The following is a 57,671-nucleotide window of genomic DNA, read 5'->3' as shown; positions in this document are numbered from 1 at the left end:
CATGAAGGTGCTTGTCGGAGTGGCGCAAACGTTCCGGTGTGCGTTCCGAGTGAACAATACCTTTACCCGAGGTCATCCAGTTTACCTGTCCGGGTTTAATTTCTATTTCGGTGCCTAAACTGTCGCGGTGCATTATATTTCCTTCAAACAAATAAGTAAGCGTAGACAGTCCAATATGTGGGTGAGGACCAATATCAAGGTTTTCATGATCGTTTAATGCCGTAGGCCCCATGTGGTCTATAAAGGCAAAAGGTCCTACAGTTCTTTTACCTCTAAAAGGTAAAAGTCTGCCTACCATAAAATTACCAATATCACTGGGACGTTCTTCGAGTATAAGGCCAATATTTGACATAGTATGTAGTTTTGTAGAGTTAAAGTTAGTGATTTATAATTTATAATAAGGGTTAAATTGATAGTGTAAAACTACAGTATCAGCTAATCCAAAACCTTGAACCAGGACAAGAAATGACTACATTTAAAAAATTGAGAATAGTTTTAAATTAACTATTTAAGTTTTTTTTAATAAAATTATGGGAATACTTAAGTGTTTAAAGTTTTAACTTTGAGATTAGTCTAATATTAATCTAAAAAACACACTACTTATGAGAAAGGCATTTTTAAGAAATACTCTAATGGTTTCTTTGCTAGTTGCAGGACTTAGTTTTACATCTTGTAAAGACAAAAAAGAAGTTACCACCGAATCAGAAACTGTTATTGAAGGAGACGGTGATACGATCACTTCTACTGAAACGACAATTGACGAGACTGGAGCTAAAGATACTATATCGGTTACTACCGATACTATCACGGTTAAGAAACCAAAATAATATTAAAGAACACTCTGCCAAACAACAAATGTTAGGAGCAGAGCCGACAATTATTATTGTAGAAAGGACGACCAAATGGTCGTCCTTTCTTGTTTATTAAAAAAGTGCGGATTTCCCGCAATTGTTCTTAAAATTAATTAATTAGATTTGTCTTGTCAGAATTTACATTGTAAAAATGTTTTTTCTCTTTATCAATTACTAATCATTAAAATTACTAACAATGAAACAAAAATTGCGAATGATTATCAGGATAACGGTAATCTGCTTTTTTACTTTTTTTTTATCATGCCAAAATGAGGATATTAATTTGCATGAGATAAATGAAAATAAAGCTCCCCATCCTGAATGGGTCAATGCCCGGGATTTATTCTCAAGACTTAATACTCCTGAAATTAGAAATTCTCTAACTGAGATTACTTTAAGAAAAGAATTGCAAAAGAGTAGTATTACTGAATATGATGAAAAGTATTTTGAAAAGATCGTAACTACAAATTATACGAACTATTCTTTATATGTAAGTGAATATTCTGAGGAACAGCCTTATCATTTATTTTTTGTAGTAACAATAGATAATAAGAATGTTGAAAATGCCCTGTTTGTTAAGTATTCTCCTAAAGATGGAACAGCTCCTTTCAACATAAAGATGTTTACAGGCTTAATGGAGGTATATGATATAGACTATAATATTCAGGGAACAGCTCAATTTGTTTCAGGCAAGGTGACCGACGGAATTATGGTTACAGAAGAATGTACGACTACAACTTTTATTAGTGAGGTGCCATGCAGTAATGGAGGTGGTCATATGATAGGTGATACTTGCGATATAGGATATGTTAATAATGCGCATTATCAAATAAGTTCTGTTACAGAATGTCATAATGTTTACACTTTTGTTGGTGGTACTGGTGGGGGAGGCGGTGCTGGTGGAGGTAGCGGAATTTCTTATAATCAGGTATTTTTAAATAGCCTAACAGCTCCTCAAAAAGCCATTATGGATAAATATCCTGAAGTTTCAGAAGCTATTTTTAAACATATTCAATACTATGCAAATGGACTTGAATTTCCCAGAGAGATGCTTACTATATTAGCTGAAAGTGAAATTAATGAACCTCTAAAATCAGAAGGAATTAATGCTCTGAAAATGGCTTTGGCTACTAAAACTGGAGGTTATTTTACAAAACCCTTTGATACTAATTATCATCAACTCATAGATCCTTTTACAGATGTAAATTTAAATAGTGCACATATTGAACCGTGGATAATGTATTTTTCTGTGCAATGTGCTGTTTTACGACTCGAACATCCTGAATGGTCTACTGCAAAGGTATATTGGCATGCCTCGAAAGAGATGATCCATATTGGTCTTGATCTTGTTGGTCTTGTTCCTGTTGTTGGGGAAGTAGCAGATTTAGCCAATGGTGTTATTTATACGATTGAGGGTGATGGTCTTAATGCTTCATTGAGTTATGCTTCGGCAATACCTGTTGCAGGATGGGCAGCAGTTGGGGTCAAATATGCAAAAAAAACGATTGATATAACGAGTAGTTCTAAAACCACTCTTAAATGGATGGTAAAAACAGGAGATATAATAACTTTTGGTGATAGAACTCAATTGAGAAAAGTATTAAATTTAGCAAACGGAGATCCTAGGCAGGCGCATCATATAATCCCTTGGGCTAAGAGTACTCATCCAGCAATTCAAAAAGCAGCAAAATCTGGTAATGAATTTCATATGAATGAAGTTATTAATGGTATACCTTTGAATACTATTGTGCATAGTGGAAGTCATGCTGCTTATGATTTAAAAGTTATACAAAAGTTAAATGCCATACCTGCTAATGCGACTCCAGAACAGGCATACAATGCAGTATTAAATATTGTTCAGAATATTAGAGCAGCTATAATACTTAACCCTAATACTCATATAAATAATATTATATTCTAAATTCAATGAAATATTTTTGTTTAACTGAGAGCTTGGATACTAAGATAATAGGCAAATATGTGCAGGCTGAAAAAGCCGAATATCATTGCAGTGTATGGGATGAACCCAGATTTATTGAACATACACAATTTGAAAAAATCCATTTTGAACCTATAATTGCTAATGCTATCCTGTATCCTAAAGCAAAGATCACTGATCTCATAAGTGTAGTGTCGATGGGGTTTACTTTAAAGCTACTAATAAGTGGAAAACTAAAATCAATTCTTGAAAATTATAGGAAAACCGGGCTACAGTTTTTTAAATCGGACATTATACATAAAGGAAATTTTATTTCTGATTACTGGATTTTAAATGCTTATGAAATTGATATGCAGTTTATAGACTACAAAAGATCTGAAATTGTTTCAAGAAAACGTAAGTCTGAAGGAGGAACATTTTTGGTTACAGAGGATATAAATACGTTTGAAGAATTTAATAGAAAACAGAATGAAATAAAAGATTCTGATCCGGGAAGTATGTTTATAAAAAAAATCCATTTAATTGAAAATATAGATCAGGATTTCTTTATTTTATTACATGTTGAAGGAGCAGTTAAGTACGTTGTTTCTGAAAAACTTAAAAATGAAATAGAAGAGGCGGGTTGTACTGGCATTGAATTTCAACCAAGTGAATTATCCTACGACGAATGGTTAGCCCAAGAAGGACCAAGAGAAAAAATATATGGTAAAATTTAATTAGATTTTAAAAAGTATGGAGGGATTTCTTTCTGAAAATGTAATCCAGCAATGGATTGCTGAAGATGAAAAATTAAGTGATGCTTTGGTGGAAATCGAAAATCTTGGACTTTCAGAAAAAGAACAGGCAGAGGTAGTATTTCATAGAATATCAGATATGTATCAATTGCCAAAAATGCCTAATGATATTATAGATGAGGATGAAGACGAAGCTATTGTTGAAACTTATACAGGTGAAGGCGAAGATTATGATCCTTCGTCTGTATATCAGGAATTAGGACTAATTAAATACCTGAACCCTGATGAAGATCCTCGGGGTAATGTGCTTATGGCAATATATTTAGTGAAAAACAAATTACATGTTGATATTGATGAGGTCTATATAAAAAAATATGGCAGTAAAAAGAAAAGCAGAGGAATTGGATTTAAAGGCGAGAATACTAATGTTGAAATAGTTTTTGTAGATGAAGGCAAAAGCTGGTTTGAACTGGGATGTATATTGTTCATGAGATCAGTTGACTGATATTCTCTAAACAAGAAAGGACGACCAAATGGTCGTCCTTTCTTTATTTGCAAGTGTCATATTGAGCCTGTCGAAATAGGCACTTAAAGGAATTTAATTTCTAAATGATGAAGGCGTAGCGTTTGTAAGTTTCTTGAAGAAATGGTTAAAATGTGCCGACTCATCAAATCCAAGGGCATAACTGATCTCAGATATGTTCCAATCAGTATGGCGCAATAGTGCTTTGGCTTCGCTTAACAGACGTTCAAAAATATGATCTGATGTTGTTTTCCCTGTTGTTAGTTTAATGGCACGGTTAAGATGGTTAACGTGTACATTAAGCTGTCCGGCAAAGTCTTTGGCACTGCGCAATGCAAATTGTTGTGCCGGCGATTCAATTGGAAACTGTCTCTCCAATAGCTCTGTAAATACAGCAGTAATACGTGAATTGGCATCAATATGGGTATATAGTGTCTCGCTTGGACGCATTTTTATAGAGTAATGTACCATTTCCATAATGTAATTGCGTATCAGGTCAAACTTGAACTGATAGTCGCCTTTCATCTCTTCTACCATTTTTGTGAATACATTACTTATGTATTCGTCCTGTGAGTCGTCAAGCACATAGGCAGGACTCGCTCCCGGAGTATACATAGGCAGGTCTTTTAGGCTGCTGCGAAGGTGCTCGCTAAAAAAAGCATCCTTGAAGATACAGAAAAAACCGCTTGCCGAAGCTGTTATTGCTTCAAAAGTGTAGGGCACAGTTGGATTAAAGAATAACAATGTTGTTCCGTTTACCTCTAAACTTTTATCGGCATAATGGTATATATAATGACCGCGTATAAGTGCTATCTTGTAGTAATCCCTTCGGGTGTATTTAACAGGTTCTTTGCCCGGGCCCACACAATCTTCATGTCTAAAAACATTAAAGTGGCCAAGGTCTTTTTGAAGCCCTTCGGGCATCCAGTTAAATTTGTGCTGGTATAAATCTTCAAGTGTTTCTGTCTTTGGCATGATTTATAGTGTTTTAAGTAGTAGGTGAGTTAATTTTGTTACTACAAAAGTAAAACGAACTTCATCATAAAGATATGCAAAATGCAAATCATTGATTGTATAATTCAAACAATTTTAGTGGACTTCATTTTATTGATGTTTGAATCCTACAAGTATTCATTTGAAACGGGTAACGATCAATAAAAGCATCAGGAATATCTTTGCTTCATAATTTATCGTATTGTGAAAAGATGCAGCACCTCATTACCGGATTACCAGATTAACACATCTATTGTTCCAAAACAAGGCTGGTACACCTTCTGTTTTATTCGCGGAAGCGAAGACAATGCGTTATTATTTTTTAACCCGGATGCTAGTGTGGTACCCAAACTGAAGGGTTCACAATGCACTTTTGCCATTAAAGAAGAACTATTACCCAAACAGGTGCGTGAAGGATTGTCGCAATACCCTTTGTTTTATCAGGACGGCAACGGACCCTTTATAATAAGTAAACAGGAATTCTGTACTGTATCAGGTCTTTTCGAGAAACTTACTTCCCATATGAGTACGGCCTATATTTATAAAGACCAATTACTCATCAATCTTACGCTGCAGCTTATTCATTTTGTGATCAAGCATTTTGTAAAGCTGAAAAAAGCAGAATAACAGTTCGTTTTGTAAATTAGGGTTTGGTATTCTAAAGCAATAAATGAAATACATACAATAGGATGAAAACATTAGACAAAAAAGTAATATTGATCACAGGATCTTCAAGAGGAATTGGTGCTGCAATAGCAATAAAAATGGCTGGTGCAGGGGCAAAAGTAATCGTTAACTATGCCGGAGGCAAAGAAGCTGCTGAAGATGTGGTAAACCAGATAAAAACAGCGGGTGGCGATGCAATAGCCCTACAGGCAGATGTGAGCAAGTCGGTTGAAGTAAAAAAAATGTTTGATGAGGCAATTGCCTATTATGGTAGGATCGATGTATTGGTTAACAATGCAGGAGTTATGATAACCAAAACAATCAAAGAGACTACCGATGAAGATTTTAACCGCCAGTTTGATATCAATGTGCGAGGTACTTTTAATACCATGCGTGAAGCTGCCGATAAGCTTGCTGATAACGGAACGGTCATTAATTTCTCAACATCGGTTAATCGTATTATGATTCCGGGTTATGCAACCTATGTGGCTACAAAAGCAGCTGTAGAGCAGTTAACCCGTGTGTTCTCTAAAGAAGTTGGAAGTAGAGGGATCAATGTGAATTCTGTATCTCCGGGGCCAACGAACACTGAATTGTTTACCAATGGTAAATCTCAGGAAGTTATAGATCGTTTAGCTGCATTGTCTCCTTTTAACCGTATTGGTGAACCTAATGATATTTCGGAGATCGTACTGTTTCTTGCCAGTGATCAGGCAAAATGGATCAATGCACAAAACATTGGCGTAAATGGTGGAATGGCATAAAAATGATGGTATATAAAGCAAACAACTGGAAAATGAGGTAATTGACCGTGAAAACCTATTATTTGCTAACAGAATACAGTAAATAAATTATATTTGTTAAAGATAACAAAATGTAATTTTTATTATGAGAAAGTATCTCTGTTTCGCCTTATTATTAGTTTTAAATACTACATATTCTCAGGTTGCACCTAACCTGAATAATAATCCTAAATGGCTGCGCAATGCAGCCATATCACCCGATGGATCTCAGATCGCTTTTTCATATCAGGGCGATATCTTTAAAGTTCCTGCAAATGGAGGAGAAGCTATACGGCTAACTATTCACGAAGCTTATGACGGCGATCCGGTTTGGAGCCATGACGGTAAGCAAATAGCCTTTTCATCGATGCGTTATGGAAATAAAGACGTTTTTGTAATGCCATCCGGTGGAGGTATTGCAAAGCGGCTGACCTACCATTCAGCAGATGATATTCCGAGTGACTTTTCGCTTTCAGATGATAAGGTAATATTCAACTCTTCCCGTTTGGATGATGTGTCTTCTTCAATATTCCCTACTGCGGTTTTATCAGAACTGTATGAGATCAAAGTGAGTGGAGGTCAGGAAAAACAAATTATTTCTACTCCGGCAGAAATGGCAAACTACAGTGATGATGGTTCAATGCTGTTCTTCCATGATAAAAAAGGGTACGAAGATCCTTGGCGTAAACATCAAAACTCATCAGTTACCCGTGACCTATGGCTTTACAATACAAAAAGTAATACTTATTCTCAGGTTACTGAAACTTCTACTGAAGAGCGTAACCCGGTTTTTGGAAGTAACAATGGTTATTTTTTCCTTAGTGAAAGAGATGGTACATTCAATGTATGGAAAGCAACTTTGCAGGGAAATAAAGAGAGCAATGCTCAGCAGGTTACCAATTTCAAAAAGCACCCTGTTCGCTTTTTAAGCCGCTCAAATAATGGTGTTTTATGTTATACATGGGATGGCGAAATTTATACCCAGACCGAAGGAGGTCAGCCTAAAAAATTAGATATTCATTTACAGTCAGATGAAAGATATAACGAAAAAGTGATGGAGCCTATTCGTGAAGGTGCCGAAAAATTCTCGGTTTCACCTAACGGAAAAGAGATCGCTTTTATCGTGCATGGCGAAGTATTCGTTGCTTCGGTTGAATTTGGACAAACAAAAAGAATTACTGATACTCCGGAACAGGAACGTGATATACAGTTTAGTACTGATGGTAAAAAGCTGCTTTACTCTGGTGAGCGTGGAGGCTGTTGGAACATTTATGAAGCTACTATTGTAAATACTAATGAAAAATATTTCTTTGACGCTACACAGATAAAAGAAACTACTGTGATCAGTTCGGGCAAAGAATCGTTCCAGGCACAATATTCACCGGATGGCAAAGAGATCGCTTTCCTTGAAGACCGTACTACAATAAGGATACTTAACAGGGCATCAGGTAATGTAAGGACTGTTTTGGCAGGAAAATATAATTATTCATATAGCGACGGAGATCAATATTACACATGGTCCCCGGATAGTAAATGGCTATTGGTAACGTATATGGCTTATGAGCGTTGGAATACAGATATCGGACTGTTGAATGTTTCGGATGGCAAAATGCCGATAAATCTTAGTGAAAGCGGATACAACAACCAACAGCCAAAATTTGGCATGAATGGAGAAATGGTATATTGGTCTTCTGATAAAGAAGGATACCGCTCTCACGGTAGCTGGGGTTCTGAAAGTGATGTATATGCGATCTTCTTAACGGAGAATGCCCAGAAGAAATTCCAATTGAATAAAGCAGAGTATGCTTTATGGAAAGAACAGGAAGATGCTAAAGACAAGGACAAAGATAAAGAGGCGGATAAAAAGGACAAGAGTAAAGATAAAAAGGAGAAAAAAGAGGAAGCCGTAAAAACTTTAAAAATAGATTTCGAAGGTTTGCATGACCGTAAGGAAAAGTTAACCATCCATTCGTCTAAACTGTCTGATTTTATTTTAGATAAAGATGGTGAAAATCTGTATTACCTAACCCGTTTTGAGGAAGGAACCAACCTATGGCGTACCAAGTTCAGAGAAAAAGAAACTAAATTGTTTGTTAACCTGAACGGTATTGGATCTGATCTTGAATTCGATAAAAATGAGGAAAATCTATTCCTGCTTGATAGAGGTGGTAAGCTGGCTAAGATCAATGTTAAAGACGGTAAAAAGGATATTATCAACTTCTCGTCGGATATGAATCTTAATGAAACAGCCGAACGTAACTATATGTTTGAGCACGCCTGGAGACAATTCAAGAAGAAATTCTATCTGGAAGACCTGCACGGTGTGGATTGGGATTTTTATAAGAAAGAATACGCTAAGTTTTTACCTTATATAAACAACTCGGTAGATTTTGCCGATTTGCTTGGAGAAATGCTTGGAGAAGTGAATGCATCTCATACAGGAGGACGCTACCGTCCGCAGCCTACCAAGTTTAATGACTATACCGCTTCACTAGGTATTTATATCGACAATTCTTATACAGGTAATGGTGTAAAAATTGCTGAGGTAATGGATAAGAGTCCGCTATTAAAAGCAAAACAAAAAATCACATCAGGGGTAATTATTGAGGCTATTGATGATGTTAAGATCACCCCTGAGCAAAACTACTATGCTCTTTTAAACAGAAAAGCCGATAAGAAAACGCTGGTTTCTTTATATGATGCTAAATCGGGTAAACGCTGGAATGAGGTTATTGAACCAATAGCACTTTGGCAGGAAAATAGATTGGCCTATGAGCGTTGGGTAAAGAACAGGGAGAAAGATGTGGAGAAACTATCGAACGGACGTTTAGGGTATGTTCACGTTACCGGGATGGACTCAGAAAGTTTCCGTCAGGTATTTGAAAAAGCACTGGGTAAGTACAACAACAAAGAAGCCCTTATTGTAGATACACGTTTTAATGGCGGTGGATGGTTGCATGATGACCTTGCTACTTTTTTAAGCGGTAAGCCCTATATGAGCTTTGAGCCCAGAGGGCAAAAAATGGGATCAGAACCGTTGTTTAAATGGCAGAAACCCTCTGCAGTATTAATTAGTGAAGGTAATTATTCTGATGCGCACATGTTCCCATATACCTATAAAGCACTGGATATTGGTAAACTTATTGGTATGCCGGTACCAGGTACAGGAACTGCAGTATGGTGGGAAAGAATGATAGACGGTAAAACTATTTTTGGTATTCCGCAAATAGGAATGCGCACAACAAAAGAAGGAAAGCTAATGGAGAATTTCCAATTGGAACCGGATGTTAAAGTAAAAAATGAACCTGCTAAAACAAATGTAGGGGATGATCAGCAATTGCAAAAAGCGGTCGAAGAACTACTTAGAAAATAAGATTCAAGGATCATAGATATAACTTTAAGATAACAGCCGCTTTATGCGGCTGTTCTTTATTGTTTGAATTTTGAAACAATTGCTTTGTATCCTACAATTATTTAGGTTTAGTTGGGTAGTATGTTTGTACCGTCAAATAAACCATAGTGCAAAATGAAAAACGAAGAGAACAGGAGTGTTATACAAGGATTGTATGCTGCCATAAACGTAAAAGACTTTGAGTACATAAAAACTCTGGGGCATGAAAAAAGCGAATGGTTTGATATACCTTTTAACAGCACTACAATTGGGGAATCATCGATTGTAGCATCGTGGGAAAAAAGGTTTACAATTTTTCCGGATGTAACTTATGAGATCAAAAACCTGATCGCTACAGATAGTTACGTTATTGTACAGGGTATTGAAAGAGGTACCCATAATGGGACATTGAAACTTTATGAAAAAGAGGTAGAACCCAAGGGAACTGCAATTGAAGTAGGGTTTTGTGATGTATACTATTTAGAAAGCGGCAAGATACTTAAAGCCAATTCTAATTTTGACGTATGCAGCCTGTTACGCCAGCTTGCAGCCTAAAACAATATATTTTCCTACTACTATAAAGCCGCTTCGTGTGGCTTTTCTGTTTTTTAATATTTCATGGTTTTTCGCAAGTAAGCTGTTTGTTTGAATACTGCAAATATTGCTTTGGATGCTGCAATAATACCGCTTTACTGTCGCCATAACTTTGCTGTATCAAATTATAACAATCAATTATAAAGACAAATGGAAAATTCAAATCAAAAAGTATGGTTTATTACAGGAGCTTCTAAAGGATTAGGACTTGCTCTTGCGAAACGATTATTAAACGAAGGCCACAAAGTCGCTGCGACTTCAAGAAGTATAAATGATCTTGAAACAGCAATAGGCAATCACACCAATTTTTTACCGCTGGCAGTTAGTATTGTAGATGAAAACAGCGTTGCCCAGGCTGTTGATAAAACAGTAAATTACTTTGGACAAATCGATGTAGTGGTAAACAATGCAGGTTATGGACTTGCGGGTGCACTGGAAGAACTTACCGATACCGAAGCCAGACAAAATTTTGATGTAAATGTATTCGGCTCATTAAATGTTATCCGTTATGTATTACCTCATTTAAGAAAACAGGGATCAGGGCACATTTTTAATATTGCCTCTATAGGTGGGTTTACCGGTGCTTTCCCTGGTTTTGGAATTTATTGTGCTACAAAATTTGCAGTACATGGATTTACCGAATCTCTTGCGGCTGAGGTTAAACCTTTCGGTATCTATGCAACTGTAGTTTCACCCGGTTATTTTAGGACCAATTTCCTAAAAGATTCATCACTTAATATTCCCCAAAATCCATTGGATGCTTATGCAAGTGTAAGGGAGATACAGGCATTGCATGAAAATGAAATTAATGGGAATCAGCCTGGCGATCCTGAAAAAGCAGCAGCAGTAATGATAGAGGTAGCTTCACAACAGCAACCACCATTACACCTTTTCCTGGGAGCTGATGCTTATGGCTTAGCCGAGACCAAAATTGAATCGGTAAAAAATGACCTTGAGTCAGTACGTCACATTGCTACGGCAACCAACTTTGATAACTAATTAAGAACATGGCTCCGGGTTTCGGAGCCATATTTTTTAGTAAATGTTTGAATTATACAGATAATGATGTTTTTAATACAATAATATAGCTGTATTGGTGTTGTAAATTTGTTTGATAGAAATAACCTTTAATTTAAAACATATGAAAGCAGTTTACATGATGCTCAGCGGACTGATACTCTCATTAGGAGTAACAGTAGCAATGGCCGGGCTTTTATCAATAAGTTCACTAACAAAGTCTAACACTAAAAATAATACCGAAAAGCAGGAGCAATTTACAGGAATGTGGGTAACTAAAGAGGGGCATGTCCGTAAGGATCTATTACCCGATGGGCGTTATGATATAACACTGGAAAATACCGCTGGTGCTTATAAGGACTGTTATGCTGTAAATAGTAGTCACATTGATTATAAAGAAGGTAATAATAAAAAAGGGCAATCAAATTGATTGCCCTTTTTTATGCATAATCTTTTTCTAATGCAGTGAATATTTCGTTATTGAGGAGTCCGCTTCCACCACCATAATGCTGAACGATTTTGCATTTCGGATTATGAATACTAAAAATTTCCCTCAATCGGTCTTCATCATCCTGAGGAATGCCACAGCCCAGTAACACAATACTGAAATTGATCTTCATGAAAAGTTGAATGGCAATGATGTTACTTTCAGACCCGATAGCATTCCAGTTTTCATTCTTATTGATCAGTCGCACAACAGTTTCCAGTATCTCCGGATGCGTGCCTATGTAAAGTATGTTTATCTTTTCCATAATTAACTGTTTTAATAGGCAAAGGTGTGGTCTATACACAAAGCCTGCATTGAACTAAGACAAGAAATCACTATTTAGCTTACGATAGCTTTAATGGTCTTTTTTACTTTTAGTACTGCCGTTCGATAGCCTGAGTTGATGAGGTAAACACCATACAATGTTGTAACCAGTGCCAATACCGTTATCCAGGTAATTTTTTCATTAAGGATAATTACGCCAAGTAGTATTGCAATTATCGGGTTTACATAGGCATAGGTAGATACCATTACTATTGGTAAATGTTTAATAGCATACAGATAGCTTAAATAGGATAATAATGAACCTATGAGTATTAGATACAGCAATGCCCAAAGGCTGTCTGATGTTACGGCTGATAACTGACTGTAATCGTCAAAGATTAAAGAGAACAGTAATAAACCCAATCCACCACTAATAAACTGTATAGTAGCATTGGTATACGGATTGGTGTTAAAGGTAGTATGCTTCATGTACACACTTCCCAAAGCCCAGAATACCGAAGCACCAAAAACAGCCAGTACACCCCACATATATTCTGGTTTGGCAAGATCAGCAAGGTTGTCTTTAAATATCAATAGGATACCGGTACAGCCCAATACGAACCCTAAAATAATTTTGAGGTTAAATTGTTTCTGCTCTTTTCCTGAGATAACATTGATGATCACAAGAAAAATTGGCATTACTGAAATGATCAGTGCAGCAAGCCCGCTAGGTATATAAAGCTCTGCCCATCCTACAATTCCGTTACCTAAAGTAATAAGCAGTATACCCGGTATTACCTGTTTTATAATATCGGAGAAATTTACTTTTTCGGTCTTTTTAAAAATGAATAAAAGCGTTAGAAGCAATACCCCGGCACTAACCTGTCGTATAGCCGAGAATAAAAATGCAGGAAATGTTTCTACCCCTATGCGCAATGCCAGGTAGGTTGTTCCCCAAAATATACATACGATAAGCAATGCTATGATCGCTTTTGTTTTTGTTTCCATACGTTTTTACTATTGATTGATGTCATACAAAATTCAGTTAAATTTTATTACCAATACAGATACAATTTTAGTAAATTTGACCAGTACAGTTTAATTACTATGGAAAAACTAAAAACAGACTATATCTACCGTAAGATTGCGGGAAATATTGAGAAGAAAATAATGGACGGCGTTCTTAAAACCGGTGATAAGCTGCCTTCTGTGAGGCTTATAAGTCAGGAGAACGGCATAAGTATCAGTACGGCATTACAATCCTATTATGCGCTCGAAAGCAAAGGATTGATTGAAGCAAGACCACAATCTGGGTATTATGTAACCCATTGTACCCGTACATTACCTGATCTTGTAACAACGAGTCAGCCTAACAATTGGGCAGGTCACGAAGAGACCGAAAACATTATTGCAAGGGTATACTCTGAAATAGGGAAGAAAGGAAATATTCAGTTTTCATTGGGTGTTCCGGCTATAGAGCTGCTTCCTGTAGCCAAACTGAATAAAGCAATTGTGCATGCACTACGCGAAATGGATGATAGTGGTACATCTTATGAGCCGGTAGAAGGGAATTTGCGCCTCAGGCGCCAGATAGCCCGACATTCTTATACCTGGGGAGGGAATTTAAAAGAAGATGATATTATAACGGCTTCAGGCTGTATGAATGCATTGGCAAATTGTTTGGTATCATTAGTATCTAAAGGTGATACGATTGCAGTAGAAAGTCCTGTGTATTTTGGGATATTGCAATTGGCACAAAGCTTAGGATTGAATGTATTGGAGCTTCCTACCAATGCCTGTACGGGTATAGAGATTGAGGCTTTAGAGAAAGAGCTTAAAAATAATAAAATACAATTATGTTTACTGGTAAGTAACTTTAGCAATCCGCTAGGAAGTACCATGCCCGATGAGCACAAGAAAAAGGTAGTAGAACTGATGGAACATTATAATATACCCCTTATAGAAGATGATCTTTATGGCGATGTGTACTTTGGTGCACATCGGCCGAAATCATTAAAAACCTACGACCAGAGCGGTAATGTACTGTGGTGCGGATCGTTTTCTAAAACATTGGCTCCCGGATATAGGGTAGGCTGGATCGCTCCGGGGAAATTTAAGGAAAAGATCATAAAAACAAAATTGTTCCACAATATCTCGTCTACAACACTAACGCAGGAAGCTATAGGCGGTTTTCTTGAAAACGGACGTTATGAAAATCACCTAAGAAAGATTAGGAATACACTGCATGGCAATTCGCTTAACTTTTTAAGGACTATTGGAGAGAGCTTTCCTGACGATACTAAAGTAACCAGACCACAGGGAGGATTTATACTTTGGGTGGAACTCAATAAAAATGTAGATGCTTTTAAACTCTATGAACAGGCTCTAAAACATAAAATAAGCATAGCACCGGGCAGAATGTTTACCCTGCAAAAGCAATACAATAACTGTGTACGTTTAAGTTATGGCATGCATTGGGATGAACAGGTTCAGGAAGGGTTAATTAAAATTGGAACGTTAACAAAGGAGCTTATTTAGCTCAGGGTAAGACTTAAGAATTTACTAACGAAATTACACGTGTACCTACCAGATTGATAGCTTTTAGCAATTGTTCGTGCGATAGCTCGGCATTGTCCATCTGGAATGTAAATCGCGATATACCGCCTAAAGCTTCGCTGTGGCGTAATAATTTATCGGCTACTTCTTCGGGGCTGCCCACTAATAAAGCACCTCTCGGTCCATTTTGAGCATCAAAGTGCTGACGCGTTATGGGTGGCCAGCCGCGCTCACGCCCAATGCGGGTGAAGGTTTTAGCATAACCAGGAAAGAAATCTTCAACGGCTTCTTTAGTAGTTTCAGCGACATAGCCCAGTGAATGTAATCCTACTTTTAAGGTTTCGGGAGAATGCCCTGCTTTTTCTCCTGCCTCTTTATACAGGTCAATTAGCGGACGAAAACGATGTGTTTCACCGCCTATAACAGCCACCATTAGGGGTAAACCAAGTGTACCGGCACGCACAAACGATTCGGGAGTACCGCCTACACCCAGCCAAACAGGTAATGGGTCTTGCAATGGTCTTGGGTAAATAGGTTGATTGTTCAATGCCGGCCTGAATTTACCGGACCATGTTACATATTCATTATCACGAATAGTAAGTAAAAGATCAAGCTTTTCGGCGAAGAGCTCATTATAATCATGAAGGTTATACCCAAACAACGGGAATGATTCGGTAAAAGAACCGCGTCCTACTACCATCTCAGCACGTCCCTGAGAAATAAGGTCCAGCGTAGCAAAGCTTTGAAAAACCCTCACAGGATCGGCAGCACTAAGAACGGTAACTGCACTGGATAGTTTTATGCGCTTCGTTCGGCTTGCAGCAGCAGCTAGTAGTATTGCGGGAGCAGAATCCAGAAATTCTTTACGATGGTGCTCTCCAATACCAAACACATCAAGTCCGGCTTTATCTGCCTGTTCTATACGTTCCAGTAACTCATTAAGTGAATTCATGCTGTGAACAGGAGTACCTGTTTCGTTTGTAACAGGCGTTGCGGCAAAACTATCAATCCCAATTTCCATGGTGCTTCTTTTTTGTAAATTACTACGAATATACAAAAACATTGAAAGCTGCCGATTGGCTTTGTCTATAAGGATTTCATAAAATAAATATATGGGCAGTAGTGAATGGGACTTAATAAATTGACAGTGATAAATAATGTAAAATAAACTCTAAATGCGTAGTTTTGATGTTTTAGATGTAAATTTAAGGTCTGCAGGATTAACACCTGTTTAACACATCTTTTTTATACTTTTGAAACGTGGGTAAAAAAATGAGAACAATACTTTTTGTAGATGATGATCAGGACGATCAGCTACTTTTTCAGGAGGCTCTTTCAGAGGCAGATAGCACGGCTGTATACCTTAGTGCTACTGATGGTGTTGACCTTTTTGAAAAACTTAATACTGGTAAAACAGCAACACCCGATCTTATTTTTATGGATATTAATATGCCAAAAATGAATGGTATAGAGAGCCTTAAAGAATTAAAAAGATCTGAACGTTTTAAATCTATACCGGTTATTATGTATTCTACATCTTCGTCTAAAGAACATCAAAAAATTTGTCTTGAAAGCGGAGCAATAGGATATGTTGAAAAACCTAATGATTTTGACCAGATATGCGCCAGGATCAAAAGTATTTTACACAACGGATTACTTTTCCGCCAAAATGATGTGCCTTTATGATATTAATTGTAGATGATATAAGGGCAAACATTATAGCCTTAAAAAAAATACTTGAAATTCAGGGTTTCGAAGTTGATACTGCCGAATCGGGAGAGGAAGCTTTGAAGAAAATACTCAAGAAGAACTACTCTCTAATTATCATGGATGTGCAGATGCCCGGCATGGATGGATTTGAAGCTGTAGAAACCCTGGCAGGAAGCAATAGAACTAAAGATATTCCTGTAATCTTTTTATCAGCAGTAAATAAAGAAAAAAAGTTTATCTCTAAAGGATACGCAAGCGGAGGTGTAGATTATATAACTAAACCTGTTGATCCAGATTTGCTTATCCTGAAAGTAAAGACATTCTTAAAGCTTTACGACCAGCAGAATGAACTTAAAAATATCAGGGATCTCTTATCTAAAGAAATCGAAATAAGAAAAGAAGCACAGGAAAACCTCGAACTTAAAGTTACCGAAAGAACGCAGGAATTGCTTGTTAAAAATGAAGAGCTGGAATTTAGAAACCATGAACTGCAACAATTTGCATGGGTAGTATCTCATGATCTTAAAGAACCTTTAAGAAAGATCGAGATCTTTGTTAAAATGATCCAGGAACGTTATTTAAAAGATGATGATACTGCCAGAGATTATGTACAGCGTACCATACGTTCTGCACAGCGAATGGCCAGACTTATTACAGACCTTCTTGATTATTCCCGACTGTCTTCGACAGTCGTTCCTGTAAAAACCGATCTGAACGAAATTTTCAATGAAGTTTTATCTGATTTTGATTATGTAATAGAACAGAAAAAGGCGGTTATTACAATACAGCCGATGCCTATGGTAACAGGAGTTTCCAGCCAGCTGCGACAGCTGTTTCAAAACCTTGTAGGCAACTCTTTAAAATTTGCAAAGGTGGGAATAGCGCCCGTAATAGAGGCTACTGTCGAAATTATTGAAGAGAAAAATTTTGAAAGTAAAATTTCGCAATCGGGCAAATTTTGCAGGATAGTAGTAAAAGATAACGGCATTGGGTTTAGTGAAATTTATCTGGATAAGATATTTAAAATTTTCCAAAGCCTTAATGATCGTAATAGCTATGAAGGCACCGGAATAGGTCTTGCAATAGCAAATAAAATAATAGAAAGACACAATGGTTTAATAACAGCAAAAAGCAGCCCCGATAATGGTGCAAGCTTTATTATTGTATTGCCATTATAATTTAAAACCTTTATGGACGGTAATTTTAGAAGAAATTTAATTGTAAGTTCAGGTATTTCGATACTAATACTTTTAGTTAGTTCAACAGCATCTTATTTAAGCATCAGGAGCCTTTTAGACAGTAATAAGTGGGTTACGCATACACAGGATGTTATTTATAATATTAATGAAGGTGCCTCTGTAATGATAGATGCACAGGCAGGAATGCGCGGCTTTTTAGTAACGGGGAAACAGGATTTCTTAAAACGTTATGATGATGCTGAAGCAGATGCCGAAATGTACTTTGATAAAGTACAGGAACTAACTTTAGACAATCCGACGCAACAGGCGAGTATAAAAGAGTTAAAACCGTTAAAAGATGAGTTTTTTAAATACCTGCAGTTAAGGGTAAATGAAAAAATGAAAGGCGATGCTATAACCTCTGATGAACTGGATACCGGGCGAAAATTAATGGAAGGCATGCGTAAGATCTTAAAACGCATGGAAAACCATGAACAGCAGTTGTTAACCGAAAGAACTGAAGAGTCTAAAAAATATGGAATGTATAGTTCTATATTAATTATATCGGCAGCTTTAGTGGCATTGCTTATAAGTATCATCTTTTTTTCCAGGATAATAAGAGATTATAATGAACGTATTAAACTGCAAAAGCAGCTTGAAGACAGCGATAAGGAAACTGCCGCTAGAATACGGGTTATAAGTAGTATAGCGCAGGAAATTTCCCAGGGTAACTATGACGTTAGGGTAGAAGACAGCGAGACAGATGCTTTAGGCAGTGTTGCCGGGTCATTAAATAATATGGCACATGAACTAAATAAGTCATTTAAATCTTTATCAAATAATGAATGGCTGCAATCAGGTATAGCAAAGTTAAATAACGTAATGATTGGCGAAAAGCCAATTGAAGTTTTAGCTACTGATATAGTCGATTTCCTTGCGATGTATATTAAAAGTGATGCCGCAGTTTTATACATACAGGAGAGAGATGAACTGATTTGGTCTGCAGGTTACAGCTGCATCCTGGACAATAGCCGTAAGCACTTACGCTTTGGCGAAGGATTAACTGGCCAGGCGGCAGTTTCAGGTAAAATGCTAGAGTTAAAATCATCTTCACCGGAAGATATTAAAATATCTTATGCCCTTGGAGAGATTAAGCCTGCCCATATAATAGCAGTACCGTTAATAGATGATAAAGTTACCGGTGTGATAGAATTGGCTGCTGCCAAAGAGTTCTCCAAACGCGATCTTCAGTTTTTAGCCATGGCAGCAAATAACATAGGGATTGCCATAACAGCTGCACAAAACAGAAAACGTGTTCAGGAACTGTTAGAAGAAACTCAGGCACAATCAGAAGAGTTAAGAACACAGCACAGTGAAATGGAAAGCATAAATGCTGAACTTGAAGCACAGACCCAAAAATTACAGGCATCTGAAGAAGAGCTAAGGGTACAGCAGGAAGAGTTACAGCAAACTAATGAAGAGCTCGCAGAGCGCAGTGTGTTGCTGGAAGAAAGAAATACTGAGATTCAAAAAAAATCAGAAGACCTCGAAATAAGCACACGATACAAGTCGGAATTTTTAGCAAACATGTCACATGAGTTAAGAACACCACTTAACTCTATATTGCTTCTTAGCCGTTTATTATCAGAGAACAATGATAAAAACATGAACGATGAGCAAATAGAATTTGCAAAAGTAATTCAAAGTTCAGGTAACGGACTGTTAGGGCTTATTGATGAAATTCTTGACCTTTCTAAAATTGAGGCAGGAAAAATGGAACTGGAGTTTATAGATATTACAACGAAGGAAATTACAGATACTTTAAAATCACTGTTCAATGAAGTTGCTAAAGAAAAAAACATTGAGTTTAATATTATTGCCGATAATGCTCCCGTAGTAATTAAGAGTGATAAAGTAAGATTAGAACAAATTCTTAAAAATCTTATTTCTAACGCTATAAAATTCACCTCCGAGGGTTCTGTTACACTCGAAGTTAAGAAACATGAAACGAATGATAAGTTAGTTTTGTTTACTGTTAAAGATACAGGGATAGGTATTCCGCTTGAAAAACAGCCGCTTATTTTTGAAGCATTCCAGCAAGCCGATGGATCTACAAAACGTAAGTATGGAGGAACCGGTTTAGGATTATCTATAAGTCGTGAACTGGCAAAATTGCTAATGGGTGAAATAACACTTAAGAGTAGTGCTAACGAAGGAAGTGAATTTACTTTAACGATCCCGATTGCAGGATTTGCCGTAGAGCATCTGAATGATAGATCTGAAAATGAAAGTTTTGTTTCTCAGGAAACAGTAGCATTGGTAGAAAAAATAGAAGAGCAAAAAAGTAATATGTATTTAAGTCCTTCTATTCCTGAAGATATCCCTGATGACAGGGAAGCTATTAGCGAAGAGGACAAGGTAATACTTATTGTAGAAGACGATACTAATTTTGCCAAATCATTACTAGAGTTTACACGTAAGCGAGGTTATAAAGGTGTAGTGTCTGTACGAGGAGATTATGCACTTAATCTGGCAATGATGTATAAGCCTGTAGGCATACTGCTGGACATACAGCTGCCTATTAAGAGCGGATGGGAAGTAATGGAAGAATTAAAGAACAACTGGCAAACCAAACACATTCCTGTGCACATTATGTCATCACATAAATTAAAGCAGGAAAGTTTACTAAAAGGAGCAATTGACTTTTTAGACAAACCGGTAGCATTTGATCAGCTGCCAGAAATATTTAAAAGGATTGAACATATAGTAAATAAAGAATCGCAAAAAGTATTGATCATTGAAGACAACCCAAAGCATGCTAAAGCACTTGCATATTTCCTTGAAAGCTATAATATTAACTCTGAAATAAAGAGCGATATTGGTGATGGGGTACATGCGCTTCAAAGAGCAGAGGTAGACTGTGTAATACTCGATATGGGTATTCCGGATCAGCATGCGTATGAGATACTTGACGGAGTTAAAAAGAATCCGGGATTAGAAAATCTTCCTGTAATTGTATTTACAGGTAAGAGTCTTTCCATGAAAGAAGAGGTGAAAATTAAAAAATATGCCGATTCAATTGTTATAAAAACGGCGCATTCTTATCAGCGAATGCTGGACGAAGTATCCCTATTTCTTCACCTTGTTGAGGAAAATAAAAAAGGCGGAGGTAAAAAAGACAGTTATAAAAAGCAGAACCTTTTAAATAACATTCTTAACGACAAAACAGTCCTTGTAGTTGATGACGATGTGCGTAATATTTATTCGTTAACAAAGGCCCTTGAAGTACTTAAAATGAATGTTGTCACAGCGATAGATGGTAAAGAAGCACTCAAAGCCCTGGAAGAACACCCTCAGGTTGATGTTGTTTTATTGGATATGATGATGCCTAATATGGATGGCTATGAAACAGCAACCCGGATTAGAGAAAACAGTAAATTGAAAAACCTGCCGGTTATAGCGGTAACAGCAAAAGCAATGACCGGCGACAGGGAGAAATGTATAAATGCCGGTGCATCAGATTATATAACGAAACCCGTAGATATAGACCAGCTCCTGTCATTACTCAGGGTTTGGCTTTATGACAAAAATTAATTTAAATACTTAGTGTTTATTACATGATGATGAAGAAGAGAATTTTAATTGTAGATGATGATTCGCGTAATATTTTTGCGCTTTCTGCCACACTTAAAGCAAAATCGTTTGAATGCCTGTCGTGTTTGAGCGCTGAAGAAGCTTTAAAGTTGCTGGAAGGCGACGAACATATAGATGCTGTGCTTATCGACATGATGATGCCGGATATGGATGGGTATGAAGCAATACCTCTCATAAAGAAGATACCGTCAAGAACAGCTACTCCGGTAATATCAGTTACGGCACAGGCAATGGTGGGAGATAAAGAAAAATGTCTTCAGGCGGGTGCAGATGATTATATCTCAAAACCAGTAGATGTAGACAAACTATTGGTAATATTAAGCACTATATAACGCTTTTATGATAGACGATCGTGAACTCGAAGTATTGATTAATGAAGTGTATGAATACCATGGATTTGATTTTGGAGGTTATTCACGTGCATCATTAAAAAGACGGGTAGACAGGCTTTACCAGTTGGATGGATTCAGTAATTTTTCTGAGATGCTTTCAAAAGTAAGATCTGAGCCAGGGTACTTTAAACGTATGGTAGAAGAGATCACAGTAAACGTGACAGAGATGTTTCGTGATCCATTATTTTATAAAGTACTCAGGGAAGAAGTGTTGCCAATATTAGGAACCAAACCTTTTATCAGGTTTTGGCATGCAGGCTGTTCATCAGGAGAAGAGGTGTATTCGATGGCTATCTTATTAAAAGAAGCCAACTTATTACACAAATCTCTTTTGTATGCTACAGATATTAATCCAATTGTTTTGGATACTGCAAAAAAAGGGATTTTTCCTTTACAGATGATGAAACAATACTCTGAGAATTATATGACATCGGGCGGGAAGAAAGATTTTTCCCACTACTATACGGCGAATTATGGATTTGCTAAATTTGGAGAAGACCTGTCGGAAAAAATGGTTTTTTCCGAGCATAATTTGGTTTCCGATGGCTCCTTTAATGAATTTGACCTAATATTGTGTCGAAATGTACTGATCTATTTTGATAAAGATTTACAGGAAAGGGCTTTATGTCTTTTTGATGAAAGTCTTGCAAAGCTTGGGTATTTAGCATTGGGTACAAAAGAAACGATAAAGTTTTCTCCAATTCAAAATAGGTTTAGGCAGCTTAACAGGGAAAAAATATGGAGAAAAACAGAATAATTTCGGGCTGTAAACTTTTAATTATAGGTGGTTCGGCTGGAAGCCTGGAAGTACTTATGAAGATACTACCGGGTTTAAATACTCTTCCATCTTTTGCAATTGTATTAGTATTGCATAGAAAAAGTACAGAAGATACAACACTGGAAGAATTAATAGCCATAAAGACAAACATACCGGTTAGAGAAGTAGAGGATAAAACACCGCTTTTACCGGGGTATTTATATGTTGCCCCATCAGATTATCATCTGCTATTCGAAAAAAATGATGTTTTATCTCTCGACATTTCCGAAAAAGTAAATTACAGCAGACCAAGTATAGATGTATCGTTTGAATCGGCTGCAGAGATATATGGGAAAAGCCTGGTTGGCTTATTGTTATCGGGAGCAAATGCTGACGGAACCGAAGGGCTATTGGCAATTAAAAAGGCAGGGGGTACTACAGTAGTACAAAATCCAGAGTCGGCGCAAATGCCTACTATGCCTCAAAATGCGATAACTTATACAGCACCGGATTATATTTTAGATATTGAGCATATATTAAAATTTATCACCCTGATCAATTCATAAATTAATGACTGTTAATACAGATTTGAAATGTTACTGCGGATCTGAAAACATGTTTTCAGATTGTTGCGAACCTTATATAATTGGTGCCAAGAAAGCCCCAACTGCCGAAGCACTTATGCGTTCACGTTACTCTGCTTATGCAATTCATGCAGCAGATTATTTATGGGCTACTACGGCTCCGAAAGAAAGAAAAAACTATAGTAAGTCGGCTATAATGGATTGGGCAAAAAGCAACCAATGGCTAAAATTGGAGATATTAAATACAACACTTACAGTTGTTGAATTTAAGGCTTATTATCTTGATAACAGGCTAAAGGCACAAATACATCATGAAAAATCTACTTTTCATAACGAAGATGGAAATTGGTATTATGTAGATGGCGAATATTAAATTTCTACCTTAAGACAAAATGAAAACACTATTTTAAAGTAATTACTTGTTAAATAAAAAGTTTTTTATGAATTTAAAGCGATTTTCAGGAGTTACAAGGTACTATGCATAGTTTAAAAAGTTTTTTTTAGAATCATAAATCCATGAAGCCAAAACGCTTACAGCCCCCATATAATTTATTAACTGGAAGGTTAAGATAATTTGTTATCTTCATATCCTGTTTCTCAGGTTAAAAACCTTAATTTTGTTAAATTCTTACTAAAATATTTATCAATCACTTATTATTAATCAACTCAAATATTTTTATGGATTCAATGACTATCAAAGAAAGCATTGCAGCTTGGGAAGCTATCCGACCGGATAGCACATTGCTTTTAAACTATTTAGACCAAGGTAACTTTTTTACATTTGAATTTCCTGATTACCCAAAAGAATCACCTGCAATTCATGCGTATCCGGGGATATATGAAGGTAAACTTTACTTTTTCCTTATCCCATCGGCATATGATACGCAAGAGTACAGTGAAGAAATCAATAAATATACCACAGTATGTCCGATAAGGTTTTTATTGGGCGGTGAAGAAGACAGAATTACAGATATTGAGGCAAAAAAGAGAATAAACGCCTGGAAGAAAAATTACAAAACGTGGGTTCCGGTTCAGGTAGCATCCCAGACAGGTATTTTTATGGCATTTTCAATTCCATCACAGGATTTTGAATGTCTTGATGCCCAGGTAACCTTTGGACTAAAGGTTAAACCGGAAATGCCGGGTGGTTATGAAGTTGATTTGATTGTTACCAATAATATGGGGAAACAAATATATTATGATGATTTTGTAACTTCTGTACCACCATTTAGTGCAAGTCTTCTTCCTCATAGTTTTTATTTATTACCATAACGAATATATATTTGATGACTTTTTCTGAAATTGTACAATTAATGGGCTTTTTGTCTCCCGCTGTGTTATTAGTGGGGCTTTGCATTGGATTTTATTATTTCAAGTCACTCAATCTTATTCATAAAGCAATTACGTGGTATTTATTAATACTGCTAATTGTAGATATTACAAGCAGGATATTTGCTTATTTTGGAAATAACCTTTTTGTCCTGCTTGTTTATAGTCTTATAGAGTTGGTAGTGTTTGTCTATTTTTATTATAAATATATATTTAAAGCACGGCACAGGCTGGTATTAGGGCTTAGTATTGCAGGTGTGCTTTATATTATTTGGGAGATTTTAGTCTTTAAAATTGATGTCAAGCAGTTTCAAACCTATGCTAAAGTTGTTGATGATTTTATTGTGATAACTTTAGTCCTTTCATTTTTTCATGAAAAAATTAATATATTTAAAGAATCGAAATGGGATAATTTTCGTTTAAATGCAGTAATTCTATTTTTTTTCTCCGTTAATTTAATTTTCTTTTTGCCATATAATTTTATAATTAATAAATCTGCAGGATTACAGTTTTATTTTTGGTTAGGAATTTTAATTATAACAGTACTATTTTATTTGTTTTTAATTTATTCTATATGGAAAAATGGCAGAATCCTGAAGTAATAGCTTTTTGGATCGCAATAGTAATTGTATTCATTATTACACTTCTCTTTTTTGTAATAAGGATATTGCATTCAGGTTATAAACGTATGACTGAGGCCAACCTTAAAGAAAATAGTATACGGCTGGACCATCAAAAAAAACTTATTGAAACCAACTTACATGCGCAGGAAAAAGAACGCATGCGTATAGCGGGTGATTTACATGACAGCCTTATAGGTAAGCTTGTTGTGATACGAATGAAAAGCCAAATTGGGGCAGCTGTTGCAGAATTAGATGGACTAATGGAAGAAAGCATTGCAGAAGCCCGTAGAATATCTCATGATCTTACACCCCCTTTATTGGAATATTCTAAAATCCAGGAGTTGATAGAAGATTTGCTCAACCCCTGGAAGCAAAAATTAAAGATTATATATTATACAGATATACGTACCGATATTGATCTTCCCGCAACATCTAAAATACAATTGATACGTGTTGTACAGGAGCTATTAGTAAATATTTTAAAACATGCTAAAGCAGATACTGTATACGTGCACTTACGACATACAGAAAAATGTCTTACTTTAGCTGTTAAAGATAACGGGTGCGGATTTGATACTTCTCAGCTTAAAAAAGGACTTGGACTTAACAATCAGGAACTAAGAATGCAGTATCTAAATGCGTCACATAAAGTAAAATCAAGTCCTGGTAAAGGAACCACAACTATTATTGCTACTATTATATAAAATATTTACTTATGGAAAACATATCTATTGCCATTACAGATGATGATGCTTTAATTGTAAGCCTTTTACAAGGATATCTGCAAAATCGTGAGGGCATTGATGTAGTTTTAACTGCCGGAAGTGGAGAAGAATTAATTGCCTCACTTCCTTTAGCTGCCAAATTACCGCAAATAATATTGCTTGATCTCAAAATGACAGGCATGGACGGTATTGAAGTGACTCAGCATATAAAAGAAAATTATCCCGATATAAAGATCATCGTTGTTTCATCTCATTACCAGCGAATGTTCATGGGTTTTATGCTAAAAACCGGGGTATCTGCTTTTTTACCAAAGGGTATTTCTCCTGTTGAGCTGGTAGATATTATCCGTATTGTTCACAAACAGGGATATTATTTTAAAGACGATCAGTTGGCTACCATAAGAGAACAAATCCCTACCAAAGCTCCTAAACCAATGTTACAGGAGGAAGGCCTTTTATCTGATAGGGAAATAGATGTGCTTAGACTTATTTGTCAGCAAAAGACAGCTAAAGAAATAGGAGATATGCTATTTATAACACAGCGTACCACAGAAGGACACAAAAACAACCTGTTTGCTAAAACCGGTGCGAAAAACATTGCAGGACTTGTAATTTATGCCATACAGCATGAAATTATTAAAGTAGAAGAGCTTCCGGTAATCTAAATTTTAAAATTTTATTAACACGTATTTTTACCTGTTTTTTCACAACAGGTAATTTCTACCTGTTCTCTTGTTCGATTTATGCTGAATTTTGACTTAACAAAACAAGTGAAAAATAATGTAGTTTTTCAAATTGAAAACACATTAATAATATACCAATAAAAAGCAAGACAGGGTAAATATAAAGTTTTTCGCCCCCAAAAAGACTTATTTACTAGAACCCAATTTCGAGTTATCCTGTCTGTTTTTTTTGGAGAAAAAGACTTTTAATAGTAGTATTAAATTTTATTAGATGTTAGAGCAGCGAGGTAGTAAGCCGCTGCTCTTTTTTTTTGCCATAAATTTTTCTCTTAGTATTTTTCCCTCAAATATTTTATATCATTTTAGAGTAGCAAACTCTAAAAGTTTTTAAAAATGTTTTAATAACAAGAAAGCCTGTAGAAATATTTCTGCAGGCTTTCTTGTTATTATTTTATAGTATTAGTTAGCTAAGTAGCTAGTCACTATAGTTTAAAAGTAAAAAGCATCCCATATGGGATGCTTTTTTTTATAAGGCTTTTGCAACTACTTAAATAGTAGATCCTGTTCCCCAATCAGTATTATCCATACTTTAGTAGTTGCTAATCCTTTTTTCAATTTTAAAAAGTATTATTTGTTTTTAACGATTCGTTTTGTGGTTGTACCATTATCCGAAACAATGTTAAAGTTATAAATGCCTGATTCTAAGTTAGAAATGTCTACAGTTTGAATTTCAGTAGTTACATTACTTTCTTTAACAATCCTTCCGTTCATATCATAAACGGTAATTTTAATATTAGAATACGTTGCAAATTCAGGGATTTTTACAAACACTTCTGTAGAAGCTGGGTTAGGATAAATACTTACATTAAATATTTTGAAATCTTCTCTTTCTAGTGGAGGAGAGACCACCACTATAGCCTCAGCAGAGCTGCAATTTGTAGCATCTGCAACTTCACATATTGAATAGGTTACAGTATATGTTCCTTGCGTAGCTGTTGTAGGTACCATAAGTTCACCTGTTTCATCAATAGTAACACCGGCTAAACCGCCATTATTAACTACAGTAATAGTAATATCTGTATCATTAACAGGAGCATTGTTTAATAAGTCATTTGCAGTAACATCACCTGCTATACCTGCTATACCTGCATTAATAACAGTTGCGCTGAAATCATCATCTACTGCTTCAATATCATTGTTAACAGTTAATAACGCAAACGTTGATGTAGTAACACAGTTTGTTCCGTTTGTTAAAAGAACTCTGTACTCATATCCATCAAAATTCACAGGAATATCTGTTACATTCAATGTATTTGTTGTAGCTCCTGAGTATGTTGGGTTTGTACCACCATCTGTAATATCAGTCCAATCAGTTCCATTACTAGTAACCTGCCATTGGAAGCTGTCAGCATTAGTAGAATCAATTGTGTAGTTAGCATCTTCATTTGTTTCAATACTAACATTTATCGGGTTAGTAATAATTACGATAGCAAGAGGCTCACTAATAGTTACACTATTAGTAATAGTACATCCGTTAGCATCTATTATTGTTACAGTATACTCACCAGCAATAAGATCTGTTGCTGTTGCATCAGTTCCTCCAGATGGAGACCAAGAGTACGTATACGGAGCAGTACCACCTGTAGCTGTTACAGTTGCCGATCCATTCGTCCCTGCATTACAAGCTACGTCAACTTTTGTGATAGTACTTGCTAATGCTGTAGGTTCAGCAATTACAGCAGTTGCTGTTGTTGTACATCCTTTAGCATCCGTTACTGTTACTGTATAAGTTCCTGCAGTAAGACCTGTAGCCGTAGCCGCAGTTCCACCAGAAGGTGACCAAGAGTACGTATAAGGAGCAGTACCACCAGCAGCAGTTGCAGTTGCCGATCCATTCGTTCCCGCATTACAAGCGACATCTACTTTAGTAGTAGTAGCAGAAAGAGCCGTTGCAGGCTGAGCAATTACAGCTGTAGCAGTAGTTGTACATCCTTTAGCATCTGTTACTGTTACTGTATAAGTTCCTGCAACAAGACCTGTAGCTGTAGCTGCAGTTCCACCAGAAGGCGACCAAGAGTACGTATAAGGAGCAGTTCCACCAGCAGCAGTTACAGTTGCCGATCCATTTGTTCCTGCATTACAAGCTACATCTACTTTAGTAGTCGTTGCAGAAAGAGCAGTTGCAGGTTGAGCAATAATGGCCGTAGCAGTCGTTGTACATCCTTTAGCATCTGTTATCGTTACTGTATAAGTTCCGGCAGTACGACCAGAGGTTGTAGCAGCAGTTCCACCGCCATTAGACCAAGAATAGGTATAAGGAGCAGTACCACCAGCAGCTGTTACAGTTGCCGATCCATTCGTTCCTGCATTACAAGCGACATCTACTTTAGTAGTCGTTGCAGAAAGAGCAGTTGCAGGTTGAGCAATAATGGCCGTAGCAGTCGTTGTACATCCTTTAGCATCTGTTACCGTTACTGTATACGTTCCAGGAGCAAAACCTGTAGCTGTTGCAGCAGTTCCGCCACTAGGAGACCATAAGTACGTGTAAGGAGCAGTACCACCAGCAGGAACTGCCGTAGCCGATCCATTTGTTCCTGCATTACAAGCTACATCTACTTTAGTAGTAGTTGCAGAAAGAGCAGTTGTAGGCTGAGCAATTACTGCTGTTGCAGTCGTTGTACATCCTTTGGCATCTGTTACTGTTACTGTATACGTTCCGGCAATAAGACCTGTAGCTGTTGCAGCAGTTCCGCCACTAGGAGACCATGAGTAAGTATAAGGAGCAGTACCACCAGCAGGAACTGCCGTAGCCGATCCATTCGTGCCACCATTACAAGCTACGTCTACTTTAGTAGTCGTTGCAGAAAGAACAGTAGGCTGACCAACAACAGCCGTAGCCGTAGTTGTACATCCGTTAGCATCTGTTACCGTTACTGTATAAGTTCCTACACCAAGACCTGTAGCTGTCGCTGCAGTTCCACCAGTTGGAGCCCAAGAATATGTTTTTGTTCCTGTTCCGCCCACCGCTGTTACAGTAGCCGATCCGTTAGTACCACCATTACATGACACATCTGTTTTTGTAGTTGTAGCCAAAAGAGCAGTAGGCTGACCAACAACAGCTGTAGCCGTAGTTGTACATGCGTTGGCATCTGTTACCGTTACTGTATACGTTCCGGCAATAAGACCTGTAGCTGTAGCTGCAGTTCCACCAGTTGGAGCCCATGAATACGTTTTTGTTCCTGTTCCGCCAGTAGCAGTTACTGTTGCAGAACCATTCGATCCACCATTACAAGATACATCTGTTTTAGTAGTAGTCGCCGAAAGAGCCGTTGCAGGTTGAGTAATTACTGCTGTTGCCGTAGTTGTACACGCATTAGCATCTGTTACCGTTACTGTATAGGTACCTGCACCCAGGCCTGAAGCTGTCGCTGCAGTTCCTCCCGATGGAGCCCATGAATATGTTTTTGTTCCTGTTCCGCCAGTAGCTGTTACAGTTGCTGAACCCGTAGTTCCACCATTACAAGATACATCTACTTTCGTAGTAGTTGCAGAAAGAGCCGTTGCAGGCTGCGCAATAACAGCTGTAGCCGTAGTTGTACATCCGTTAGCATCTGTTACCGTTACTGTATAAGTTCCTACACCAAGACCTGTAGCTGTCGCTGCAGTTCCACCAGTTGGAGCCCAAGAATATGTTTTTGTTCCTGTTCCGCCCACCGCTGTTACAGTAGCCGACCCATTAGTACCACCATTACAAGATACATCTGTTTTAGTAGCAGTTGCAGAAAGAGCAATGGCTGGTTGGCCAACTACAGCCGTTGCAGTCGTTGTACACGCATTAGCATCTGTTACCGTTACTGTATAGGTACCTGCACCCAGGCCTGAAGCTGTCGCTGCAGTTCCTCCCGATGGAGCCCATGAATATGTTTTTGTTCCTGTTCCACCAACCGCAGTTACAGTAGCTGTACCGTTCGATCCACCACGACAAGATACATCTGTTTTTGTAGCCGTAGCCGAAAGAGCAATAGCCGGTTGACCAACTACAGCCGTTGCAGTCGTTGTACACGCATTAGCATCTGTTACCGTTACTGTATAAGTACCTGCACCAAGGCCTGAAGCTGTAGCACCAGTACCACCTGATGGAGCCCATGAATACGTTTTTGTTCCTGTTCCACCAACCGCAGTTACAGTTGCTGTACCATTCGATCCACCATTACAAGATACATCTGTTTTAGTAGCAGTTGCAGAAAGAGCAATTGCGGGCTGTGAAATAACAGCTGTTGCTGTCGCTGTACATCCATTAGCATCTATTACCGTTACTGTATATGTTCCGATACCAAGACCTGAAGCTGTTGCCCCAGTTCCACCTGATGGAGCCCATGAATACGTTTTTGTTCCTGTTCCGCCAGTCGCAGTTACAGTAGCTGTACCGTTAGATCCACCAAAACAAGATACATCTGTTTTAGCAGCAGTTGCAGAAAGAGGAGCAGGTTGTGCAATTACAGCTGTTGCTGTAGTAGTACATCCGTTCGCATCTGTTACAGTTACTGTGTAAGTTCCCATCCCCAGGCCTGAAGCTGTTGCTGCAGTTCCTCCCGATGGAGCCCAAGAATATGTTTTTGTTCCTGTTCCGCCGACTGCTGTTACAGTAGCCGATCCGTTAGTTCCATTAAAACAAGATACGTCTGTTTTAGTAGTAGTAGCCGAAAGAGCAATAGCAGGCTGGCCAACAATAGCAGTAGCTGTAGTTGTACATGCATTAGCATCTGTTACGGTTACAGTATACGTTCCTGCAATAAGACCTGACGCTGTTGCGTTAGTTCCACCCGATGGAGCCCAAGAATACGTTTTTGTTCCTGTTCCACCCACAGCAGTTACTGTAGCTGTTCCGTTAGACCCACCATTACAAGATACATCTGTTTTAGTAGCAGTAGCAGAAAGAGCAATAGCAGGTTGACCTACAACAGCAGTAGCTGTAGTAGTACATCCGTTAGCATCTGTTACCGTTACTGTGTACGTTCCAGCACCAAGTCCTGAAGCTGTAGCTGCAGTACCTCCTGTTGGAGCCCAAGAATATGTTTTTGTTCCTGTTCCACCCACAGCAGTTACTGTAGCTGTTCCGTTAGTTCCACCAAAACAAGATACATCAGTTTTTGTTGTAGTAGCAGAAAGAGCAATAGCGGGCTGACCAACAATAGCCGTAGCTGTCGTTATACATCCGTTAGCATCTGTTACCGTAACTGTGTACGTTCCAGCACCAAGTCCTGAAGCTGTAGCTGCAGTACCTCCTGTTGGAGCCCAAGAATATGTTTTTGTTCCTGTTCCACCCACAGCAGTTACTGTAGCTGTTCCGTTAGTTCCACCAAAACAAGATACATCAGTTTTTGTTGTAGTAGCAGAAAGAGCAATAGCGGGCTGACCAACAATAGCCGTAGCTGTCGTTATACATGCATTAGCGTCTGTTACCGTTACTGTATAAGTACCTGCAGTAAGACCTGAAGCTGTAGCTGCAGTACCTCCGGTTGGAGCCCAAGAATACGTTTTTGTTCCTGTTCCGCCAGTCGCAGTTACAGTAGCTGTACCGTTAGATCCACCAAAACAAGATACATCTGTTTTTGTTGCAGTAGCCGAAAGAGCAATAGCAGGCTGACCAACTACAGCAGTAGCTGTCGTTATACATCCGTTAGCATCTGTTACTGTTACTGTATACGTTCCCGCAATAAGACCTGAAGCTGTAGCTGCAGTACCTCCTGATGGGGCCCAAGAATACGTTTTTGTTCCTGTTCCGCCAGTCGCAGTTACAGTAGCTGTACCGTTAGATCCACCAAAACAAGATACATCTGTTTTTGTTGCAGTAGCCGAAAGAGCAATAGCAGGCTGACCAACTACAGCAGTAGCTGTCGTTGTACATCCGTTCGCATCTGTTACCGTTACTGTATACGTTCCCGCAATAAGACCTGAAGCTGTAGCTGCAGTACCTCCTGATGGAGCCCAAGAATATGTTTTTGTTCCTGTTCCGCCAGTCGCAGTTACAGTAGCCGATCCGTTAGTTCCACCATTACAGGATACATCTGTTTTAGTAGCTGTAGCAGTAAGAGGAGCAGGCTGCGCAATAACAGCTGTAGCTGTTGTTGTACATGCGTTCGCATCTGTTACCGTTACTGTATATGTTCCTGCACCAAGTCCTGAAGCTATAGCAGCTGTACCACCGGTTGGAGCCCATGAGTATGTTTTTGTTCCTGTTCCGCCAACAGCAGTTACTGTTGCTGTTCCGTTCGTTCCCCCATTACAGGATACATCTGTTTTTGTTGCAGTAGCCGAAAGAGCAATAGCAGGCTGACCAACTACAGCAGTAGCTGTCGTTGTACATCCGTTCACATCTGTTACTGTTACAGTATAAGTTCCCGCAGTAAGACCTGAAGCTGTCGCAGCAGTTCCACCGGTTGGAGCCCATGAATACGTTTTAGTTCCTGTTCCGCCCACAGCAGTTACAGTTGCGGCACCATTCGACCCACCAAAACAAGACACATCAGTTTTAGTAGTTGTAGCCGAAAGAGCAGTAGTAGGCTCACTTATAATAGCTGTAGCTGTTGCAGTACATGCGTTAGCATCTGTTACAGTTACGGTATATGTTCCTGGAGTAAGACCTGAAGCTGTAGCTGCATTTCCTCCAGATGGAGACCAAGAATATGTTTTTGTTCCTGTTCCGCCAGTAGCAGTTACCGTAGCTGTTCCGTTAGCTCCACCATTACAAGATACATTCGTTTTAGTAGTTGTAGCACCGAGTAGTGAAGGTTGAAATACAGGAGAGTATTGAGCTAGTACTGTGCCTTCGCTATCAGTAATATTACAGGTGTAAGCACCAGCGGATAAACCTGAAGCTGTCGCAGCAGTTCCTCCAGTAGGAGTCCATGAGTATGTATAAGGAGGTAAACCACCTGATGGAACTACGGTAGACGTTCCATTTGATCCTGAGTTACAAGAAACTGCAACATATGATGCCGTAGCACTTAAAGCAGCATTTGTTGTAAATGTCATGCCGGCACCATAACTGGTTCCTCCACTGTTTTTAGCATACGCTCTATAGTGAATAAGGGTTGAAGGTGGAAATGATGAAACTAAGCCACTAAATGTTCCAGTGCCAGTTCCAATTTGGAATTTATTATTAGAAGTAGTAGGATTCACGGCTGTTCCCCAAACTATTCCTCTTTCTATAGTTGCATCACCACCATCGGCAGTTACATTACCTCCCATCGTTGCTTTTACAGCACCAGTGTTAGTTGCTGTTGTAGTTGTTACTGTTGGAGCTACTGCGCCATTTTGAAATCTAAAATCATCAACAGCAAAATAATCATAATTATTGCTTAGTTGAATTTCAAGTTGGTCTATAATGACATTTGTATTATTTGAACCTCCTTCTGTAGCGAAGTTGATCGACATAAAACCATTACCAGGAAGAGCACTTCCTGTATTAGTACCAGTGGTATTTTTAACAACTGTAAATTGTGTAATTCCGGCTAGTTTACCTCTAAAAGTAATTGATCCTGCCAAACCATTGCTGGTAACTCCGGGAGTAAAACCAGCATTACCGGTTACATAAATCCATAGGCTACTGACCTTAAAACTACCAGTAGCATCAGAAATAGTTCCCGTTTGACCTAAGCCCTCGGGGCCTGCTGAGTCTTCAACCTGGATAAATTTGCCCGAGGAATTATAGCCTCCATTTGCAAGAGGGAAGACTTTAAAACTAAGATAGCTGCTGGTTAAGTTAAATGTTTTAGTGCCGTTTGTAAAATTGGAAGCGCCTGTTGTTGCGGTTTCAAATGTTTCTGTAGTTTGTGCCGTGACTAGGTGCAGGCAAAAAAACAGAAAGATGAGTAAAAAGTAATTTTTTTTCATGGTAATGGGGATTAATTATTTTTGTATGATTGCATTATCTTTTCAATCTTAGAGATTATAATAAACGTGTATAAAATGTATAAAGAGGAACTTGTATTTATTGTTAGATCGATAGTAGAATCAAATACTTATAAGAGTCATATAGCAGCTGCAGAAAAACTTTCTCTTTTTTATAAAAAAGTAACTTCAATCCAGGATCTCCAGTACAAAAGCAACGAAACCATTGTTACAGGAGGCGTTGCATTGTCCAGTTTTGAGGCTGGTTCTTGTGTTGATGATTATCTACGAACAGTTTTTTTTATTAAAGGAATCCATAAAGCAATAACTAAATTATGTATAGACTATCCTGAAAAAAGCATCAATATACTTTATGCAGGTTGTGGTCCCTATGCTACTTTATTACTGCCTTTACTTTCGTTATTCCATAAAAACAGAATTAATGCTATTCTGCTGGATATTAATGTTTCATCTCTTAATTCGGTACAAAATCTTATATCGATTATGGGTTTAGAAGAATATAAACTGCAACTGATCGAAGCTAATGCTATAACCTATAGTAAACCGGAAAATTTTATTATAGATTTGGCAATATCAGAAACAATGCATTACGGTCTAACGCGTGAGCCTCAAGTTGCTATAGTGAAAAATATTATAGCTCAAATGCCGGCTCATGGTATACTAATTCCGCAAGAAATAAATATAGATCTTGCGTATACTTTCTATGCTAAAGAACCCTTTGTTAAAGATGCAGTACATAATGTAAAGGGCCGCAACGAATTGCAGCCCTATGCTTTTCGTATCGATCTAGGTCGGTTATTCACAATAAGTAAAGAACATTTTAACGGGCAGATAAAAAGCGAATCGAAATTTGAAAGCAATTTTTATAACCTGCCGGATGATTATAGTAACCATCCTGATCTATGTATATTTACCGAACTCGTAATATTTGAAGACATTGAGCTTAAAACTGCCGAATCTTATATTACTAATCCTTACTGTGTAACTTCTTTATACAATTTTAAGGATACTTCTGTTTTTCAACTTGTTTATGATATTACAGATATACCTCAGTGGACATATAATTTACAAGATAAATACTAGTTAATCTCTTGTAGGGAAAATTCCTTCAAGGCATATAATATAGTTCATGGCCATATAAGGCTGCATGAGTGGAACAGCTGAGTTTGCACCTGCAATTGAATTTGTTACTGTTGTACCAACCAATTGAACATCTGGTGTTGCAGAATTAAAGCCTAAAGTAGGTACAAATGCTCTACTTACGATACTTCCTGGAGTAGCTATAGAAGCACCAGGAGTTGCAGTATCAAGTGTTGCATTTGCTGAACTTACTTTTACAGAAGCTGTGTGATTATGTGCTGGCATTTGATTTACAGTAAGTACAATTTGCTCTGCACCTGAAATTTGTCCTTGTACATAGTTTGATAGTCCTGGCCCTTGACCCATTCCTATAGGTACCCTGCTTTGCAAATTTGGTAGACCAAAAGTAGTTTGTCCATCACCACCATATGTTGTTCCTAAAATAGCAAACACAGCATTGTACTGGTTTATTGGTAAAAGTTGTCCATTACACATTGCCCAACCTCTAGGAGCAAAATTTCCTGCAAATAATTTGATAACTCCGATGAATTCTTCCATACGTTTTGGTATTTAATTGGTTAGTTGATTTTATCAAGTAAAATTAAATAATAGGTTTAAGGTGAAGCCACGTACTTTTACCTGTTTTTGTTTTAGTAGTACATTGAGTATTTTTACGTATTTATGCGTGTATAATAATTAATATTTAAATAAATGTTAATCATTCATTATTTTAATTAATTTTTAACAAATATTTAATCACATGTGCTTCCTGTATTTCATAATATTGCCCTGCAATTAAATAGAAAATAAATTGTTTTTTTATAAGTTATAACTTGTTAAAAATAATTTTATTTATTATATTGAATATCAACCAACCAACCAATAATTATGAAACAGGAAAGATTTATTATCACTTTAGAAACTGCCAGAAAATGGGCAAAAAGATGGAGAAAAGCAGAGGGAGATTATAACAAGCACCATGAGCTCCATGCTTTTTTAATTCCTAAAGACGATTTATTAGAGGTGCTGGCAGAAGGAGTAGATTCTGTACGTGCTTATTTGGGTGTAGATGAAAATAATGTTGAAAAACTTATGATCGTCGGTACCAAATATGACGAGGTGACCGAGACCTATATTGATATGCTTCCCGGAGGGCAGATCGAAGGAAGTATTTATGACTTTACAAGACCATGCCCACCTGCATGCGACAAAAAAAGTAAATTAAACGACTTATACATCTAATGTATGTATTAAAGATAATTTCTTATATAGGTTTAGTACTCGTGTTTATAAATACAATTATTTACTTTATAGGTTTTGCTCCAAAAAGCAAAGCCTATAAGTTTTTTGTCATATATCTTTTTGCTTTAACGGTTATTCAAACCACTGCCGAAATTTATGCTGATAAGGGTCTGAATAACCATTTTTTATCTACTTATTATCTCTTTTTGCAGTTTATATTATTAAGCTGTTTTTTTTACCATCTTTTTAAAGACATTAAAAATAAAAAGAGCTACATAATTAAGTACACATCACTATCAATCCTAATTGGATTGATTGTACAGTATACTATTTATCCTGAGCTTTATTATGTTTTTAACTCCATTGGTTTTTTACTTACTACTTCGGCAATTATACTGTATTCTGTTTTTTATCTTTTTGAACAAATGTCTAAAAAGCTGCCATTTTATTATACTAATATTGGAATATTCATCTATTTCATCAGCAGCTCTTTAATCTTTGCTTCGGCAATAGCCATAGTGTCATTTAACGATAAAACGAATATGTTAATCTGGAAAATAAATGCATTACTGTTTATAATTTATCAATTGTTAATTTTATGGGAATGGATGCAGAATTTTTATCTGAAACGAATAAAACAGGGTTAATTTTAATAACAGGCATATTTTTTATGTTCTTTATGGGCATGATTTTATTACTGTTCTTTTATTTTTCAAAAAAGAAAATAATTCAGAAAGAATTAGAGAAAAAAAATCTTGAATTAGAATACCAGCGGGATCTTTTGCAGGCGACCATTGAAGTACAGGAAGAAGAACGTAAACGGATAGCGCAGGATCTCCATGATGATATTAGTTCTAAGCTTAATATTGTTTCATTAAACAGCCATATGCTTACAACACCCGATTTAACGAGTGACGAAGTTTCTGAAATTACAGGAACTATTATTAATCTTGTTAACAAAGCACTTGATAATTCCAGAAGGATAGCTCATAATTTGTTACCTCCTGTATTAGATAAATTTGGACTAGCAGCAGGATTGGAAGAATTGTATTTTGAACTTAAAAGCAGTAAATCATTAGTAGTTAGCCATGAAAATAATGTAACGTTTAATGATGCAGATAAAGACAGGCATCTTCATGTTTTTAGAATTATACAGGAATTAATTAATAACTCTTTGCGCCATGGTAAAGCAACTGTTGTCTCTATAGTTTTTGACGAAAAAGATGGTAAGATTGTTTGTAAATATTCAGATAACGGAATTGGCTTTGATGCAGAAAATCTTAAAAGTCAAAAAGGACTTGGAATGAAAAATATAGAAAGCAGAATAATTTTTTTAAATGGTTCTATTGCCATTAAATCAGCCATAAATAAAGGAACAAATGTTGTTTTTAACTTTTAGATTATGAATGATAATATTAAAATAGTACTAGCAGACGATGAAGCTTTGTTTCGAAAAGGAATATCTTTTATCCTCGAAAAACAAAAGAATATCAATGTTATTTTCGAAGCTTCAAACGGTCAGGAACTCATTACGTTTTTAAACGGGCAAAGCACGCTTCCCGACATTGTAATTATAGATCTTAAAATGCCTGTTCTTAATGGAGTTGAGACTACAAAAATTCTCAGGGCAACTTATCCGGATATTAAAATAATAGCGCTCACAAGCTACCATACAAAATCATTTATAGCAAATATGATCGATGTAGGGGCTGTATCCTATTTGGTAAAGAACACAACACCTCAGGAATTAATAACTACTATTAACGAAGTTCACACTAACGGGTATTATTATAACGATTATGTATTGAAGGTAATACACGAATGCATTATTCTTCCAAAGAAGAAAGCCAAAAGCAGGTTTGACGACGAACAGTTAACTAATAGGGAAGTAGAGGTTCTAAAACTAATATGTAAGCAGTATAGCGGTGTCGAGATTGCCGAAAAATTATTTTTGAGTTCAAGAACAGTAGAAGGTCATAGAAATAATTTACTTAGAAAAACCGAATGTAAAAATATGATTGGCTTAATAATATATGCAATCCAAAATGAATATGTTTCTATGGAAAATTTAGTAGATTAATTTGGCAAAGATTAAATTTCAATAAAAAAGAGCCACTTGTTACAGTGGCTCTTTTTTATTGAAATTTAATCTTGATACGATTATTCTCCAACTCTTGGATTTGTTAGTTTAATATCGTCTTCAGATCGGGCAATGAACTGGTAATCTGAGTTGAACTTGGTTAACACACCTCTCACTGTTCCAGAACCGTTTGGTACTTTACTGTCTTTGTAGTTAGCAAAACTGCTCGTTCTGAAAATAATTTGGTTTCCAGTATCATCAACTATATAATAGTTTGTAGCACCACCAAGCTGATTGTTTTTGTCATAATACGTTTTGCCAACTGCAACTTTACTAAACTTTACATTTTGAAGTTCAATTAGTGTATTTATACGCTTATCTGATAATGCTTTTTCTATAGTAACTCTCTGTACAAGATCTTCTTCACTTACTTTAGTACATGAACGAACGACAACTTTTTCAAAATCTGTTGCAGAAAGTCTTCCAACTTCAGCATTTGATGTATTTGCATTAAACAAAGCTCCAATTCTTAATGAGCCAAATTTGATATCTACATATGTATTGTCCAGTTGAATAAGGACTTTTCTTCCCGGTTCAAATTTTTTAAATACAGTAGAGACATCGGCAGGAACACTAAAACCAAAAGTTCCGTCCAGAGTTTGTAATGAAACTGATTTAAAGAAGTTACCGCCAATATCACTAGAGGTAACGTAGGCTTCTATAATGCCGTTTTTAAGTCCGCTGTAAGGTTTAACCGCGCTTGTCGCTACAATGTCTTTAGGCTCCATGTTTTTTACAAGAGAAGTCTCAGTACAGGCTAATACAGGAGTTTTGTAATCGTCGTCGTTTGCACAGCTCATTAATAAACCAGTTGTTAATGCAAGTGCCAGTATAGATGTATTAAATATAGTTTTCATAGTATAGTGTTTTTTAAATATTGATATAAAGATTTACAAAAAAGGTTCTTCCGTAACCATAGAAGTATTTTGGAGCAAAAGAAGGAGTTCCGCTGGAAACGTCCTGGTTTAATTGTCTGTAAGTAGCATTACGTCCCTGTTCAAAACCACCGGTTTTATACGTTACGTCAAATACGTTATTTATACTTGCAAAGAATCCAAGAGTGCTGTTTCCAACTTTCCATGATTTCCCGCCTGTAAGATTAAACAAATAGAAATCTTCAAATTTTTCCTGTTTAAGCAATTGTCTTGCTCGTGTATCTGTAGCTTCAGAAAATTGATATCCTGTTTCCGGGTCTTTAAGGAAATTACTTGTTCTTAATAAAGCAGAAACATCAATGTAGTTACTTGCTAAGAAGTTAGCATTTGCCCCAATCCACCAGTATTTAGGATCTCTGTATTCAATCCCTATTGAGTAAGCCTGTTGTGGCATACCAGGAAGTTTGTAATCTTTTAAGCTTGCTTTTCCAAAATCTGTTGCTGCTGTTTGTCCCGGTACCGGCTGTACATTAACTTCTTCAGCTAAGGCAGCAAAAGCATCATTATTAACAGAAACATTTGGGTTGTTAGCATAAGTGTATTGTCCGTAAGCTGCAGCTGCAGTCACTTTTATACTTGGAGAGAACTGGTATTCGATACCTAACTCAAGTCCCATTTGTTTTTTAGAAATATCAGTTACTGTTTCAGCAATAAATGCATTAGCATCAGATCCCGATCCTTCAACAACTCCTTCAGCAAAGAAGAAAGAAGTTTCGGTAGCATTGTCTATTTTAGAATAGAAACCTGTTAATCTCGCTTTTAATTTAGGAGTTCTTATAATATAGCTGGCATCAATGCTTGAAATATTTTCACTGTCAATATCATTAACGATAGTGTTGTTTAATCTTGCATTAGGGAAAGTATTTCTAAGTGTTGGTGCTTTGGTCATGTAAATACCATTAACAGATAGAAGATGTCTTCCTGTTAGTTTATAAGTTAAACCACCTTTTACGCCATAATTATTGAAATCAATTTTTTCGCTTTTTCCAAAAGAGTTATTCGCATAGATACCATTTTTGTATAAACCTTCTCTTTGGTAATCAGATCTTGAGTAATTTCCTGCAGCATAAAAATCTACTTTATTGTAAGAGAATTTAAATTGTGCAAATGCGTCATAATAATCGGCCGTTAAATTATAGTTGTAGCCAAAAGTATCTCCAACACCTACCTGTCTGTTAGGATTGTTTAAATCTGCCTGTCCCTGGTTACCAGCATAGAAAGGATCAATATCATTATAATAAGCACCACCTAAAAGATCAAGAAGGTTCTGGAAGTTGTGCGACTTTAATTTTTTTAAAGTTACCCCTGCATTTAATGCTATATTATCCGACAATTGTGAGTTCAAAATACTATTTGCACTCCAGGTTTTATCATCTGTTCTATCTTCATATAATACATATCTGCTCACACCTGGTGTTCTTCCTATTTCATTATTGTTAGCATCGGTTACAGCATTTGTGTTAGCCATATACATACCGTTCCAGTCTATTTGTTTGTTTGCTAAAAAACGTTCTCGTGTCTGGTCGGTTAAGTACTTGTTTGATTCGTTGTTACCAATGTAGTGTCCGCCAAGACCGCCCGGCTGTAATTCAGAGGTATTTAAAGGATCTCCAAATTGAGAGCTGTAATAGCTTGGAAGATTCCTGTAATAAGTAGGATCCGGGTTATCTACATTTTGATAATCGATACGGCTGTTACCAATTTTCCCAAACTGATAGGATACATTTGTATTTAATGTCGTTCTCTCACTAATTGTCCAGTAATGGCTCAACATAAAGACAGGCTCTTCAACATCTTTATCTCTAGAGTTTCTTTTTTGGCCATTCTGGTAACCCCAGTATGAATTGTATTTTTCGCCAGCCAAAGCAGTAACTTCTTTTGTATTAGGAGAGTTTTTTCCACGGCTGTTTTGTGCATAGATACTGGTAAAGTTTAAACTGTGTTTGTCGCTGAAACGTTTCTCTACACTGGCAAAGAATGAATTTGCTCCATAATCTGTACCTTCAAAATAACCTTCATTGGCCCACCTGCGTGAAGCAGAAATTACATAGGCAAAACCATCTTTATCCATTCCTGAAGCATGGGTAGCCATTGCTCTCCAGTTGTAATTGGTATTAGTTCCTGCAAAAGAGATACGTGTACCCGGTCTGAAAATAGATGCCCTTGTATTAATTTCCTGAGTTCCAAGAATACTACCAAAAGTATAATCAGATGTACCTGAACCCATTGTGAATTCCTGGTTTCTTGTAGCATCGTTTAGACCTCCCCAGTTACCCCATTGTGGTCTTCCATCATAAAGTTTATTCATAGAGATACCATTTATCATGGTAACACCATATTCGTTATCTAATCCTCTTATTCTATAACGAGCCTGTCCCCAGTTAAATGCAGCTGTTTGCTGAAAAGCATCTCTTGATGCCTGTAATAAACCTGCGGTGTTTTCAGAACCACTGTTATCATCACCAAGATCATTCTCTGTAAGGGTTATAAGGCTTAGCTGCTGTTCAGATGTAATATCATACTGAAGCACAATAGTACCTAAGTCCAGTTGCTGTCCTTTTGTGATTTCAACATCAAATGTTTTAGGTGTGTACCCGGCACTGCTTATTAGTACTGTGTGTTTACCTTCGGCAACATTGTCAAATACAAAAAGACCTTCAGGGTTTGTAGTAACTACAAGATTTACGCTTTGAAGTGTGGCAGCTACATCTTGCAATGCGCGCTGCGTTTTGGAGTCAATTACGGTACCTTTTATTACTGAATTTTGCTGAGCCCAACAGGTGAATACCTGCGCAAACAGTAAAAGGCCAAAGAATAGTTTTTTCATAGATTTAGTTAAAGTTAATCCTGCAATCATTAAGTTAAAAATTTCTTAACGCGAGCAAAATTAGATGTTTTGATAAACCTATTTACTTTTGCTCCGGAGTTTAAACTAAACTTGATATTTACTTAATATACCGTCAAAATGATTAAAAATTTATTAACCTTATCTTTCACTATCGCTGCAATTCTGCAATTGTCGGCTCAAGAAAAACAATTTAAGGTGCACACGATCGCATTTTACAACGTAGAAAATTTCTATGATACGATTAATGATCCAAAAACAAGAGATGATGAATGGGTGTATACACCAAAAAACTTCAAAAAGAAAGTAAGTAACCTTGCAAAGGTAATTTCATTAATTGGTACCGATGAAAATCCAAATTCGCCTACCATAATAGGACTGGCAGAAATAGAAAATCAAAGAGTACTGGAAGCATTAGTTAAAGACCCTCAGCTTATAGGTAAAGATTACGGAATTGTACATTTTGATTCTCCCGACAAAAGGGGAATTGATAATGCTTTGCTGTACCAAAAAAAGCATTTTAAACCTACCTCATATATAAATGTACCTCTACTTATATATGATGAGTTTGCTAAGCCGGAAAGCAAAGAAAAAGTTGAACAGGCCGATAAAGACGACAAAGCAGAAGTTGACCCAAATTCAAACAGGATTTTTACGAGGGATCAATTACTGGTAAGCGGCTTGTTGGATGGGGAAGAGGTTCATTTTATTGTGAATCACTGGCCATCGCGTAGAGGAGGAGAAGCGGCAAGCAGCCATTTGCGAGAAGCGGCAGCAGCTTTAAACATGAAAATTATAGATTCCCTGTATAAGCTTAACCCAGATGCTAAAGTGATCACTATGGGCGATTTAAATGATGGGCCTTACAATAAGAGTATTAAAAAGGTTTTGGGTGCTAAGGCGAGAAAAGAAGATGTAAAACCTTTTGGAATGTTCAATCCGATGGAAGAAATGTCTAAAAAAGGAATTGGTACACTTGCCTATAGAGATGCATGGGATCTATTTGATCAAATGATCATCACAGAGCCGTTAATAAGAAAAGATTATACCTCATTTCGTTTTTGGAAAGCAAGCGTGTTTAAAAAGCCTTATATGTTCCAGGCATCGGGGCAGTATAAAGGGTATCCTAACAGAAACTGGAATGGTGAAATAGGATATAGTGACCACTTACCGGTTTACCTTTACCTGATAAAGCAGATGTAAATAGCAATTGCCTAAATAAAAAAAGAGTTCGTAAATCACGAACTCTTTTTTTATTTTCTATAAATATGAAATTAGCGTAGTAAAGAAAAATGTCCTTTAATAGTTCTTCCTGTTTCAAGATGGATTACAAACCAGTAGTCTGTTGCGGGTAAGGGCCTGCCGTTATAAGTTCCATCCCATCCCGGCCCCGTGCCTTTAAATCCTGTGAGAAGCTTTCCATAACGGTCAAAGATCAGTACTTCCGATTTTGGAAGTAAACTCAAATACGGTATTCTCCAAACATCGTTAATATTATCATTGTTGGGAGTAAAGAATTTTTGATAATCAAGAATGTAAATAACCTCAGAATAATTTCCACAGCCATTTTTGTCATTAATATAAATGGTGTATTTACCAGTTATCAGGTCTTTAAATACATTCTCATTCTGGTAATTTTTTCCATCAATGGAAAATTCATACTTACCGATCCCTTGTGGAGTTATTGTAATTGAATTGTTGTTTCCTCTAAAATCGTCAATATCTATGATAGCTCCGGTTGCAGGAGCAGAAGGAAGTACTGTAAATGTTTTAGAACCTTTGCAGCCATTGCTGTTTACAGCTGTAATGGTATAACTGCCAGGTTGATTGATATTTATTGTTTGTGTGTTTTGTATCGGAACTGTATTCCAGCTATAACTGGTAAACCCGGCACCTGCATCAAGAGTTATGATATTGTCTTCACATAAAATAACATCTTCGTTTTTAAAGCCGTTACCAAAAGTATATACAATGAGATTAAGTTTTATAATACTGTAACAATCACTGCCATTATAAATTCTGCCATAAATGGTTTGGTTATAAGCTGCGGTGTTTATAAAGTTCTCCGGAGTACTTATAGGATTTATGGAAGCCAAAGCATCAGCTCCTGATGTAAAGTAACGTAATTGCAGATTGGCAGGCAGGTTTTGTAGTATTTGCGCATTGCTAATTGTGAGGTCAAACGAAGTAAGACCGTCTTCAATTCCGTCTTCATCACATTTTGCCTGAGGATCAGGATTGGTTAATCCGTTAGCAGATGTTAGTAGGGTTAGCGTACTTATAGCAAAGCATCCATATTGATTTGTTACTCTTGCAGATATCTGTTGATTTAGAGTTATATTCTGGAATGCTGTCGTATTAACGATCGGGTTGATATTGAGGTTGGCATCAGTTGAATCTACAAAATACTGTACAGTAAATGCGGTGTTGTTATTAGTAATAATCTCAGTAGCAAGATTCAGGTTAAAGTTTGTAATTCCATCGTTATTTTCATCGCACTGTAATAGTGTATATGTTTGTGAAGGTGGGAGCGAAGCATATTCTATTTTGATCTTTCCTTTAGAAAAACAAGTGGCTGTAATCTTTATAGCAACAGTGTATTCTCCTTCTGAGGTTACAGTGTAAAGTGGAGCAGTTTTTCCGGGCAGCTCAGCACCATTTTTAGACCATTGGTAGCCTGAAGCATTCATAGTAGTAGCATCTAGTGTAATGGTCTCATTTGGGCAAAGCGGATTCTTAGTTGCCAGTAAACGATCGGGTCCAAGATCTGTAGTGTTTCTAAAACTCCCGCCGCCTAAAAATATAGCCGAATCATAAAGGTTATTTCCCTGATCTGCCACTACCAGTTTTATATGGTATAAAGACCCTGCATTTACATCAGTTTCTGCTTTTAAGGCGATTGTTTGGCCATTAAAGTTTATAGGGTGGTTAGGGCCGCTAAAACCACCAAAATACTGTTCGTTTGCCGATGGGCATACACCTTCTCCTCTCACTGTATTTACTTTTACAGGTATATTAGTTCCGGGTACTACAGCAAGATTTTTGTAAGGAGCAGAACCACTAACTTCTTTAATAAGAAAAGCAAAACCATCTGTGTAATTACATTGGTTTTGAGAGTTTATACTGGTAAGATATTGCTCTGAAGCAAAGATGTAATCAAAACTGATTTTATCTGTAAAAGGAACAAAGTCAAATTCTAAAATAGTAGCATTAATGGTATTGCTAACGTTCAATGCAGTTTCAAGGTCATTATCTCCCAGCCACTCGGTGCCACCTTCGCTAAGCAATGAATCATTAGGTCCGGTAACCGAAGCAGCATAACCGGAACTCAATACGATACCATTGCTAAAAGGAAATGTAGATCCACCATTAGTAAAATAACCGGAACTTTTTCTATTAGGAGCACCTTTAAAAGTAATATTAGAAATTTGGGCACAAGAACCATCTACTAATGCATCTACCAATTGTTGTGCGGTATAAGTATCATTTACCTGTACATACTGAGCTAGTAGGCTTTGTGTAAATGCTAAAAAGAATAATGCCAAAAAGAATGTAAAACGTGTTTTCATGATCGATAATGATACACAGTACGGGGTTGATATAAAAATAAAAAGCATCCGTTGTGGCGGATGCTTTTTTAACTATTGTGATGAGATTATTTTACTACTAATTTTTTTGTAGCAACTTTACCTTCTTCAGTAATTCTAACAATATAGATTCCACTGTTTAAATCTGCATTAACAGTACCATCAGTAGTTGTAGTGTTTACTACTTGTTTACCAACTACATCATAGATAGCTACAGTTTTTTCTGTATTATTATCAGATGTTATGTTAAGTACATTTCCTGTAAGTGGGTTAGGGTACATTTTAAGACCAGAGATGTTGTTTTCATTAACTCCTGCTACACCATTATCTTGGAATGATAAATCATCATAGTAAATGTAACCTCCGCCAATACCACCCTGGTGGTAAGCTCTAACCTGGTATCTGAAAAATATAGCTCCTGCAGGTGCAGTAACAGTAACTACTTTGTTTACCCAGTTTGGACCGTCTGTAGAATAAGCTTCAAGTTGTACAGCAGCTTGTAGTTCAGTTGCTAATGCTTTTTTATCTGCATCAAGCCATGTAGACCATAATCTTGTACTTGCTTTATTGTCATTGTCCAGATACCAGTAACTGATAGTGTAAGATTTTCCGGCAGTAACAGGTAGTAAGTTACTGTACTCTAAATACTGTGTAGATCCTTGTGCTTTTGATATTTGTTTTACCGAATTACCACTTTTTGATATTGTGGTTTCTTTAGTTAAAAGGTCATTATAAAGAACTGTAGTTCCTGCTTTAGTGAAGTTTACAGGATTTTCCGCTGTCCAGTTTTCAAAATTTCCATTAACAATTAAATTTTCCTGAGCATTTACAGCAACAGTAGTAAGTGTAAAAGCTGCTGCTAAGATGTAGAATTTTTTCATTTTCTGATCGTTTTTATTTTGATGTAAAATTAGAAATGCAAAGAAGTAAATACCGAAAATGAATATTGTGAAATTGTTAGTTAATGGTTATTTAATACGGGGTAAAACACTTTTAGTTTACCGATACTTAAACAAAAGGTTAGATTTAGTGAAAAAGGTCATAAAACAAAAGCGGCTGCCTGAAAAGGCAGCCGCTTAAACATTACATTTTGACTCTATTTGTGGTTTCTAACCACTTTGATTATTTTTTCGAATGTGCCAAAATTTACTTTTACCAGGTATATTTCGGCTTGCAGAGAAGACATATCAAGAACGCCTTCTTCTTTATTCCATTTTTGGTTCATTACTTCCTGACCTGATAAACTGTATACAGTAACATTAGTTATTGTATTTTCAGCTTTAATGTGCAGTTCGTTTATAACAGGGTTAGGGTAGTAGCTAAAAGTGAATTTTTCAACTTCATGTACACCTAATGTTATTGTCACTGTTACAGCTAAAACCTCATTACTCTCACAACCTATTGTCTGCGTAGCATAGTAAGTTGTTTCGTTCACAAGAACTGTGTTAGCAGGTAATTGATTAGTGCCTGCTATTGCATCAGCTTCAGTAGGATACCATTTAATATTTTCTCCCTGAACTTCAAGATCAGCAATTGTTGAACCTTCGGTAAACAATTGTTCAGTTTGGCCTTGTGGTGCAATTGTTGTATTTGTTGTTACAAATATCATTTTACGAGGGCTCTCACAACCATTTATAGTTTGTGATACATAATAGTTACCTGTAGTTAGTGATGCTGTATTTTCTAATACTGAACCACCTGTAGGTGCAGTGTACCATTTTAAATCAGTACCTGTTGCAACTAAGTTAGCGACTGTAGCATTTTCACAAAATGTTTGTGCTACACCAAAAGGAGCCGTTGTTATAGTTATTGTCACTGCTACCAGCGTTCTTGTACTCTCACAGCCATTTATAGTTTGTGATACATAATAGTTACCCGTGGTTAATGATGTTGTATTTTCTAATACTGGACCACTTGTAGAGTATCCATACCATTTAAGATCTGTCCCGGTTGCTATTAAATTAGCTACAGTTGCAGAGTGACAGAAAGTTAATGGACCGGCTGTTGGAGCAGGAGTTATGTTTATAGTAATTAAAACAGCAGTTCTTAAACTTTCGCAGCCATCTATAGTTTGCGATACATAATAGTTACCACTAACAAGTGGTGTTGTTTCGGTTACTAAAGTGCCACCAGTAGCAGCTGTATACCATTTTAAATTTGTTCCCGTAGCAACAAGGTTTAAACCAAAAGCCTGCTGGCAGAAAACCATTGGAGCAGCAGTAGGAACAGCAGTTGGGTTCATGTTAACCGCAACTTCAGTTCTTGCACTCTCGCATCCGTTTATAGTTTGTGATACATAATAGTTACCTGTTGTAAGTACTTCTGTATTTGCTAATATCGAACCTCCGGTAAGTGAGCTATACCATTTAAGGTTTGTACCTGTAGCTGTTAAGTTCGCTACTGTTGAAGCCGAACAGAAAGATAAAGGAACAGCCGTTGGAGCCGGAGTTACATTAACAGTAACCGCAACTTCAGTTCTTGTACTCTCACATCCGTTCATGGTTTGCGATACATAATAGTTACCTGTTGTAATTGCTTCCGAATTTGCTAGTACCAAGCCACCTGTAAGAGCAGCATACCATTTAAGGTTTGTACCTGTCGCCATTAGGTTCGCTACCGTCGAAGCCGAACAGAAAGCTAAAGGAGCAGCCGTTGGAGCCGGAGTTACATTAACAGTAACCGCAACTAGTGTTCTTGTACTCTCACATCCGTTTATCGTTTGCGATACATAATAGTTACCAGTTGTAATTGTGGAAGTATTCACTAATACCGAACCACCTGTTAGAGCAACATACCATTTAAGGTTTGTACCTGTAGCTGTTAGGTTCGCTACTGTTGAAGCCGAACAGAAAGCTAAAGGAGCAGCCGTTGGAGCCGGAGTTACGTTAACACTAACCGCAACTTCAGTTCTTGTACTCTCACAACCGTTCATGGTTTGCGATACATAATAGTTACCCGTTGCAATTGCTTCTGTATTTGCTAGTACTTGTCCACCTGTTAGAGCAGCATACCATTTAAGGTTTGTACCTGTCGCTGTTAGGTTCGCTACTGTTGAAGCCGAACAGAAAGCTAAAGGAGCAGCCGTTGGAGCCGGAGTTACATTAACAGTAACCGCAACTTCAGTTCTTGTGCTCTCACATCCGTTTAATGTTTGTGATACATAGTAATTACCCGTTGCAATTGCTTCTGTATTTGCTAGTACCAAGCCACCTGTAAGTACAGTATACCATTTAAGGTCTGTACCTGTCGCAGTTAGGTTAGCTACTGTTGAAACTGAGCAGAAAGCTAATGGAGCAGCCGTTGGAGCCGGAGTTACATTGACAGTAACCGCAACTTCAGTTCTTGTACTCTCACATCCGTTTATCGTTTGCGATACATAATAGTTACCTGTTGTAATTGTGGAAGTATTCACTAATACCGAACCACCTGTTAGAGCAGCATACCATTTAAGGTCTGTACCTGTAGCTGTTAGATTTGCTACTGTTGAAGCCGAACAGAATGCTAAAGGAGCAGCCGTTGGAGCCGGAGTTACATTAACAGTAATCGCAACTTCAGTTCTTGTACTCTCACAACCGTTTACTGTTTGAGATACATAATAGTTACCCGTTGCAATTACTTCTGTATTTGCCAGTGCTTGTCCGCCAGTTAGAGCAGCATACCACTTAAGGTCTGTACCTGTAGCTGTTAAGTTAGCTACAGTTGAAGCCGAACAGAATGCTAATGGAACAGCCGTTGGAGCCGGAGTTACATTAACAGTAACCGCAACTAGTGTTCTTGTACTCTCACATCCGTTTATAGTTTGCGATACATAATAGTTACCCGTTGCAATTACTTCTGTATTTGCCAGTGCTTGTCCGCCAGTTAGAGCAGCATACCACTTAAGGTCTGTACCCGTAGCAGTTAAGTTAGCTACAGTTGAAGCAGAACAGAATGCTAAGGGAGTGGCCGTTGGAGCAGGTGTAATAATCAAGGCAACTGTGTTATTTGTTGAGAACACAGTATTACAAGCAGGAGCGATATCAGTTCTGATCAACTCTGTTATTGTTACGATCTGACCGCCATTCGCTGCCGTAACAGGGATGTTAAATGTTGCATTACCCAAAGCATCAGCTAGTACATCTAATACTTGTACTACAGAACCTCCATTAATTGTGTAATTAACAGTAAATGAACCATTAGCCAGTAAGCCTGCTAAATGAATTGGAGCACTATTTTCGGTACACGCTGTTGTTACAGCAGATAATGTAGGCAACGCATTTATTACCACATTACTACCATTGTCATTTGTACTTGGTATTACAAGACCCGATGAAAGATTTACTACACGTAGTTTGTAATTACCAGCAACTAATGTAGATGGTAATGTAGCTGTTATTGTAGCACTTGCAGATGCAGTACTTATTATATTAGTGAAATCGTTTGGAAACACTCCAGTAGCATCGGAGTGCTGAACATAAAAACTCGTTGTATTAAATGTTCCCTGGGTTGTATAGCTCAGACTTACAGTATTAGTGCTGCCTGCGCAATACGGACCAAAATTAGCAGCAGTTGTTGTAATTTCCGGTGTATGTTCTACAGTTGCATTTAATGGTATTGTTAATGTTGCATTACCTCCGGATAAGGTTAATGTACCTGTATAAGTACCCACAGCATGTCCTGCTGCAAGTCTTACATATATAAGTGGATTAATTTGGTTTATAGCACCTCCTGTATAGGTAAAGCTGCCGGAATTTCCATAAGCACCCATGTCGGTAGCTATTTCAAACCCAGTTGTTACGGTAAGGGATATAGTACCCGCAACAGGAACAAGGTCAGTACCTGTAACAGCTGTTAATTGTACAGCTGCAGATGCACCCTGTCCTTCTACAGCTATTATTGTAATAGGTGTTGGGGTTGCAAGAAGAATAGGTTTAGGAAGTACTGTTAACAGTCTGCCTGCTGATACCGGATTATAAGAGGCATCTCCTAAATTTGAAGCAGTAAGTGTAGTTGTACCCACACTTAGAATTGTTACTGTACCATCTGCAGCAATAGTTGCAACAGCCGGATTAGAACTAACCCATGATGTAATCGGTAGTGCTGTTGAACTTGACGCTTCCAGAACAAAATCAGGATCTCCCATGAATTTTGTTGGTATAGGGTCTGGATCAAATGTTAATATCTGGTTTATTTTGTTTACAGTATATACTAATGTCTTAGTATTTGTACCATAAAAACTAGTTGCATTTAATGTGATGTTATACACACCTACAGGTGTAGTACCATCAAAACTTATTAGTCCTGAATTGTTTATTGAAGCACCTGCTGGTAAATTAGCAGCAGTAAGTGTAATTACAGGAGTACCGGTTGTTGTAATTTGGTAAGTAGCAGTATTGCCTGCATTTGAATTACCCACCAGTGTACTGTTTATTACCGGAGCCACAGGTGTTGGAGCCTGTATTACTGAACCGCTAAAACTAAAGTCGTTAATACTAAAAGTTCCTGTAGCACTATTTCCACCCCATGCATACACACGGAAAGTTATAGGCTGTGTTACATTTTGATATGTACCTGCAGAAAGATTAATTGTGCCATTTGCACCACCACCGGCAATAGTAGCAGTATAATTATCTGCACTGGATTTTACTGCATATGTATTTGGCCCTGTGCCCGAAGCTTGTCCACTATATATGAAATTGGTTAAATTAAGCTTGTATCCTGCTTTAGGAGTTATAGTAAAATAGAAGTAATCATTACTATCAAATGTTAATCCCCAACCATTTGCATTATATCTGCCGGTTGCTGCGTTTCCGGCTATACCGCTTCCACGGCCAATACCGCTTACATCTATATAAGTACTAGCTGGTACATTATCTCCAATAGTGTAAGGATTATACAAATATGGAGTTCCATCAGTAATACCATTCGACCAAATTGTTCCTGAAGGGAACAGTGTAGTTGTTGGCGGGCTTACAATTAGCCAGTCATTAACAAGGTTTAGATCATAGTTGTCTGAAGTTCCTCCTGTAAGTGTTATAGGATATGCTCCCATTGGTGAACCTGTAACAGCAGTTGTATTAGCTGTTGGCGCTATAAATCCTGAAGCATTTGCTGAGGTTTGCCCGGTTACGAAACCTGAATAAGTAATTGTAAGGGCAGGATTAGCAGCTCCCTGATTTTTAGTTTTATTGTCTGCCGTAGCAGTTAATGCCTTTTTACTTATAGTTCCTGAAGGAGCAGTTGTAGGTTGTGTTAGTATATAATTTGCTGCCTGCGCACCAGATAAGGTAATGGTTACAGGAATACCTGTACCGGCATTTGCCGAAGCAAAATTACCTGTTGTTGCATTTACCGTATCTCCACTTAGTACACCATTTAGTACTACTCCTGTTAGTACTGCATTAGTATTGTTGTCGTATATTTTTGTTGCTACCAATGCATTAGTAGTATCGGCAGTAAGAGTTAGGTTTGTAATAGCAGCAGGATAAGTCTGTGCAGTAACTGTATAATTAGCCGCGTCAGTTCCTTGTATTAAAAATACTGCCGATACCGGTTTTCCGGTACCTACGTTTGCATTGTTAAATGAACCTGCAACCGACGCAGATACCAATGTAACATTATCACCAGGAAGTATAGATCCTGCGGTTATCTGTGCACCGTTAACAGTAGTATCCGTATTACCATTATATTGCTTATCCTGTGCTGTTGCAGTAACAGTTAAGGCAATAGGAGTAATGTTAGCGGTAAGGCCTGTTGGCTGTGTCAAAACATAATTCGAAGCATTAGCACCGCTTAGAGATATTGTAGCGTTAACGGTAATACCATTAGCAACATTTACAGATGCAAAAGTTCCTGTTCCGTTAAAAGTAACAACTTCAGCAGGTATAATACCAGCTAGTGTTCCTGTAATTATAGCTGAATTTGTTTTGTCATATATTTTATTTTGTGCTGCAGCACTACTTATTGTAAGTACCGCCGGAAGAATAGTTCCTGTAAGCGATCCAGGTTGTATAAGAGCATAGTTTCCAGCAGCACTACCTGTTAGTACTAAACTATTTACTGTGATGCCTGTACCTGGGGTAGTTTGTGCAAACGCACCTGTTTGGGCAGCAACATTAGCTTCATCACCTGGTACAATACCGTTAAGTACTGTGTTGGTAAGTGATGCTGTAGCTGTACCATCATAGTTTTTTGGAGTTACTATTGTAGTGGTAACATCTACAGTAAGGTTTTTAGGGGTAATAGAAGCTATTAATCCGGTTGGTTGAACAAGTGTATAATTATTAGCTTGTAATCCTGATAATACTAAGTTAGAAGTTACTGGCTTATTGATTCCTACATTAAAGTTGTTAAACAATCCATTCCCGGTAATTTGTACATCATCTGTACCAATTACTCCATTTAATGTGGCTGTGATTACAGCATTAGTAGTACGGTCATATGCTTTATTATTGGCTATAGCATTAACTGTTACATTATGTTTAGTAATATTTGCAGTTAGACCTGTTGGTTGTGTTAAAACATAATTTGCAGCATCTGCTCCGGTAAGTGTAGCTGTAGAAGTAACAGTAATACCTGTTCCTGCATCGGCGGATGGAAATGTACCTGTTCCGTTATATGTCACAGTATCACCACTAAGTATACCTGATAAAGTACCTGTAATTGTAGCAGTAGTTGTAGCGTCATACATTTTATTATTAGCAGCCGGAGTTGCCAGAGTAAGTGCTTTTGGGAGAATGTTTCCTGTAAGTGCTGGCTGAGCAAGAAGATATTTTCCAGCATCAGCACCACTAATAGAGTACTGTGGAGTTACGACTATACCATTTGCTACATCGTCGCTGGCAAATGTTCCCGTAGAACCATCAAGAACAACAACATCCGTACCTACTATACCACTAAGCGTACCATTACTTAATACGGCATCGATAGTTTTGTTGTATGTTTTACTATCTACAGTTGCTCCTGCAACTGTAAGCGTTTTTTTGTTTACAACAAGTGACTGAGTTACGGTAGGAGCAGGGTTAAATGAAGCATTTCCTGCCTGATTAGCAGTAATAGTTGTACTTCCGATTCCAACAACTGTAACAATATTTCCAGACACTGTGGCAACATTTTCGTCAGAACTTGTGTAAGTTACTGTTAATCCAGACGGTACTGCTGTAGCGGTTAGCACAAAAGGTGTATCGCCATAAGTAACAGTAGTAAGTGGATCAAAAGTTATTGTCTGATTTTGTAAAGTAGCACTAGTTATATTAGCTATTAGCCCCTGTGGCTGCTGTAGTGTATAATTACCAATAGCCGTTCCGTTAAGCGTATATCCGGTAACTGTAACTGGTATTGCAGCACCAACAGATGCCGTTGTAAATACTGCAGTTGCAGCACTGCTATCTAAGGTTACATCATCACTATTAATTACTCCAACCAATGCGGGAGTACCTGTAATAGTTGCAGATGTTGTACCGTCTTCAAGTTTATTTTGTATTTGTATTCCTGAAATGGTCAATTCTTTTGCAGTGATATCCGCAGTAAAACCAGAAGGTAGTTGCAGTGTATAATTGGCAGATGTAGAGCCACTTAAAGTGTAACCTGATACTGTTATTGGTATAGCTGTACCTGTTTGATTTGTTGCAAATAGAGCAGTAGCTGTAGCAGCATCTAATGTTATAGCTTCACTATTCGCAATACCATTTAATATCGGTGTACCCGTAATAGTGGCTGTTGTAGTTCCATCATAAATTTTATTTCCTACAAGTATTCCTGTAATGGTTATTTCACCGGCAGTTATAGTTGCGGTAAGTCCTGTAGGTTGTTGAGGTAGGGTTAATGTATAATTTCCGGCATTGGTTCCCGTCAAGGTATAGCCGGATGTTATCGCAATAGGATGATTTCCTGTTACTGAAGTTGTAAAAGCACTAACCGGAGTTCCTGTTAGAGTTACATCATCGCCCATTAATATTCCGCCCAGTGATGGGGGAGCAGTTAATGTAACATCAGTTAAACCATCATATATTTTATTTTGTGCTGTTCCACCCGTAAGAGTCAGCGCTTTTGCTGTCCTTGAATATACCAGAGTTGCTGTGACAGTACCAAAACCATTGGTTGCAGTGATAGGTATATTATAATTCCCTACCGGAAAATTATCAGCAAATGAGATTGTACTTCCCGTAAATGTTGCACCAGCTGGTATACCAGTTAAATCGGCACTATAAATAATAGGGGCAGTTCCTGTACTTGTACTAATATTATAAGTGTCTGTAGTACTGTAAACAGTACTTTTTGTAAGTACACTACTAATAACAGGAGCAATTCCTATTATTCCTTTAACAGAAACGATTTTACTAGCAACACCGGTGCTGCTAAGAGCTACCGATCCTAATTTAGTTCCTGTTGTAGAAGGGTTAAAGCGCACATATACTGTGCGTGTCTGACCCACAGCAGGATTAGCAAAGCTTACACTGCTGGTAAATGTAGAATTATCTAAACTTACAAAAAAATGTGCCCCGGCAGTTGCTGTAATATTTCCGGTTATACCCGTGCCACTGTCTACAGTGAAACTTTGTGAATCAGAAGGTGTTCCTAAAGTCGTGGAAAAGTCAGGTAATGTTGTAGGAGTTACTGCTCCTATAAAAACAGTAGGAGTTACTACACCTTTAATTATAAAGGTTTTCATATGACTGTAACCTGAACCACTTCCACCACGAACAACATTAATTGTCGCGGTATTTCCTGCTGTTACTGTTTGATTGGCTGTTGCTACTGTAATTGTAGGAACTACTGTTCCACCACCACAGCTGCTTGTTGAAGGTATATTATTTACAGGAGTACCATTTACGGTACCATTATTTATTAATTGAAAATTAAAATTTGGTAAACCTGCACTACTTCTTACAGCTGTTCCTTCAATAGAAGTAATTGTAAAAGTGTAACCGGCTTGTGCCGTTAAGGTCAATTGAAGGTTTGTGCCAGAATTTGCTGTTGTACTGCAACCGCCACTTACACCATTATAGGAAGCTGTTATTCCTGTAACGGTAGTTGCGGCCTGCCCTGTTCCATGAGTAAGGGTGTAGGCTGTTTGCCCCCAGGATACTCCAACCGAAAGAAAGAGTAGGGTTGCCAGGAGCTTCCGCAGCATTTTTTGATGTAATAATTGAATCATTTTATTTGAAATTTAATTAATAGTCTTTATTTGTTGTTGATTTTCAATTGGATACAAATGTTATACTCAGATGTTAACTGGGAATGTTGTTTCTGTGAAAAGACTGTTACGATTGTGTTAACCACATTAAAAAAATAAACCCCATCTTAAAAAGACAGGGTTTAAATCAAAAAACTATATCAAAAACTATTTATTTCAGTATTATTTTAAATGTTTTATTAGAATTATCGTTAGTAACGATTAAAAAATAAAGACCTGGTGCATTGCCTGTTATATTAACAGTGTCGTTAGATATTACGGCTTTTACTTGTTGACCTAAATTGTTATATACATTATAGGTATATTGATTTGAAGTAGTATTCTCAATATGTATTTCTCCAGTTGTAAGAGTAGGATATACAGCTATGGTATTTAAAGAATAATCTTGAGATGATAAATTACTCCATGTATTTTCTGCTGCCGGTCCTCCCCATATAATAGTTGCTAAATAAGGATTATCGATAAAAGGATTACGGTTACCCTGCATGTTTTGCAAAACTGTATTTCTATTTTTTTCATACTGGCTTACTGGGTCTTCTTTGTTCCATTCTAAAAATATATTTGGCATATCTACATTATAAGTAGCGCTTCCGGCACCTACAACAATAGCTCTGCATTGCGTTTTATAACGCATATACATGTACATCATCATTCTTGCAATATCACCTTTCCATTCGTCTCCGGGATAAAAATATCCTCCTGTTACTGTAGCAGCGTTGCCAGAACCGGCTCCAAAACGCTTGTTGCCACGATCATTATTCATATCATAATCAATAGCGCGTAGGTGGTGTGCATCAGATCCTGGACCATCAAATTCAAGATTGGGACTACCCAATGAACGCGGAAAAACATGCTCTCTTACCCATTTTCCGTCACAACTTTCAGAGTGGCAGGTAAGATATTTACTTCTTGTTCTGTCGTTATCATCATCTGCATCATTATCATTATAACCATAAATAAGAAAAACGTTTTGGTTACTTCCGGGTACAAGATCAGCTTGTTCTAAAGCATCCCATACCTCAGGAGTATATACAAGGTTGTGTGTATGTGTAGTAGTGATTAGTTGTGCAAGCTGGTCTTTAAGGTTATTTCCAGTTTGGCTAAAATTAATTGAATTATAATATGCCGGCATTTGTGCAAGGCAATAATAGGGTAGTAGTAACAGAAGTAAAATACGTTTATTCATTTTTTATAATTATCGTTTTAAAGAGAAATGTGCTTTAAATTCTTTGTTTATCACGGTTGTTCCCACAGTTTCAGGGTAGGTAACAGTGAACCAGTAATCGGTTGCCGGTACCGGGTTACCGTTAAAGGTTCCGTCC

Annotated in this window: 41 protein-coding genes (1 of these 41 running past the window's edge); 27 read left to right on the top strand and 14 right to left on the bottom strand. The window is 37.3% G+C overall.

The window, feature by feature from the left end; all coding sequences use genetic code 11:
• Positions 1-352 carry the 5' end (the start) of a pirin family protein gene (locus tag EPI11_RS12685; RefSeq protein ID WP_128390354.1) on the bottom strand. 545 nt of this gene lie to the left of the window's left edge, so 352 of the gene's 897 nt are visible here — the first part of the coding sequence; it begins with the start codon at positions 350-352; its stop codon lies beyond the left edge, outside the window.
• Positions 353-602: 250 nt separating this feature from the next.
• Here EPI11_RS12685 and EPI11_RS12680 point away from each other — a divergent pair, with 250 nt between their 5' ends.
• The 4 genes from EPI11_RS12680 to EPI11_RS12665 all read left to right on the top strand — a co-directional run bounded on the left by EPI11_RS12680 (position 603) and on the right by EPI11_RS12665 (position 4,029).
• The gene (locus tag EPI11_RS12680) at positions 603-827 is read left to right on the top strand and encodes a hypothetical protein (RefSeq protein ID WP_128390353.1); all 225 of its coding nucleotides are present in this window, start codon (positions 603-605) and stop codon (positions 825-827) included.
• Positions 828-1,047: 220 nt separating this feature from the next.
• Positions 1,048-2,772, top strand: coding sequence for an AHH domain-containing protein (locus tag EPI11_RS12675; protein WP_128390352.1), 1,725 nt, complete (start codon positions 1,048-1,050; stop codon positions 2,770-2,772).
• Positions 2,773-2,777: 5 nt separating this feature from the next.
• Positions 2,778-3,506, top strand: a complete 729-nt coding sequence (locus EPI11_RS12670; protein ID WP_128390351.1) for an imm11 family protein — start codon at positions 2,778-2,780, stop codon at positions 3,504-3,506.
• 16 nt (positions 3,507-3,522) lie between these two features.
• Positions 3,523-4,029: a hypothetical protein gene (locus EPI11_RS12665; RefSeq protein WP_128390350.1), complete on the top strand. Its 507-nt coding sequence runs from the start codon at positions 3,523-3,525 to the stop codon at positions 4,027-4,029.
• Between the two features lie 93 nt (positions 4,030-4,122).
• Here EPI11_RS12665 and EPI11_RS12660 read toward each other — a convergent pair whose 3' ends face one another.
• Positions 4,123-5,022, bottom strand: a complete 900-nt coding sequence (locus EPI11_RS12660) for a helix-turn-helix domain-containing protein (protein WP_128390349.1) — start codon at positions 5,020-5,022, stop codon at positions 4,123-4,125.
• 222 nt (positions 5,023-5,244) lie between these two features.
• Between EPI11_RS12660 and EPI11_RS12655 the strand changes: the two genes are divergently transcribed.
• The 6 genes from EPI11_RS12655 to EPI11_RS12630 all read left to right on the top strand — a co-directional run bounded on the left by EPI11_RS12655 (position 5,245) and on the right by EPI11_RS12630 (position 11,920).
• Positions 5,245-5,667, top strand: a complete 423-nt coding sequence (locus EPI11_RS12655; RefSeq protein ID WP_128390348.1) for a hypothetical protein — start codon at positions 5,245-5,247, stop codon at positions 5,665-5,667.
• A gap of 62 nt (positions 5,668-5,729) precedes the next feature.
• On the top strand, positions 5,730-6,470 hold the full coding sequence (locus tag EPI11_RS12650; RefSeq protein ID WP_128390347.1) for an SDR family oxidoreductase: 741 nt from the start codon (positions 5,730-5,732) through the stop codon (positions 6,468-6,470).
• Positions 6,471-6,594: 124 nt separating this feature from the next.
• Positions 6,595-9,861 (top strand): S41 family peptidase, encoded by a 3,267-nt coding sequence (locus tag EPI11_RS12645; protein WP_128390346.1) that lies wholly within the window; start codon positions 6,595-6,597, stop codon positions 9,859-9,861.
• A gap of 153 nt (positions 9,862-10,014) precedes the next feature.
• On the top strand, positions 10,015-10,434 hold the full coding sequence (locus tag EPI11_RS12640) for an ester cyclase (RefSeq protein WP_128390345.1): 420 nt from the start codon (positions 10,015-10,017) through the stop codon (positions 10,432-10,434).
• A gap of 189 nt (positions 10,435-10,623) precedes the next feature.
• Positions 10,624-11,472 (top strand): SDR family NAD(P)-dependent oxidoreductase, encoded by an 849-nt coding sequence (locus EPI11_RS12635; RefSeq protein WP_128390344.1) that lies wholly within the window; start codon positions 10,624-10,626, stop codon positions 11,470-11,472.
• Between the two features lie 142 nt (positions 11,473-11,614).
• On the top strand, positions 11,615-11,920 hold the full coding sequence (locus EPI11_RS12630) for an Atu4866 domain-containing protein (RefSeq protein WP_128390343.1): 306 nt from the start codon (positions 11,615-11,617) through the stop codon (positions 11,918-11,920).
• A 10-nt stretch (positions 11,921-11,930) separates the two neighbouring features.
• Here EPI11_RS12630 and EPI11_RS12625 read toward each other — a convergent pair whose 3' ends face one another.
• Positions 11,931-12,242, bottom strand: a complete 312-nt coding sequence (locus EPI11_RS12625; RefSeq protein ID WP_241657621.1) for a hypothetical protein — start codon at positions 12,240-12,242, stop codon at positions 11,931-11,933.
• Positions 12,243-12,316: 74 nt separating this feature from the next.
• Positions 12,317-13,249 (bottom strand): DMT family transporter, encoded by a 933-nt coding sequence (locus EPI11_RS12620; RefSeq protein WP_128390342.1) that lies wholly within the window; start codon positions 13,247-13,249, stop codon positions 12,317-12,319.
• 99 nt (positions 13,250-13,348) lie between these two features.
• Between EPI11_RS12620 and EPI11_RS12615 the strand changes: the two genes are divergently transcribed.
• On the top strand, positions 13,349-14,779 hold the full coding sequence (locus EPI11_RS12615) for an aminotransferase-like domain-containing protein (RefSeq protein WP_128390341.1): 1,431 nt from the start codon (positions 13,349-13,351) through the stop codon (positions 14,777-14,779).
• Between the two features lie 13 nt (positions 14,780-14,792).
• Here the strand turns inward: EPI11_RS12615 and EPI11_RS12610 are convergent, their stop codons facing one another.
• Positions 14,793-15,818 (bottom strand): LLM class flavin-dependent oxidoreductase, encoded by a 1,026-nt coding sequence (locus EPI11_RS12610; RefSeq protein ID WP_128390340.1) that lies wholly within the window; start codon positions 15,816-15,818, stop codon positions 14,793-14,795.
• Positions 15,819-16,069: 251 nt separating this feature from the next.
• Here EPI11_RS12610 and EPI11_RS12605 point away from each other — a divergent pair, with 251 nt between their 5' ends.
• The 11 genes from EPI11_RS12605 to EPI11_RS12555 all read left to right on the top strand — a co-directional run bounded on the left by EPI11_RS12605 (position 16,070) and on the right by EPI11_RS12555 (position 26,414).
• Positions 16,070-16,483, top strand: a complete 414-nt coding sequence (locus EPI11_RS12605; RefSeq protein WP_128390339.1) for a response regulator — start codon at positions 16,070-16,072, stop codon at positions 16,481-16,483.
• Positions 16,480-17,685, top strand: coding sequence for a hybrid sensor histidine kinase/response regulator (locus EPI11_RS12600; protein ID WP_128390338.1), 1,206 nt, complete (start codon positions 16,480-16,482; stop codon positions 17,683-17,685). The genes EPI11_RS12605 and EPI11_RS12600 overlap by 4 nt, the downstream gene beginning before the upstream one ends.
• A 12-nt stretch (positions 17,686-17,697) precedes the next feature.
• Positions 17,698-21,279: a response regulator gene (locus EPI11_RS12595; RefSeq protein WP_128390337.1), complete on the top strand. Its 3,582-nt coding sequence runs from the start codon at positions 17,698-17,700 to the stop codon at positions 21,277-21,279.
• 29 nt (positions 21,280-21,308) lie between these two features.
• On the top strand, positions 21,309-21,671 hold the full coding sequence (locus EPI11_RS12590) for a response regulator (RefSeq protein ID WP_317125642.1): 363 nt from the start codon (positions 21,309-21,311) through the stop codon (positions 21,669-21,671).
• A gap of 7 nt (positions 21,672-21,678) precedes the next feature.
• The gene (locus EPI11_RS12585; protein WP_128390336.1) at positions 21,679-22,488 is read left to right on the top strand and encodes a CheR family methyltransferase; all 810 of its coding nucleotides are present in this window, start codon (positions 21,679-21,681) and stop codon (positions 22,486-22,488) included.
• Positions 22,470-23,054 carry a chemotaxis protein CheB gene (locus tag EPI11_RS12580; protein WP_128390335.1) on the top strand — a complete coding sequence of 195 codons (585 nt, stop codon included), beginning with the start codon at positions 22,470-22,472 and terminating at the stop codon, positions 23,052-23,054. The genes EPI11_RS12585 and EPI11_RS12580 overlap by 19 nt, the downstream gene beginning before the upstream one ends.
• A gap of 49 nt (positions 23,055-23,103) precedes the next feature.
• Entirely contained in the window at positions 23,104-23,445 is a 342-nt protein-coding gene (locus EPI11_RS12575) for a YchJ family protein (protein WP_164879173.1), read from the top strand.
• 305 nt (positions 23,446-23,750) lie between these two features.
• Positions 23,751-24,344 (top strand): hypothetical protein, encoded by a 594-nt coding sequence (locus EPI11_RS12570; RefSeq protein WP_206619122.1) that lies wholly within the window; start codon positions 23,751-23,753, stop codon positions 24,342-24,344.
• Positions 24,345-24,358: 14 nt separating this feature from the next.
• On the top strand, positions 24,359-25,003 hold the full coding sequence (locus tag EPI11_RS12565; protein WP_128390332.1) for a hypothetical protein: 645 nt from the start codon (positions 24,359-24,361) through the stop codon (positions 25,001-25,003).
• The gene (locus EPI11_RS12560) at positions 24,976-25,728 is read left to right on the top strand and encodes a sensor histidine kinase (RefSeq protein WP_128390331.1); all 753 of its coding nucleotides are present in this window, start codon (positions 24,976-24,978) and stop codon (positions 25,726-25,728) included. Before EPI11_RS12565 ends, EPI11_RS12560 begins: the two co-directional genes overlap by 28 nt.
• An 11-nt stretch (positions 25,729-25,739) precedes the next feature.
• The gene (locus tag EPI11_RS12555; RefSeq protein WP_128390330.1) at positions 25,740-26,414 is read left to right on the top strand and encodes a response regulator transcription factor; all 675 of its coding nucleotides are present in this window, start codon (positions 25,740-25,742) and stop codon (positions 26,412-26,414) included.
• Positions 26,415-27,059: 645 nt separating this feature from the next.
• Here EPI11_RS12555 and EPI11_RS12550 read toward each other — a convergent pair.
• A complete protein-coding gene (locus EPI11_RS12550; RefSeq protein WP_128390329.1) occupies positions 27,060-34,328 on the bottom strand; it encodes a T9SS type A sorting domain-containing protein in 7,269 nt (2,422 codons plus the stop codon).
• 75 nt (positions 34,329-34,403) lie between these two features.
• Between EPI11_RS12550 and EPI11_RS12545 the strand changes: the two genes are divergently transcribed.
• Positions 34,404-35,429 carry an SAM-dependent methyltransferase gene (locus EPI11_RS12545; protein ID WP_128390328.1) on the top strand — a complete coding sequence of 342 codons (1,026 nt, stop codon included), beginning with the start codon at positions 34,404-34,406 and terminating at the stop codon, positions 35,427-35,429.
• On the opposite strand, the gene EPI11_RS12540 is transcribed toward EPI11_RS12545, so the two are convergent.
• Entirely contained in the window at positions 35,430-35,984 is a 555-nt protein-coding gene (locus tag EPI11_RS12540; protein ID WP_128390327.1) for a phage tail protein, read from the bottom strand. It lies immediately after the preceding gene.
• Between the two features lie 330 nt (positions 35,985-36,314).
• Here EPI11_RS12540 and EPI11_RS12535 point away from each other — a divergent pair, with 330 nt between their 5' ends.
• The 3 genes from EPI11_RS12535 to EPI11_RS12525 all read left to right on the top strand — a co-directional run bounded on the left by EPI11_RS12535 (position 36,315) and on the right by EPI11_RS12525 (position 38,748).
• Positions 36,315-36,668, top strand: a complete 354-nt coding sequence (locus EPI11_RS12535) for a hypothetical protein (RefSeq protein WP_128390326.1) — start codon at positions 36,315-36,317, stop codon at positions 36,666-36,668.
• Positions 36,669-37,272: 604 nt separating this feature from the next.
• A complete protein-coding gene (locus EPI11_RS12530; protein ID WP_128390325.1) occupies positions 37,273-38,067 on the top strand; it encodes a sensor histidine kinase in 795 nt (264 codons plus the stop codon).
• A 3-nt stretch (positions 38,068-38,070) separates the two neighbouring features.
• Positions 38,071-38,748: a response regulator transcription factor gene (locus EPI11_RS12525; RefSeq protein WP_128390324.1), complete on the top strand. Its 678-nt coding sequence runs from the start codon at positions 38,071-38,073 to the stop codon at positions 38,746-38,748.
• 80 nt (positions 38,749-38,828) lie between these two features.
• Here the strand turns inward: EPI11_RS12525 and EPI11_RS12520 are convergent, their stop codons facing one another.
• Complete coding sequence (locus EPI11_RS12520; RefSeq protein WP_128390323.1) at positions 38,829-39,665, bottom strand: DUF5689 domain-containing protein; 837 nt, start codon at positions 39,663-39,665, stop codon at positions 38,829-38,831.
• A 13-nt stretch (positions 39,666-39,678) separates the two neighbouring features.
• The gene (locus EPI11_RS12515) at positions 39,679-42,570 is read right to left on the bottom strand and encodes a carboxypeptidase-like regulatory domain-containing protein (RefSeq protein WP_128390322.1); all 2,892 of its coding nucleotides are present in this window, start codon (positions 42,568-42,570) and stop codon (positions 39,679-39,681) included.
• A 138-nt stretch (positions 42,571-42,708) separates the two neighbouring features.
• On the opposite strand from EPI11_RS12515, the gene EPI11_RS12510 reads away from it, so the two are divergent.
• Complete coding sequence (locus EPI11_RS12510; protein WP_128390321.1) at positions 42,709-43,791, top strand: endonuclease/exonuclease/phosphatase family protein; 1,083 nt, start codon at positions 42,709-42,711, stop codon at positions 43,789-43,791.
• Positions 43,792-43,862: 71 nt separating this feature from the next.
• Here the strand turns inward: EPI11_RS12510 and EPI11_RS12505 are convergent, their stop codons facing one another.
• The 5 genes from EPI11_RS12505 to EPI11_RS19270 form a co-directional block, all read right to left on the bottom strand.
• Positions 43,863-46,157 carry a T9SS type B sorting domain-containing protein gene (locus tag EPI11_RS12505; protein WP_164879170.1) on the bottom strand — a complete coding sequence of 765 codons (2,295 nt, stop codon included), beginning with the start codon at positions 46,155-46,157 and terminating at the stop codon, positions 43,863-43,865.
• 86 nt (positions 46,158-46,243) lie between these two features.
• The gene (locus tag EPI11_RS12500) at positions 46,244-47,056 is read right to left on the bottom strand and encodes a T9SS type A sorting domain-containing protein (protein ID WP_128390319.1); all 813 of its coding nucleotides are present in this window, start codon (positions 47,054-47,056) and stop codon (positions 46,244-46,246) included.
• Between the two features lie 215 nt (positions 47,057-47,271).
• On the bottom strand, positions 47,272-56,310 hold the full coding sequence (locus tag EPI11_RS12495) for a YDG domain-containing protein (protein WP_128390318.1): 9,039 nt from the start codon (positions 56,308-56,310) through the stop codon (positions 47,272-47,274).
• A 190-nt stretch (positions 56,311-56,500) separates the two neighbouring features.
• Complete coding sequence (locus tag EPI11_RS12490; protein WP_164879169.1) at positions 56,501-57,535, bottom strand: endonuclease; 1,035 nt, start codon at positions 57,533-57,535, stop codon at positions 56,501-56,503.
• A gap of 9 nt (positions 57,536-57,544) precedes the next feature.
• On the bottom strand, positions 57,545-57,671 hold a 127-nt coding region (locus EPI11_RS19270; protein ID WP_128390317.1), incomplete at its 5' end, for a T9SS type B sorting domain-containing protein.

This window comes from Flavobacterium cerinum, from assembly GCF_004028155.1.
In the GTDB taxonomy this organism is placed as follows: Bacteria; Bacteroidota; Bacteroidia; order Flavobacteriales; family Flavobacteriaceae; genus Flavobacterium; species Flavobacterium cerinum.
Note: the sequence above shows the minus strand (reverse complement) of the source record. Positions and strands in the feature narration are given on the sequence as shown.

Coding starts and splice junctions, on each gene's coding strand:
- EPI11_RS12680 (WP_128390353.1), top strand. CDS start 603: ATGAGAAAGGCATTTTTAAGAAATACTCTAATGGTTTCTTTGCTAGTT.
- EPI11_RS12675 (WP_128390352.1), top strand. CDS start 1,048: ATGAAACAAAAATTGCGAATGATTATCAGGATAACGGTAATCTGCTTT.
- EPI11_RS12670 (WP_128390351.1), top strand. CDS start 2,778: ATGAAATATTTTTGTTTAACTGAGAGCTTGGATACTAAGATAATAGGC.
- EPI11_RS12665 (WP_128390350.1), top strand. CDS start 3,523: ATGGAGGGATTTCTTTCTGAAAATGTAATCCAGCAATGGATTGCTGAA.
- EPI11_RS12660 (WP_128390349.1), bottom strand. CDS start 5,022: ATGCCAAAGACAGAAACACTTGAAGATTTATACCAGCACAAATTTAAC.
- EPI11_RS12650 (WP_128390347.1), top strand. CDS start 5,730: ATGAAAACATTAGACAAAAAAGTAATATTGATCACAGGATCTTCAAGA.
- EPI11_RS12645 (WP_128390346.1), top strand. CDS start 6,595: ATGAGAAAGTATCTCTGTTTCGCCTTATTATTAGTTTTAAATACTACA.
- EPI11_RS12640 (WP_128390345.1), top strand. CDS start 10,015: ATGAAAAACGAAGAGAACAGGAGTGTTATACAAGGATTGTATGCTGCC.
- EPI11_RS12635 (WP_128390344.1), top strand. CDS start 10,624: ATGGAAAATTCAAATCAAAAAGTATGGTTTATTACAGGAGCTTCTAAA.
- EPI11_RS12630 (WP_128390343.1), top strand. CDS start 11,615: ATGAAAGCAGTTTACATGATGCTCAGCGGACTGATACTCTCATTAGGA.
- EPI11_RS12625 (WP_241657621.1), bottom strand. CDS start 12,242: ATGGAAAAGATAAACATACTTTACATAGGCACGCATCCGGAGATACTG.
- EPI11_RS12620 (WP_128390342.1), bottom strand. CDS start 13,249: ATGGAAACAAAAACAAAAGCGATCATAGCATTGCTTATCGTATGTATA.
- EPI11_RS12615 (WP_128390341.1), top strand. CDS start 13,349: ATGGAAAAACTAAAAACAGACTATATCTACCGTAAGATTGCGGGAAAT.
- EPI11_RS12610 (WP_128390340.1), bottom strand. CDS start 15,818: ATGGAAATTGGGATTGATAGTTTTGCCGCAACGCCTGTTACAAACGAA.
- EPI11_RS12605 (WP_128390339.1), top strand. CDS start 16,070: ATGAGAACAATACTTTTTGTAGATGATGATCAGGACGATCAGCTACTT.
- EPI11_RS12600 (WP_128390338.1), top strand. CDS start 16,480: ATGATATTAATTGTAGATGATATAAGGGCAAACATTATAGCCTTAAAA.
- EPI11_RS12595 (WP_128390337.1), top strand. CDS start 17,698: ATGGACGGTAATTTTAGAAGAAATTTAATTGTAAGTTCAGGTATTTCG.
- EPI11_RS12590 (WP_317125642.1), top strand. CDS start 21,309: ATGAAGAAGAGAATTTTAATTGTAGATGATGATTCGCGTAATATTTTT.
- EPI11_RS12585 (WP_128390336.1), top strand. CDS start 21,679: ATGATAGACGATCGTGAACTCGAAGTATTGATTAATGAAGTGTATGAA.
- EPI11_RS12580 (WP_128390335.1), top strand. CDS start 22,470: ATGGAGAAAAACAGAATAATTTCGGGCTGTAAACTTTTAATTATAGGT.
- EPI11_RS12575 (WP_164879173.1), top strand. CDS start 23,104: ATGTTTTCAGATTGTTGCGAACCTTATATAATTGGTGCCAAGAAAGCC.
- EPI11_RS12570 (WP_206619122.1), top strand. CDS start 23,751: ATGGATTCAATGACTATCAAAGAAAGCATTGCAGCTTGGGAAGCTATC.
- EPI11_RS12565 (WP_128390332.1), top strand. CDS start 24,359: ATGACTTTTTCTGAAATTGTACAATTAATGGGCTTTTTGTCTCCCGCT.
- EPI11_RS12560 (WP_128390331.1), top strand. CDS start 24,976: ATGGAAAAATGGCAGAATCCTGAAGTAATAGCTTTTTGGATCGCAATA.
- EPI11_RS12555 (WP_128390330.1), top strand. CDS start 25,740: ATGGAAAACATATCTATTGCCATTACAGATGATGATGCTTTAATTGTA.
- EPI11_RS12550 (WP_128390329.1), bottom strand. CDS start 34,328: ATGAAAAAAAATTACTTTTTACTCATCTTTCTGTTTTTTTGCCTGCAC.
- EPI11_RS12545 (WP_128390328.1), top strand. CDS start 34,404: ATGTATAAAGAGGAACTTGTATTTATTGTTAGATCGATAGTAGAATCA.
- EPI11_RS12540 (WP_128390327.1), bottom strand. CDS start 35,984: ATGGAAGAATTCATCGGAGTTATCAAATTATTTGCAGGAAATTTTGCT.
- EPI11_RS12535 (WP_128390326.1), top strand. CDS start 36,315: ATGAAACAGGAAAGATTTATTATCACTTTAGAAACTGCCAGAAAATGG.
- EPI11_RS12530 (WP_128390325.1), top strand. CDS start 37,273: ATGGATGCAGAATTTTTATCTGAAACGAATAAAACAGGGTTAATTTTA.
- EPI11_RS12525 (WP_128390324.1), top strand. CDS start 38,071: ATGAATGATAATATTAAAATAGTACTAGCAGACGATGAAGCTTTGTTT.
- EPI11_RS12520 (WP_128390323.1), bottom strand. CDS start 39,665: ATGAAAACTATATTTAATACATCTATACTGGCACTTGCATTAACAACT.
- EPI11_RS12515 (WP_128390322.1), bottom strand. CDS start 42,570: ATGAAAAAACTATTCTTTGGCCTTTTACTGTTTGCGCAGGTATTCACC.
- EPI11_RS12510 (WP_128390321.1), top strand. CDS start 42,709: ATGATTAAAAATTTATTAACCTTATCTTTCACTATCGCTGCAATTCTG.
- EPI11_RS12505 (WP_164879170.1), bottom strand. CDS start 46,157: ATGAAAACACGTTTTACATTCTTTTTGGCATTATTCTTTTTAGCATTT.
- EPI11_RS12500 (WP_128390319.1), bottom strand. CDS start 47,056: ATGAAAAAATTCTACATCTTAGCAGCAGCTTTTACACTTACTACTGTT.
- EPI11_RS12495 (WP_128390318.1), bottom strand. CDS start 56,310: ATGATTCAATTATTACATCAAAAAATGCTGCGGAAGCTCCTGGCAACC.
- EPI11_RS12490 (WP_164879169.1), bottom strand. CDS start 57,535: ATGAATAAACGTATTTTACTTCTGTTACTACTACCCTATTATTGCCTT.